Consider the following 57,671-nt stretch of genomic DNA (forward strand, 5'->3'; position numbering starts at 1 on the left):
GTGACCGTACCGCAAACCGACACAGGTGGGCAGGTAGAAGATACTAAGGCGCTTGAGAGAACTCAGGAGAAGGAACTCGGCAAATTGATACCGTAACTTCGGGAGAAGGTATGCCTCGGTAGCTTGTAGGAGTACATCCGAAGGGCGAAGAGGCCGCAGAGAATCGGTGGCTGCGACTGTTTATTAAAAACACAGCACTCTGCAAACACGAAAGTGGACGTATAGGGTGTGACGCCTGCCCGGTGCCGGAAGGTTAAGTGATGGGGTGCAAGCTCTTGATCGAAGCCCCGGTAAACGGCGGCCGTAACTATAACGGTCCTAAGGTAGCGAAATTCCTTGTCGGGTAAGTTCCGACCTGCACGAATGGCGTAACGATGGCCACACTGTCTCCTCCTGAGACTCAGCGAAGTTGAAGTGTTTGTGAAGATGCAATCTCCCCGCGGCTAGACGGAAAGACCCCATGAACCTTTACTGTAGCTTTGCATTGGACTTTGACGGGACTTGTGTAGGATAGGTGGGAGGCGATGAGACTGGGACGCTAGTTCCAGAGGAGCCGTCCTTGAAATACCACCCTGGTGTCGTTGAGGTTCTAACCTAGGTCTGTGAATCCAGATCGGGGACCGTGCATGGTAGGCAGTTTGACTGGGGCGGTCTCCTCCCAAAAGGTAACGGAGGAGTACGAAGGTCACCTAGGTACGGTCGGACATCGTACTGATAGTGCAATGGCAAAAGGTGGCTTGACTGCGAGACCGACAAGTCGAGCAGGTGCGAAAGCAGGTCATAGTGATCCGGTGGTTCTGTATGGAAGGGCCATCGCTCAACGGATAAAAGGTACTCTGGGGATAACAGGCTGATTCCGCCCAAGAGTTCACATCGACGGCGGAGTTTGGCACCTCGATGTCGGCTCATCACATCCTGGGGCTGTAGCCGGTCCCAAGGGTATGGCTGTTCGCCATTTAAAGTGGTACGTGAGCTGGGTTTAAAACGTCGTGAGACAGTTTGGTCCCTATCTGCCGTGGGCGCTGGATATTTGAGGGGGCCTGCTCCTAGTACGAGAGGACCGGAGTGGACGGATCTCTGGTGTACCGGTTGTGACGCCAGTCGCATCGCCGGGTAGCTAAATCCGGAAGAGATAACCGCTGAAAGCATCTAAGCGGGAAACTCGCCTCAAGATGAGATATCCCTGGGAACTCGATTCCCCTGAAGGGTCGTTGAAGACCACGACGTTGATAGGCTGGGTGTGGAAGCGCAGTAATGCGTTAAGCTAACCAGTACTAATTGCCCGTGAGGCTTGATCCTATAACCTTGCAAAATGCAAGGCGAACACCGCGCAAAGCGCAGTCACATACCCCAAAGAACACTTCTTCCCTTTGACGCTTCGACCGCGAAAACGCGGCAAGCGGTACAAGTTATAGTCTGACGACCATAGCGTCTTGGAACCACCCCTTCCCATCCCGAACAGGACCGTGAAACAAGACCGCGCCGATGATAGTGCACAACCGTGCGTGAAAGTAGGTCATCGTCAGACTTACCCATCAAAGCCCCCGCGCACTACTGCGCGGGGGCTTTATGTTTTTAAAGCTCCGAAACAAAGCACCCTCAAAGAAAAAACATCTCCTCCGTAAGCGTAAGCCCCCGGCCATCCCATCTTCCGCCAGACCCGTAGCTCGCTAAATATGGTGCCCACTACGCTTGGAAGACGCGACTCAACGGCGTTTCAGACCGTCGTGGTGGTGACTTTAGCCCCAAGCACATGAGTGGCCACCACGCAGTGTTCATCGCCGAGGATCATCAGCGCAAACAGGCGTTCGGCCAGCGTGCGGGTGTTGTCCATGCGCCAGGCGAGTTCCGGCGTGGCGGCCCAGTCGAGGACCACGAAATCCGCCTCGTGGCCGGGCTGGAAGCTGCCGATGTGCTCGTCCAGGTAGAGGGCGCGGGCGCCGCCGAGGGTGGCGAGATACCAGCCGCGCATGCCGGACAGCGGCGCGGCGTGGATCTGGCTGGCCTCGTAGGCCTGGCCGAGGGTGCGGATCAGGCTGAAGCTGGTGCCGCCGCCCACATCACTGGCGAGGCCGACGCGCATCCCCGCTGCGGTGCTGGCGGCGTAGTCGAAGGCGCCGCTGCCGAGGAAGAAGTTAGAGGTCGGGCAGAAGGCTGCGGCGGCGCCGGTGGTGGCCATCTCCCGACGCTCGGCCGGCGACAGGTGGATGCAGTGGCCGTAGATGCTGCGCGGGCCGAGCAGGCCATAGTGGGCGTAGACGTCCAGGTAACTGCTGCGCTCGGGAAAGAGTTCGCGCACCCAGGCGATCTCGGCCGGGTTCTCGGCCAGGTGGGTCTGCAGGTGCAGGTCGGGGCGGGATGCGAACAGCTCGCCGACGGCCTGCAGCTGTTCCGGCGTAGAGGTCGGCGCGAAGCGCGGCGTGAGGGTGTAGCGCAGACGCCCCCGGCCATGCCAGCGTTCGATCAGGGCCTGGCTGTCGGCGCGGCCGGAGACCGCGTCGTCGCGTAGATCGTCCGGGCAGTTGCGGTCCATCAGCACCTTGCCGCACAGCATGCGGAGCTTGCGCGCTGCTGAGGCCTCGAAGAAGGCATCCACCGAATGGGCATGCACGGTGGCGAACACCGATGCGGTAGTGGTGCCGTGGGCGAGCAGGCGCTGCACGACGAATTCCGCCGTGCGCTCGGCTACGCCGTAGTCGGCGAAGCGCGCCTCGGCAGGGAAGGTGTAGTCATTGAGCCAGTCCAGCAGCTGGCGGCCGAAGGAGCCGATCACCCCGGCCTGCGGGTAGTGGATGTGGGTGTCCACCAGGCCCGGCAGTACCAGGCGGTCGCGGTGGTCGTGGAAGACCGCTGATCGCCGAACTTCGGGCGGCATGTTGGCATTGATCGCCGACCATGGCCCGGCGGCATGGATGCGACCGTCCACGATCCACAGGGCGCCGTCGTCGAAGAACTCCCAGGCGCTCGGGTCGTCGCCGGGGCCGGGGTCGCTCAGGTAGTGCAGGATCTGGCCGCGCACGAGGATGTGCGCCTGGGCGGGGGTGGGCTGGTGCTGGGTCACAGGGCCTCCGCGAGTTGTCGGGCTAGGCGATTATGGTGGGCGAGTACGCCGGGCAGGTCTACCGTCTTCAGCGCGCCGTCCTCGACGACCCATTCGCCGTTGATGAGGCTCAGGTCCACTGCGTCCGGTGCGCAGAACACCAGCGCCGCCACCGGGTCGTGCACTGCGCCGCCGGCCAGTCGCAGGGTGTCGCTGCGGAAGGCTATCAGGTCCGCGCTCATGCCTGGCGCCAGCGCGCCGATGTCGTCGCGGCCGAGCACCTTGGCGCCGCCGAGGGTGGCCAGTTCGAGCGCCTGGCGGGCGTTCATCGCCGCCGGGCCGTGGCCGACCCGCGCCAGCAGCATGGCCTGGCGGGCCTCGCCGAGCATATCGGCGCCGTCGTTGGAGGCCGAGCCGTCCACCCCCAGCCCCACCGCCACGCCGGCCTCCCGCATCGCCGGAATCGGCGCGATGCCCGAGGCCAGGCGCATGTTGGAGCACGGGCAGTGGGCCACGCCGGTGCCGGTGCGGGCGAACAGCGCGATGCCGGCTTCGTCGAGTTTCACGCAGTGGGCGTGCCAAACGTCGTGGCCGACCCAGCCGAGGTTCTCGGCGTATTCGGCCGGCGTCATGCCGAAGCGCTCGCGGCTGTAGGCCACGTCGTTGTCGTTCTCGGCCAGGTGGGTGTGCATCGACACCCCGTAGCTGCGCGCCAGCAGCGCGGATTCGCGCATCAGGTCGGTGCTGACCGAGAACGGCGAGCACGGCGCCACGGCGATCCGCAACATCGCGTGGCGGGCCGGGTCGTGCCAGGTCTCGATCAGGCGGCGGCTGTCGGCGAGGATCGCCGCCTCGTCCTCCACCAGCGTGTCTGGCGGCAGCCCGCCCTTCGAGCGGCCGACGCTCATGCTGCCGCGGCAGGCGTGGAAGCGCATGCCGATCAGCGTCGCCGCCTCGATGCTGTCGTCCAGCCGGCTGCCGTTGGGGTAGAGGTAGAGGTGGTCCGACGAGGTGGTACAGCCGGACAGGATCAGCTCGGACATCGCGGTGAGGGTGGACACCCGGATCATCTCCGGCGTCAGCCCCGCCCACATGGGATAGAGCGTCTGCAGCCAGCCGAACAACTCCGCGTCCTGCGCACCGGGTACCGCGCGGGTGAGGCTCTGGTACATGTGGTGGTGAGTGTTCACCAGGCCGGGCAGCACGATGCGGCCGGACAGGTCGCGCACTTCGTCGGCGTGGGCAGGCAGTTCCGCGCTCGGGCCAACGGCTTCGATGACGCCGTCGCGGATGAACACCGCGCCGTCGGGGATCTCGCGGCGGGTGGCGTCCATGGTGACGAGGATGTCGGCGTGGTGGAGGAGGAGGGTTTTGCTCATCGTTTTTTGTTGCCCCGTCGGGGTTTCTTGATCAACAGCTTTCCATTTTTTTGCTTTACGTTGGCCGGGACTCGCCCCGGCGGGCGACCTTCTTTCTTGTCGCACGACAAGAAAGAAGGCAAAGAAACGTGCCCCGCTGCCGCGCCCCCTGCGGGGGTCCCCGAGCTCCGGGCGTGCCGGGCGGGGTCTGCGCAAACTCGCCCTGCGGGCTCAAACATGCGCAGCCCTTTTCCGCCCGCCCCACCCTCCGCTCGGCGCGTCAGAGGGGGAAAGGAAAGGCGGCCGCTCGGCGGCCGGTGCTACTGAAAGCGGGGCTATCGCAGGCTGGCCCTGAGTTTCTGGAACGGTGCGGTGAACTGTCCTCGGGCCGGACGCCTTCTGTCCAGCTACCGAAGGAGTGAGTTCAGGCGAGCTTTGAAGAGGTCCAGGTCTCACTTGAACTTTCCCGGCGTAGGGCTCAGCGATTTCACCGCTAGGGTGAAGCAGTTCATCTCCACGCTGAACTGCTTAATCTCGGACGGCAACCCGTTCAGTGCAAAGGTGAGCGAGTTCTCTTTGGATGTGAACCGGTTCTGCTCCCACCTGAACTTTTTCAGCGCCCAGCTCAGTGATTTCACTGCCAGGGTGAACCTGTTCAGCTCGAACCCGAACAAGTTGTCTTTCGGGGGGTAACTGGTTTCCCTCAAAGCCAACAGAGTTCTCCAACACGCTCCACTACCCACCCCAAGCCCCAGCAAACGCTCGGTGCCCACCAAAGCCCCACCCAACGACTACGGCATCCACGGCTTCCCCAACGAAGCCGGCAAATTCAACTGCAGCAGTCGCTTGTCCCGCGAGATCAGCACCAGCACCACCACTGTCGCCAGGTAGGGCAGCGCGGCGAGGAGCTGGACCGGCAGCGCGATGCCGAGGCCCTGGGCGTGGAACTGGAGAATCGTCACGCCGCCGAACAGCCAGGCACCGAGGAGCAGGCGGGTCGGGTTCCAGGTCGCGAAGACCACCAGCGCGATGGCGATCCAGCCCCGGCCGGCGACCATGTTCTGCACCCACAGCGGGGTGTAGACCGTGGACAGGTAGGCGCCTGCGACGCCGGCCATCGCGCCGCCGAACAGCGTGGCACCGTATCGGATGGCAATGACCGGGTAGCCGATCGCGTGGGCGGCGTCGGGGGCCTCGCCGACGGCCTTCAGCACGAGGCCGAGGCGGGTCTTCCGGAGCACCCACCAGACGATCGCGAAGGTGATCAGGCCCAGGTAGGTGACCGGGTCCTGGTGGAACAGGATGCGGCCGATCACCGGGATGTCCACCAGGCCGGGGATGTCCAGGGGCTGCAGGCCGGGCAGGCTGAAGCTCACGTAGTGCTGGCCGATGAAGGCCGACAGGCCCACCCCGAAGATGGTCAGCGCGAGGCCGCAGGCGGCCTGGTTGGCGGCCATCGACAGGGACAGCACGGCGAACACCAGCGCTGCCAGCATGCCGGCGACGGCACCGGCGGGCAGCCCGGCCAGCGCGCCGCCGCCGGAATCCGCCGCAGCGGCGAAGCCGGCGATGGCACCGATCAGCATCATGCCTTCGACGCCCAGGTTGATGACGCCGGTGCGCTCCGCTACCAGTTCGCCGAGGCCGGCGAAGATCAGCGGCGTGGCGGCGCCGAGGGTGCCGGCGAGGACGGGGATCAGGTGTTCGAGCATCGCGGGGTCCTTACGCGTAGGCGGGCTTGGGGCGGGGCTTGAGGCGGTAATCGACGAACACGTCGGCGCCGAGCAGGAAGAACAGCAACATGCCCTGGAACAGGCCGGTGATCGCCGCCGGCAGTTGCAGCGCCACCTGGGCCGCCTCGCCGCCCAGGTAGAGCAGGGCCATCAGCAGGCCGGCCAGCACGATGCCCACCGCGTTGAGGCGCCCCAGGTAGGCCACGATAATGGCGGCGAAGCCGTAGCCCGGCGAGATGTTGAGGTTGAGCTGGCCGACCGGCCCGGCCACTTCGCCAACCCCGGCGATGCCGGCGGTGAGGCCGGACAGCACCAGGCTGACCCACACCGTGCGCTGGGCCGAGAAGCCGGCGTAGCGGGCCGCCGCCGGGGCGAGGCCGCCGACGGTGAGCTGGTAGGCCAGGAAGCTGCGCGACGTGAAGATCCAGAAGGCCACCGAGGCGACGGCAGCGATGAGGATCGACGCATTGACGCGCATGCCCTCGAACCACGGGCTGAACAGGGCCGGGTCGCCGAACATGATGGACTGCGGGAAGTTCATCCCCTCCGGGTCGCGCCAGGGGCCGTTCACCATGTACGACAGCGTGAAGCTGGCGATGTAGGTGAGCATCAGCGTGGTGAGGGTCTCCTCCGCATTGAAGCGGGTCTTCAACAATGCAGGGACGGCGCCCCACAGCGCGCCGCCGATGGCACCGGCGACCACCATCAGTGGCAGCACCCACCAGGCATCCACGCCGTCGAGGGCGATTGCCACGCCGCCACCGGCCAGTGCGCCGACGATCAACTGGCCTTCTGCGCCGATGTTGTAGATGCGTGCCCGGAAGCCGATCGCCAGGCCTTGGGCGATGAGGATCAGCGGGCCGGCCTTGACCATCAGCTCGCTCCAGCCGTTGCCCGACGACAGGGGCTGGACGAAGAACACCGTGAAGGCTTCGACGGGATTCTTGCCGAGGGCCAGGAACAGCAGGGAGCCGACCGCCAGGGTCAGGCCGATGGCGATCAGCGGCGACAGCAGGCGCATCCGCGCCGATGGCGTGGGGCGGGGTTCAAGCAGTGGCATGGGCGGGTTCCTTGTCGGCGGGGGCGAACAGGCCGGACATCTGCATGCCGATCTTCTCGGCGTTGGTTTCGGCCTTCGGCACGGCGGGGCCGAGGCGGCCTTCGGCCAGCACGGCGATGCGGTCGCAGATCTCGAACAGCTCTTCCAGCTCCTCCGATATCACCAGGATCGCCACACCCTGGCGGGACAGGTCGATCAGGGTCTGGCGCAGGAAGGCGGCGGCGCCGACGTCCACGCCCCAGGTGGGCTGGGCGACGACCATCGCGATGGGCTGCTGCATGATCTCGCGGCCGACGATGAACTTCTGCAGGTTGCCGCCGGACAGGCTGCGCGCCGCCGCGCCGGGGCCGCCGCAGCGCACGTCGAAGCGTTCGATGCAGCGCTTGGCGAAGTCCCAGGCGGCCTGCGGGCGCAGGAAGCCTTTCTTGACCAGGCCCTGGCGCTGGGCGGTGAGGGTCGCGTTGTCGGCCAGTGACATGGACGGTACTGCGCCGCGGCCGAGGCGTTCTTCCGGCACGAAGGCCAGCCCGTGCTTGCGGCGGCGGCCGGCGTCCAGGTGGCCGACTGGCAGGCCGACCAGCTTGACGGCTTCCGGCGTGCTGGTGGTCTCGCCGGACAGGGCGGCCAGCAGCTCGGCCTGGCCGTTGCCGGAAATGCCGGCGATGCCGAGGATCTCGCCGCGGTGCACTTCCAGCTCGATGTCCTGCAGGCGGGTGCCGAAGGGATCGTCGGGCACCAAGGACAGCTTGTGCACCGTCAGCGCCGGGGTGGCGATGCCGGTATAGGCGGGCACTTCGCAGACCGGCAGCTCGCGGCCGATCATCATGCGCGCCAGGCTGGCCGGGGTTTCCCGCGACGGGGTGGCGGTGCCGGTGACCTTGCCGCCACGCATGACCGTGGCGCTGAGGCACAGGCTCTGGATCTCGTGCAGCTTGTGGCTGATGTAGAGGATGCTGACGCCCTCGGCGGCCAGCCGGCGCAGGGTCTCGAAGAGCTTCTGCACGGCCTGCGGGGTGAGCACCGAGGTCGGTTCGTCGAGGATCAGCAGCTGGGGTTGCTGCAGCAGGCAGCGCACGATCTCGACGCGCTGGCGTTCGCCGACCGACAGGCTATGCACCAGCCGGTCCGGGTCCAGCGGCAGGCCGTAGCGGGTGGACACTTCCTTCACGCGGACCGCCAGGGCCTTGAGGTCGAAGGGCTCGTCGAGGGCCAGCGCGATGTTCTCGACGACGCTCAGCGTCTCGAACAGGGAGAAGTGCTGGAACACCATGCCGATGCCTAGCCGGCGCGCCTCGGCGGGATTGGTGACGACCACCTCGCGGCCGTTCCACTGGATCTGGCCGGCGTCGGCCTGCACCGCGCCGTAGATGATCTTCATCAGGGTGCTCTTGCCGGCGCCGTTCTCGCCGAGCACCGCATGGATCTCGCCGGGGCCGACCTTGAGGTTGATGCCGTCGTTGGCGACCACACTCGGGTAGCGCTTGGTGATGCCTGAGAGTTCCAGGCGTGGGGTGCCGGCCGGCGGGCCGCTGAAGGGGGGAGGGGGTGTGCTCACAGGCGGGCTCCTGACAGCAGGAAGGGCGTGATGCGTAGCGGACGGGATGCTTCGGCGACGGCCTGGCGTGCCTCGCGGACCTGCAGCAGCTGGGCTGCCACCGAGGCGGCGATGACTGCCGGCTCCTTGCCGCGGATGCCTGGCACGCCGATCGGGCAGCTCATGTCGAGCAGCCGGGCCGGGTCGATGCCGCGGGCGATCAGGCGGTGCTCGAAGCGGGCGCGCTTGGAGGCCGAGCCGATCAGGCCGAAAAAGGCGAAGTCGTGGCGGGCCAGGATCGCTTCGCACAGCTCGAAGTCGAGGCCGTGGTCGTGGGTCAGCACCAGGAAGTAGGCGCCCGGTGGCGCGGCACGGACCTCGGCGGTGGGCGTGTCGGTGCCGATGGCTTCGGTGCCGGCCGGCAGCTCGGCGGGGAAGATGGAGTCCCGGTTGTCCACCCAGTTGATCTGGGCGCCCAGTGGTGCCAGCGCGCGGGCGATGGCCTCGCCGACGTGACCGGCGCCGAACAGTACGACCGGGAAGTGGATCGCACGGATCTGTTGTTCGAACTGCCAGTGGCCGCCGTCGGACCAGAAGTGGGCCGGGTCGCGCTTGCCATGTTCGTCGGTGCTCAGGGACCACAGGGAGCCTTCGTCGCCGGACAGCAGGCGGCGCTGCAGGCTCTGGCCGGCCACAACCGCTTTGGCGCGGGCCTGCCAGCTGGCGGCCTCGCGGGCTTCTATGCGTTCCAGCGCCAGCCACACCACGCCGCCGCAGCACTGGCCGAGGGAGGCGCCGAGGGCGCAGCGCATCACGTGTGGGTGGCCGCCCTTGCTCAACAGATCGCGGGCGGCGGCGGTGGCCAGCCATTCCAGGTGGCCGCCGCCGATGGTGTCGGCGGTGGCATTGCGCCCGACCAGCATGGTGGCGCCGGCTTCCCGCGGCGTCGAGCCGTCGGCCCGCACCACGGTGACGAGGACTGCCGGCTGGCCTGCCGCCAGCCAGTCGGCAAGGGTGGGGAGCCAGTCGTTCATGGGGACACCTCCGGAAGCGTAGCGGGGAAGGAGTGCATCACAGGCGACCTCCGTGCAGCGCGCGCAGGATTGCCTCCGGCGTGGCCGGCGCGTCCAGTTGCGGGCGGGCGCCGGGGCCAAGGGCCGCTGCCACCGCGTCGCGCAGCGCGAAGAACACCGAGAAAGCCAGCATCAGCGGTGGCTCGCCGACCGCCTTGGAGCGGTGGATGCTGTCCTCCACGTTGGCGTTGTCGAACAGGCGCACGTTGAAGACCGGCGGCAGGTCGGATACCGCCGGAATCTTGTAGGTGGATGGGGCGTGGGTGGCGAGGCGGCCAGCCTGGGGGCCGTCGGGCTGATAGACGAGCTCCTCGGTGGTCAGCCAGCCCATGCCCTGAATGAAGCCGCCCTCGATCTGGCCGATGTCGATGGCCGGGTTGATCGAGCGGCCGACGTCGTGAAGGATGTCCACGCGCAGCACACGGTTCTCGCCGGTGAGGGTGTCGATGGCCACCTCGGCCAGCGCGGCGCCGTAGGAGAAGTAGTAGAACGGCCGGCCCTGCATGGTGACCGGGTCGTAATGGATCTTGGGGGTCTTGTAGAAGCCGGCGTCCCACAGCTGCACGCGGGCCCGGTAGGCGTCGGCGACGACCTTGGCGAAGGGCGCGTCGAAGCCCGGCGCGCTGACCAGGCCGGCGGCGAAGACCACTGCGTCGTCGCTGACCCCCAGCCGCTCGGCGACGAAGCCGGCGATGCGCCGGCGGATCGCCTGGCAGGCGGCCTGGGCGGCCTTGCCGTTGAGGTCGGTGCCGGAGGACGCGGCGGTGGCCGAGGTGTTGGGCACCCTGCTGGTGTCGGTGGAGGACAGGCGCACGTCGTCGATCGGCAGGCCGAATTCCTGGGCGACGATCTGGCGGACCTTGGTGTACAAGCCCTGGCCCATCTCGGTGCCGCCGTGGCTGACCAGCACGGTGCCGTCGTTATACACATGCACTAGCGCGCCGGCCTGGTTGTAGAAGGTGGCGGTGAAGGAGATGCCGAACTTCACCGGCGTCAGCGCCAGGCCTTTCTTGAGCAGCGGGCTGGCGGCGTTGAAGGCGTCGATGGCGGCGCGGCGCTCGGCGTAGCGGGCGTCGGCGGCCAGCTGGGCGACCAGCGGGTGGAGGATGTTGTCTTCCACCTTCATGCCGTAGTGGGTGACGTTGCGCTCGCTGCCGGCGCTGTCGCCGTAGAAGTTGGCCTGGCGTACCGTCAGTGGGTCGCGGCCGAGGTGGCGGGCGATGTCGTCGATCACCGATTCGATGGCAAACATGCCCTGCGGCCCGCCGAAGCCGCGGAAGGCGGTGTTGGAGACGGTGTGGGTGCGCCCGCGCAGGCTCAGGATGGACACCGCGTCCAGGTAGTAGGCGTTGTCGGCGTGGAAGATCGCGCGGTCGTTCACCGGGCCCGACAGGTCCGCCGAGAAGCCGCAGCGGGAGGCCAGCAGCAGCTTGAGCCCGGCGATGCGGCCGGCGGCGTCGAAGCCCACGTCGTACTCGATGTGGAAGTCGTGGCGCTTGCCGGTGATGCGCATATCGTCGTCCCGGTCGAGGCGCAGCTTGACGGCACGCCCGCTGAGGCGGGACAGCACAGCGGCGATGCAGGCGATCTGGGCCGACTGGCTTTCCTTACCGCCGAAGCCGCCGCCCATGCGCCGGCATTCGGCGGTGACCTGGTGCACCCGCCAGCCGAGCGCGTGGGCGACCATGTGCTGCATCTCGGTGGGGTGCTGGGTGGAGGTGAGGACGCGCATCGTGTCGTCCTCCAGCGGGATCGCGCAGGCGATCTGGCCTTCCAGGTAGAAGTGTTCCTGTCCGCCGAGCTGGACTTCGCCACGCAGGCGGTGGGGCGCGGTTTCAAGGGCGGCGACCGCGTCGCCACGGCTCACCTCGACTGGCGGTAGTACCCAGGATTCGGCCTCGGCGGCGGCTTCGGCGCTCAGCAGGGCTGGCAGAGGCGTCACCTCGACGCGCGCCAGGCGGGCCGCCTTGCGGGCCAGTTCGTGGCTGTCGGCGGCGACGGCGAACAGCGGCTGGCCGTGGAAGAGGATCTCGCCGTCGCACAGAATCGGATCGTCGTGCTTGACCGGGCCGCAGTCGTTGATGCCGGGAATGTCGTCGGCGGTGATGACCGCCCGTACGCCGGGGGCGGCGCGCACGGCGGACAGGTCGAGGGTCTTGATGCGGCCGTGGGCGATGTCCGACAGACCCAGTGCGGCATGCAGCGTGCCGGCTGGCACCGGGATGTCGTCCACATAGGTGGCGCGGCCGCTGACGTGCAGATGGGCGCTCTCGTGGGGCAGGCCAGCACCGACGGCGGGGGGCGGGTTGTGGTTGGGGGCGTTCATGGCAGCACCTCAAGTTCGGCCAGGCATGTCGGTGCCGTGCCCGCGGTGCCTTCCAGCCAAAAGCGGTGCAGCAGGCCGCCGGCCACCTGGCGGCGGTAGGTGGCCGAGGCGCGCATGTCGTCGAGGGGGGTGTATTCGTTGGCGAGCACGTCGGCGGCGGTGTCCACGGTGGTCTGGCCCCACAGCTTGCCGGTCAGGAACTTCTCGGTGGTGCGGGCCCGCTGTGGGGTGGCGGCCACGCCACCGAAGGCGATGCGGGCTTCGGTGACGACGCCATCTACGACGCTCAGCGCAAAGGCGCCGCACACCGCAGAGATGTCCTGGTCGACGCGCTTGGAGATCTTCCAGGTGCGGAAGCGGCGCTCCGCCGGCTGGGGCGGAACGTGCAGCGCCAGCACGAATTCGCCGGCTTCCAGGGCGGTCTTCTGGTAGGCCAGGTAGAAGTCCTCGAGGGGCAGTTGGCGCACCCGTTCGCCCTTGCGCAGCAGGATCTGAGCGTTCATTGCAATGAGGCCGGGCATCGAGTCGCCGATCGGCGATCCGTTGGCCACGTTGCCGCCCAGGGTGCCGGCGTTGCGTACCGGAGTGGAGGCAAAGCGGCGGGCCAGCTCGGTCCACGCCGGTTCGAAGGCGCTGAGGGCGTCGAAGGCGTCGGTGAGGCTGGCACCGGCGCCAATAAAGAGGCCGTCAGCGTCGGTGCGGATCGCCTTCAGCTCGGGCACAGCACCCGCGTAGATGAGGTCGCCGAGCTCGCGCAGCTGCTTGGTGACCCACAGGCCGACGTCGGTACCGCCGGCCAGCAGGCGTGCGTCGGGTGCGGCGAGACGGGCTTCGGCCAGCTCGGGCAAGCTGCGCGGGGCGAGGAAACGCTGGCCGGCGGCGCGGTAATCGAGGGGCGGCAACGCGGCCAAGGGCGCCAGTGCGGCGAGAATCGCCGGCCGGTCGAGGCCGACGCGGGGCTGCTCGTAGGCGGCCGGTACGGCGTCAACGATGGGCCGGTAGCCAGTACAGCGACACAGGTTGCCGGACAGTGCGTCGCAGACGGCGGCCCTGTCCGGGCATTCCGGGTTGTTCTCGTAAAGGGCGAACAAGGACATGGCGAAGCCCGGCGTGCAGAAGCCGCACTGGGACGCGTGGGTATCCACCAGTGCCTGTTGGACCGGATGCAGCAGGCCGGTAATGCCGAGGCCGTTGATGCCGGCCAGGTCCTCGATGGTGAACAAGGCTTTGCCGTCGAGGGTTGGCAGGAACTGGATACAGGCATTCACCGCGCGCAGCTGCAGCTCGCCGCCGATGTTCTCGCCGAGCACCACCGTGCACGCTCCGCAGTCCCCTTCCGCGCAGCCTTCCTTGGTGCCGGTGGCGTGTGCGTCCTCGCGCAGGAACTGCAGTACCGTGCGCGTCGGTGGAGCATCGGCGATCTGCCGGATCTCGCCGCGGAAGTAGAACTGGATGGGACGTTCGCTCATGGTGCTGACTCATGCATGCCGGCGTGCCGGGATGATTTCAAGTTAACACATGGCGCGCTGCCCTGCTGCCGGTGCCGGCGTATAAGGAATATGGGCAAAGCTGAATGAGCGCGCAGGTGCTCCGAACCCCTGGGGGCCCCGGCCAGTCAAAAGCTGTTGTTTGGCTGGAGAGTGGATCATGCTCAATCCAGCGTTGGACAAGCAGTTTGCCGGTTCGATTCCGCACCTGTACCAGACCTACATGGTGCCGACCATCTTTGCCCCTTACGTGGAGGACCTGGCCGGCCGTCTGCGCGGGCGCGGCCTGGGCCGGGTGCTGGAAGTGGCGGCGGGAACAGGGGTGTGGTGACCCGGGCGCTGGCCTTCTGCCAGGGCACGCCGCTACGCAACGAGATTGACGCGCGCGATCCCGCCAAACTGGAGGTCGCCATACGGGTCAGCGCCGAGGCCTTGCAGTCCCGTTTTGGAGCAGGGCCGCTGGAAGGCAAGATCCAGGCGCACGTGGTGACCGTCGAGCACTGATCGGCGGGGTTCAGCCGCGCCCGCGTAGGATGCGCTCCATGCCGGCCATCACGGTCAGGTTGGCTTCTTCCATGCGGCCGAGGGCGTCGAGGGCGCCGCTGAAGTCACCGCTGCGATAGCGTTCCACCGCACGACGGGCGTAGTCGTGCACGGCCTTGTGTGGCGCTTCCATGTCCCGGTAACCGGGCAGGCGCGAGAACTCGGTGCGGCCTTCGCCTTCGTAGTACCAGCGGCCGAGGCGGCACTGGGTCTCGTCGGGCAGGTCGCGCGGCTGCAGGTCGGAGAGGCCCAGCAGCACCTTGTACACCTCCAGCTTGAGGGTCAGCTCCTCGATGTTGGCCAGCTCGGCGTTGGCCAGCTGCGACGAGGTGGCGATGCTGTCCTGCATGTGGCGGGACAGGCCGAACAGGCGTTGCATGCTGTGCATCGCCGCCTCGCTGTCTGCGCCGTGGCTGGCCGCGTCGCCGGCGCCGATCTCCATGATCTTGCGGGCTTCACCGGTTTCGGCTTGGATGCCGGTGACCAGGCCGCCGATCTCGGTGGTGGCCTTGGCGGTTCGTTCGGCGAGTTTGCGCACTTCGTCGGCGACTACCGCGAAGCCGCGCCCGGCTTCACCGGCCCGCGCCGCCTCGATGGCCGCGTTGAGGGCCAGCAGATTGGTTTGCTCGGCGATCTCGCGGATCAACCGGACGATGCCGCCGATTTCCGTGGCCCGCTGGGATAAGCCCTCGACGCTGTGGCCGGCGGCCTGGATGCGTTCGAACATCGTGCGCAGGTTGCCGGTGATCTTCTCGAAGGCAGTCCGGTTGGCGTCGGACTCGCGGGCGGCGGTCTGTGCCGAAGCCCGGTCTTCGCCGAGCTGCTCCGACAGGCCGGCGAAGGACTGGCGGATGCCAGCCAGGGACTCGCCGAAACGCGGGATGTTCCCGACCACGCCGTCGAGCAGGGTCTGGCGTGCGGCGAGGTGCTGTCCGTCTGCTTCGGCACGGGCCAGGTGTCGTTGCAGGTCGGCCAGTTCGTCGCGCAAGGCTTGGTTCTGGGCCTTGAGGGCGGCGTTATCGGCGAGGGCGATGGCCAGTTCGCGCCGGGTTTTCGAACCGAGCATGGGGTGTGCTTCCTGAGGGGTAATGTTGAGTAATTTGATCGGGTATTGCGTCGCAGGCCTTGATCCGCATCAAGGTAGTGCGGAGATTGCGGATGCTGCGCTTGGCCTCAGGCGTCGCCGGTGGCGGGGGTTGCGGGCGGAAACAGGCGGATCGTCTGCCATTCGCCGCGCGGCCCGCGTTTGATGAGGTCGGCCAGCGTGTAGCCATCCATCACCTTGAGTAGCGCTGTGAGGGCTTCCTGCAGAATGCCCTGCAGTTCGCAGTCCCCGCCGAGGCGGCAGGAAGACGCGTCGCCCATGCACTCGACCAGCGCGAAGTCAGTCTCGGTCTGGCGGATCACGTCGCCGAGGACGATCTTGCCCGGATCGCGGGCCAGCCGCATGCCGCCGCCCTTGCCGCGCTGGGTGTCGATGAAGCCGCCGCGCGACAGATGGTGGGCCACCTTCATCAGGTGGTTCTCGGAGATGCCATGGGCCTGCGCGATCTCCCCGATGGTCACCAGGCGCTCGCGTTCCGCGCCCACGTACATCAGCGTGCGCAGGCAGTAGTCGGTAAAGGTGCTCAGTCGCATCGGCGCTTCCGTTGGGTAGTTCAAAAGATGTACGCAGAATGTTGATTATCACCCAGCCGATTGTTAGCATAAAGCTGTACAAAACATACATCTTTATAAGGCGCCGGTTATATTCATGTCCGATCAGCCCCAACCCCAACGCGTCATCCCGATCCAGCCGCTGTTCAAGGCGGAACCGAAGGTCTATCCCCGTTCCATCCAGGGTTTCTTCCAGCGCTGGCGCTGGGGCTTCGTGGCCCTGACCCAGTTGATCTTCTACGGCTTGTGCTGGCTGCCGTGGCATGGCCGGCAGGCGGTACTGTTCGACCTGGAGGCGCGCCGTTTCTATTTGTTCGACCTGGTCCTGTGGCCGCAGGACACCATCTATCTGGCGCTGCTGCTGGTGCTGTCGGCGCTGGCCCTGTTCCTGTTCACCGCGGTGGCGGGGCGATTGTGGTGCGGCTATACCTGCCCGCAGACGGTCTATACGGAGATCTTCCTGTGGATCGAGAAGCAGATCGAGGGTGACCGCCAGCAGCGCATGAAGCTCGACGCGGCGCCGATGAGCGCCGTCAAGTTCGGCCGCAAGACGGCCAAGCACGCGATCTGGCTGGCGCTGTCCCTTTGGACCGGCTTCACCTTCGTCGGCTACTTCACGCCCATCCAGGACCTCGGCCACGAGGCGCTCACTGCGTCGATGACCGTCGCGGAGATCTTCTGGGTGCTGTTCTACGGCGCTGCCACCTACGGCAACGCGGGCTTCCTGCGCGAGCAGATGTGCAAGTACATCTGCCCCTACGCCCGCTTCCAGTTCGTGATGTTCGACTCCGACACGCTGATCATCACCTACGACGAGCAGCGCGGCGACCCGCGCGGCAGCCGCTCGAAGAAGGCCGATCCGCGCAAGCAGGGCCTCGGCGACTGCGTCGATTGCGGCATCTGCGTCCAGGTCTGTCCGACCGGCATCGACATCCGCAACGGCCTGCAGGTGGAATGCATCGGCTGCGCGGCGTGCATCGACGCCTGCGACCAGGTGATGGACAAGATGAACTATCCGCGCGGCCTGATCCGTTACTCGACGGAGAACGCACTGAAGGAAGGTCTGGTGCGCAAGGACATCGTGAAGCGCGCCTTCCGGCCGCGCACGCTGATCTACTCGGCGGTGTTCCTGACCCTGACGGTGGCCACCGGCTGGTCGCTGCTGACCCGTCCGCCGCTGAAGGTGGACGTGGTGCGCGACCGCGGCGTGATGGCCCGGGAGGCCGACGACGGCAGCATCGAGAACGTCTTCCAGTTGCAGCTGATCAGCACCAGCGAGACCGCGCGCAGCTACACCGTCGGCGTGGCCGGTATCGACGGCATCCGCCTGGCGGCGCCGGTGCAGGTGACTGTGCCCGGCGCTGCCAGCACGGCGGTGACGGTCACGGTGCGGGTCGCGCCAGAAGCGGTGGAGAACCAGCACGGCTCGAAGCCCATGCACTTCGTTCTCACCGACAACGCGGCGCCTGACGTGCGCATCGACGAGCCGGCCAAGTTCTGGCTGCCCTGAGCGCTTCCTGGGTCAGGGCTGTGCCCAGTCTGTCCCCGCAGGGGAACGGAACCCGGGGTGGCCCGATGTTTCCTTGAAATTCCCCGCGGCCGGCTTCAGCGTTTCCAGAAGCCGGCGTGGGGGGCGGCTGCCTCGGCTTCCAGCCACGGCCCGTGCACCTCGATGCGGCGCTGGCCGCGGGCGAACACCTCGCGGCACGGCAGCGAGAAGGTCGGGTTCTCCGGGTGGTCGCCGGTGAGACCGAGCAGCGCGTGCTCCGACAGCGCATACACCACGCGGCCGATACCGCACCAGTAGATCGCGCCGGCGCACATCGCGCAGGGTTCGGCGCTGGAATACAGCGTGGCCCTGGCCAGCTCTTCCGGCGGCAGGCGGCGTGCCGCCTGCGCCGCGGCGACCAGCTCGGCGTGGCGGGTCGGATCGCCGTCGGGGGGCAGGGAATCGTTGCCGGCCTCGGCGACGATATTTCCGGCGGCATCGACGACCAATGCGGCGAAGGGGTGCTTGCCGCTGTCGCGCACCCGGCGGGACAGCTCGATGGCGTAACGCAGGAAATGTTCGTCCTGGGACGTGGGAAAGGACATGCTCGTGCTCCGCTTGAAGGTGGCCGGATTATGGCCGCCGCAGCGGTCCGCTTTCTGCGCCGAACCATATACCGGTCATAACGGAACCGGGATGGGTTCGCGGTGGTCCGGTTGTTACAGTGGCTCCCACGACGCACAACCCTGCTCACGGAGATTGCCCCCATGTCCCTGTCCCGCTTCAAGACCGCCGCCACCTGTGTCTTCGTGACACTGGGGCTGGCCAGCCAGGCCTTCGCCGCCGACCCCGCCAAAATCGGTTTCGTGTACATCGGCCCGACCGGTGACCACGGCTGGACCTTTTCCCACGACCAGGGCCGCAAGGCCGTGGACGCCAAGTTCGGCGACAAGGTGAAGACCACCTTTGTCGAGAACGTACCGGAGACCGCCGACGCCGAGCGGGTCTTCCGCGACCTGGCCCAGCAGGGCTACAAGATCATCTTCGGTACCTCCTTCGGCTACATGAACCAGGAGGTCAAGGTCGCCAAGGCCTTCCCGAACACCAAATTCATGCACGCCACCGGCTACAAGACGGCCCCCAACCTGGGCGTCTACGACGTGCGCACCTACGAAGGTGCCTACATGCTCGGCGTGGTCGCCGGCAAGATGAGCAAGACCGGCAAGCTCGGCGTGGTGGCGTCGATCCCCATCCCCGAGGTGATCCGCAACATCAACGCCTTCACCCTCGGCGCCCGCAGCGTCAATCCGAAGGCCACCACCCGCGCGATCTGGGTGAACAGCTGGTTCGACCCGGGCAAGGAACGCGAGGCCGCGCTGACCCTGATCGCCCAGGGCTCCGATGTGCTGATGCAGAACACCGACTCGCCGGCCGTCGTGCAGGCGGCCCAGGAGAAGGGCGTGCTGGCCTTCGGCTGGGATTCCGACATGACCAAGTTCGGCGGCAAAGCCCACCTGGCCGCCTCGGTGCTGCACTGGGACGTGATCTACACCAAGGCCGTCGGTGACGTGCTCGACGGCACCTGGAAGTCCGGCGATATCTGGTGGGGCGTGAAGGAGGGGGCGGTGAACATCGAGTCCTTCGGCCCGGCCGTGCCGGCCGACGTGAAGAAGCTCGCCGAGGAGCGCCGCGACGCGATCAAGGCCGGCAAGCTGCATCCCTTCACCGGCCCGTTGAAGGGGCAGGATGGCAAGGAAATCCTGGCTGCCGCCAAGACCATGGGCGACCCGGACCTGCGCAAGATGAATTTCTACGTGGAAGGCGTGGAAGGCTCGATACCGAAGTAAGGCCTTCGCGTCGGCGTGCGGCAAGAGGCCGGCGGAGCCCCTTGCCGCACGCCGTATCGTTCAGTTCCGCCGCCGCCGGGCCAGCAGGCCGGCGCCGCCCAATGCGACCAGGGCCAGGCTGCCGGGCTCCGGCACGTTCAGCGACGACAGGGTCATCGGCGCGAAGGCCATGTCCAGATTGCCGTTGCTATCGGAGGCGGTGCCGAAGATGTCCACCGCAGCGATGCCGAACATGCCCGGTGTCGCTGGAGCGGACAAGCCGTTCGAGATGGGCACCGCCGAGATCGAATCCAGCGGATTGCCGAAGCTGTCGAAGTTGAACACCAGCAGCATGCCGTCGGCGAAGCCATTCAGCTCGGTGCCGATCGTCGTCGAGCCGAGCCGGTAGACCAGCCCCCAGCCGATGGCCAGGGTCTGCAGGAAATCGTTGTAATCGATGTTGAAGGCACTGACCGCGGCATTGCCGGAGAAGGACAGCTGAAAGTCGTCGATTTCCCCGTTGGCGCCATTGATATAGCCGTCGCCGTTCAAATCCGTTCCGTTGAAGTAGCCACTCACTTCGCCCCCGCTGGAGTAACCTGCCTGATGGAAGTTGTAGGTGGCGGCATGGCTGAACGTGGCGAGAACCAGCAGACCGAGGCCTGCGATGGCACGGCGAAGCGTGAATCTATGCATGGTGATTCCCCGAATGGTTAGGTAATTGCAGTCCCGCGTGCACGATTTGTCTATGCAATTGGGGTTGTGCAGTGTATGCCTTATGAATTGACCGGGGCGTTTCCGATTACCCGTCCCGGTCACTCGGCCGCCGCATCTCGATTGAACCGTTCCTGTTGTGGAGAAATGATCATGACTGCCAGCGACGCCCTCTCCCTGGCCCTTGGCATGCCCAAGGCCGAGCTGCACGTCCACATCGAGGGCACCCTCGAACCCGAACTGGCCTTCGCGCTGGCCCGCCGCAATAGTGTCGCGCTGCCCTACGCCGATGAGGCGGCACTAAAGGCGGCCTACGCCTTCGACAGCCTGCAGAGCTTTCTCGACCTGTACTACGCCTGCGCCGACGTGCTGCGCACCCGCGAGGACTTCCGCGACCTGATGCTGGCCTACTTGGAGCGGGCGGCGGCGGATGGCGTAATCCACGCCGAGATCTTCTTCGACCCGCAGACCCACACCGCCCGCGGCATCCCCTTCGCCACCGTGCTCGATGGCCTCGACGACGGGCTGGCAGAAGGGGCACGGCGCTGGAGGATCTCCGGCCGCCTGATCCTGTGCTTCCTGCGCCACCTCAGCGAGGACGAATGCCTGGCCACGTTGGCCGAGGCTGAGCCTTACCTGGCGCGCATCCACGGCTTCGGGCTGGATTCGTCCGAGCGCGGCCATCCGCCGTCCAAGTTCGTGCGCCTGTTCGCCCGTTGCCGCGAACTCGGCAAGCCGGTGGTCGCCCACGCCGGTGAGGAAGGCCCGCCGGAATACATCACCGAAGCCCTCGACCTGCTCGGCGCCCGGCGCATCGACCACGGCGTGCGGGCGGTGGACGACCCCGCCGTACTGGACCGCCTGGTCAGGGATGGCATTCCGCTGACCGTCTGCCCGCTGTCCAACACGCGCCTGTGCGTCTTCCAGGACATGCGTGAGCACAGCCTGCCGCGCCTGCTTGCCGCCGGCGCCAAGGTGATGCTCAACAGTGACGACCCGGCCTATTTCGGCGGCTATCTCAACGCCAACATCCGTGCGGTGCATGAAGCCTTCCACTTCGACGCCGACACCTGGTACCGGCTGGCGCGCAACAGCTTCGAGGCGAGTTTCGCCAGCGACGCCGAAAAAGCCGGCTGGATCGCGCGGCTGGACGCCTTCTTCGCCGACGCCGGCCATCCGGTCGGATAGGCGTTCCTGGTGAGGCCTCCATTTCCATTGGCGGGGGCCGCGAACTCGACGGCGACGGCGTGATCGAAAGCAGGCACCCGTACCCACGGGTTCGTCGGCGGCGCTGACACGCGCAGGGGACGCGTGTCGCAGCCGCTCTCCTGCCCCAGCGGCGGTCTTCTGGAGGAGCGAGCGATGGCAAGCGAGATCGACAAGGGGGCCGCGCGGCGCGGCCCTGGCACCGTTTTGCTGCTGGTGGCCACGCGCAAGGGCGCCTGGCTGTACCACGGCGACGCGACCCGCCAGCACTGGCGGGTGGATGGCCCCCACTTCCTGGGCCACATCATCAACCACCTGGTGCTCGACCCGCGCGATGGGCGCACCCTGCTGGCGGCCGCCAAGACCGGCCACCTCGGCCCGACGGTATTCCGCTCCACCGACCTGGGGCGCAGCTGGCAGGAAGCCGCCCGGCCGCCGGCCTTTGCACCGGCTCTCGATGGCCAGGCCGGGCGTTCGGTGGACCACACTTTCTGGCTGACCCCCGGCCATGCCGAGCAGCCCGGCGTGTGGTACGCCGGCACCTCGCCGCAGGGCCTGTTCCGCTCGGAGGACGGCGGCGTCAGCTGGGCGCCGTTCTCGCCGATCAACGACGACCCGCAGTACCGCAAGTGGATGGGCACCGTGCAGGACGGCACGCCGGACGGCCCCAAGCTGCACTCCATCATCGTCGACCCGCGCGACGCCGAGCATCTGTACTTCGCCATGTCCGGCGGCGGCGTGCATGAATCGGGGGACGGCGGCCGCAGCTTCGCCCCCTTGCTCAGCGGCATCGAGGTCGTCGAAGGCTTCGACGGCAGCGACCCGACCTTCCACGATCCCCACTGCGTGCGCCTGTGCCCGACCAATCCGGACCGGCTGTACCAGCAGAACCACTGCGGCATCTATCGCCTCGACCGCCCGTCCGACACCTGGCAGCGCATCGGCCGCGCGATGCCGGCGGAGGTCGGCGACATCGGCTTCCCGATGGTCGTCCATCCCCGCGACGCGGACGCGGTGTGGGTCTTTCCGATGGACGGCACCAGCGTGTGGCCGCGCACCAGCCCCGGCGGCAAGCCGGCGGTGTATGGCACCCGCGACGGCGGCGACAGCTGGCAGCGCCTCGACGCCGGCCTGCCGACCGAGCAGGCGTGGTGGACCGTCAAGCGCCAGGCCATGACCGCCGACAGCGCCGACCCGGTCGGGCTGTATTTCGGCACCACCAGCGGCGAGCTGTGGATGAGCGGCGACGAGGGCCGCCAATGGACGCGCATCGCTGCGCACCTGCCGGAGATCTACGCAGTTGAGGTGGCCATGGGGGTGGAGGGCGCGCCGTGAAGGTGCTGATCCCCAGCGCGCTGCGCTCCTACACCGAGCAGGCTTACGCCGAGGCGGGTGGGGACACGCTGGCGGCGGTGCTGGCCGAACTGGACCGCAGCTATCCGGGCATCCGCTTCCGCATGATCGACGAGCAGAGCCGCATCCGCCCGCACATCCGCTTCTTCGTCGATGGGGAGCAGGTCTTCGATCTGGCCCGGCGGCTGGACGGTGTACAGGAGCTGGTCATCGTGCAGGCCCTCAGCGGCGGCTGAGGCCGGGCAACTCAGGCAGGGCGACTGAGGCGGCGCAAAAAAGGAGGGACGACGGGCGAGAGGGAGGATTCGCCCGCCGTCCCGGCGGCACGGCCGGGGGTCGGCGGCCGCCGTAACAACAACGCGGAGAACAACGAGGAAAAAACGGAGGGATCAGTTCTGCATGTACACCACGTGGGTCTCGGTGTACTCGTAGAGGCCGTGCTTGCCGTCGGCACCGCCGATGCCGGACTTGCGGCGGCCGGCGTGGAAGCCCTGCATGGCTTCAAAGTGCTCCCGGTTCACATAGGTCTCGCCGAAGCGCAGCTCGCGGCAGGCGTGCATCGCCGCGTTGAGATCCTTGGTGAAGATCGACGAGGTCAGGCCGTACTCGGAATCGTTGGCCAGTGCGATGGCCTCGTCGAGGCCGTCCACCGCCTGGATCGGCAGCACCGGCCCGAAGATCTCCTTGCGCATGATCTCCATGTCGGCGCTGCAGCCGGCGATCACCGTCGGCTCGTAGTGGAAGCCCGTCGGGCGGTCCGCCACACGGCCGCCGAGGATCACCTCGGCGCCCTCTTCGCGGGCGCGGTTCACCATCGCCGCCACCTTGTCGAGGCCGACCCGGTTCACCAGCGGGCCCATGTGCACATCCGGCTCGGCCAGCGGGTCGCCGTAGCGGGTGGCGGCCATCAGCGTGCGCACCTTGGCGGTGAATTCATCGGCCACCGACTTTTCCACATAGACCCGCTCGGCGCAGTTGCACACCTGCCCGGTGTTGATCACGCGGGAATCCACCACGGCCTTGGCAGCCAGGTCCAGGTCGGCGCTGGCCAGCACGATGGCCGGCGCCTTACCGCCCAGCTCCAGGTTTACGCGGGTCAGGTTGCGGCCGGCGGCCTGCATGATCGTCGAGCCGGTGGCCACGCTGCCGGTGAAGCTGATCAGGCCCACGTCCGGATGGGCGCACAGGCTGGCGCCCACGTCGCCGCCACGCCCGCCGACCAGGTTGAAGACCCCCGCCGGCAGGCCGGCCTCGGCCACCAGGCGGGCGAACTCGAAGGCGTTGATCGGCGTCTCCTCGCTCGGCTTGACGACGATGGTGTTGCCGGTGACGAGGGCCGGCGCCATCTTGCGGGCGATCAGGAAGAACGGGAAGTTCCACGGCAGGATGCCGACGGTCACGCCGATCGGCTTGCGATGCACGAAGATCGTCTCGCCCGGCCGGTCGCTCTGCAGGATCTCGCCTTCGATGCGGCGCGCCCACTCGGCCATGTAGTCCATGTAGTCGGCGGTGAAATCCACCTCGACGCGGGCCAGGCCGAGGACCTTGCCCTGCTCGCGGGTGATGATCTCGGCGAGGCGCTCCTTGTTCTGCCGCACCTTGGCGGCGATGGCCTTCAGGTGGGCGGCGCGCTGGATCGCCGGCAGGCGCTCCCAGCCCGGCTGGGCGCGGCGGGCGGCGTCCACCGCGGCATTCACCTCGTCGCTGCTGGCGGTGGGGATGCGCGCCAGCAGGGTGTGGGTGGCGGGGTTATGCACGTCGATGGCGGTGGCGGCGTCGGCGGGCACGAAGCGGCCGTCGATGTAGTTCTCGTAGAGGGTCGTCACGGTAGGTCTCCTTGAGGTGTGTCGGTTGGGGTTGGGGTGTGTGTGGAGGGCGGAGGTCTCAGGCGGCGGGGCGGGCGATCTTCTTGCCGACGCTCTCCGACACGTAGCCGAAGGCGAGGCCGGCCACCCAGGTCAGGGCGACGAGGGCGATGCTGAGGTCGATCTTTCCGCCGGAGCCGAAGAAGGACGCCGCGCCGAGGAAGGCCGCCGGCGTGTAGGACAGGGCGCCGATGTCGGCCATCGCCACCAGCACGAAGGCCAATACGGCGATCAGCCCGATCAGGGGGCCGAGGCCGCCGCCCATCGCCTGCACCCCGGCGAGGGTCACGGCGGTGAGCAGGATGCCGGCCAGGCCGGCGCCGAGGGCTTTGGTCAGCCCGCTACCGCCGCCGCCGGCGGCGAAGAAGGCGGCCCAGGCGACGAAGCCGATCCACGGGTTGAAGCCGAGGTTCGGGTTGCCGACGCTGAGATAGACCCAGGCGGCGACGAGCACGGCGATGCTGATGGCGAGGGCATGCAGGATCTTCATAGGAACACTCCTTGGCGCGAGTTCGGGGAAATCACCACACGTAGGCGTACTTGATGTTCACGCTGTTGTTGGCGGCGTGGTTCTTGCCGTCGATGCTGGACGAGTAGCGCAGGCTGATGGACTGGTTGTCGAAGGTGTGGAACATCACGCCGAGGCCGCCGTCCAGCACGCGGGCGCTGGGCTGGTTGTTGCGGCTGCTGGTGCTCTCGTAGTCGAGGGCGATGAAGGGTTCGAGCAGGCCGGTGACGCGGTAGCCGAGGCGGTGGTTGGTGTGGAAGGTGTTGCCGGGGCGGCTGCCGTCCTTCTTCTCGCTCTGGAAGACCATGCCGGCGTCGGCGGTCCACCCCAGCTTGTCGGTGAGGCGCACGTCCCACAGGAAGCTCGACAGGTTCTTCCAGTTGGTGTCGCTGACCCGGTCGTCGCCGACCGGAACTTGCAGGAAGGACTGGAAGCCGAAGGTGGAGTCGGGGCTCGGCTTCATCCACACCGCGAAGCCGGTCAGCGGATCGCCGATGCCGCTGATGTGGCGGTCGGCGGCATTGGCGGCGTGCTGGTTGCGTACACCGATCTCCGGCACGATGACCTCGTAGGCGAGGCCGATCTTCGGGTTGCCTTCCGGCGTCCAGAAGCGCACGTACTTGGACATTCCGACGATGGTCTGGCTGCCGTCGCCCTTCACCTTGTCGCCGTTGGCGTTGAAGGTGTCCTTGTTGTTCTGCACGTAGCCGTACTGCACGAAGACGTTGAAGGGCTTGAAGTCCACCGGCAGCTCGTATTCGTGGGGGCCGATGACGTCGAAGGTGGTCTGGGCGAAAGCGGCGGGGGCGCAGGCGGCGCCGAGTCCGGCCAGCGCGCTGGCGGCCAGCAGCTGACGGGTGTGGCCTTGCGGGTGGCGGAAGCGGGTGCGAAGGGTCTGCATGAATGTCTCCTTTGTCGTTTTTTGGGCGTGAGTCCTCCCGCCGCGCAGCCGGAGGGCGGCGCGGGGCGGATTACGCGGGTGGGCTGAACCGGGGTGGAGTGGGGTGGATTGGGGGGGCGGCCTTACTTCTGCAGCTTGTAGACCAGGATCGTGCCGCCCTGGGGCACGACGGTCTTGTGATCGAGCACCGCGTCGAAGGCGCCCTGCATGCGCTGGGCATCGACGCCCCAGCCCGACTGCACGGCCACGTACTGCTCGCCATCCACCTCGAAGGACGAGGGCACGCCGGTGACGCCGGACGGGGTCGGGGTCTCCCACAGCACCTTGCCGCTCTTGGCGTCGAGGGCGCGGAACATGCGGTCGTTGGTGCCGCCGCCGAACACCAGGTTGCCGGCGGTGGTCATCAGCGGGCCCCAGTTCATCTCGGGGTAGGTGTGGGTCCACACCTTCTTGCCGGTCTTCAGGTCCCAGGCCTGCACTTCACCGATGTGCTGGCGGGATTTCTCGGTCATCCGCACGTTGGTCAGGATGTTGTCGAGGGACACGCCGATGTACAGGCTGCCGGCCTTGTATTTGACCGGCTCACCGGTCAGCTCGGAGCACAGGTTGTTGTTGGCCGGGATATAGAGCAGGCCGGTCTGCGGGTTGTAGGCTTCCGGCGGCCAGTCCTTGCCGCCCCACAGGGACGGACAGAAGTCGGTCTTCTTGCCGGTGCCGGGAATGCGCTTCGGGTCGTAGGTCGGCCGGCCGTTCTTGGGGTCGAGGCTGGTGAACACGTTCTGCGTCACGTAGGGCCAGGCATCCACGTAATTGACCTTGTCCTGGGTGCGCTCCAGCAGCCACAGGTAGCCGTTGCGGCCGGCGTGCACCAGGGACTTGAACTTCTTGCCCTTGTGCTCCAGGTCGATCAGCAGCGGCGCGGAGACTTCGTCCCAGTCCCAGGCATCGTTCCAGTGATACTGGTGGTGGCCCTTGATCTTGCCGGTGTCCACGTCGAGGGCGATGGTGGAGTTGGCGTAGAGGTTGTCGCCGGGGCGGGTGTCGGGCATCCACGGGCCGGCGTTGCCGACGCCCCAGTAGGCGATGTTGGTCTGGGAATCGTAGGTACCGGTGATCCACACCGAGCCGCCGCCGGTCTTGTAGGTCTCGCCGGGCCAGGTCTCGCTGCCCGCCTCGCCAGGGCCGGCGATGGTGTAGGTGCGCCAGGCTTCCTTGCCGCTGTCCGCATCGAAGGCGGCGATGAAACCGCGGATGCCCAGCTCGCCGCCGGACGAGCCGACCATGATCTTGCCCTTGGCGGCCAGCGGGGCGAGGGTCATGTAATAGCCCTTCTTCCAGTCGGCCACGGGCACCTTCCACAGCTCCTTGCCGGTGGCCGCGTCGAGGGCCACCAGGAAGGCGTCGGTAGTGGCCAGGTAGAGCTTGTCGCCGTACAGCGCCACGCCGCGGTTGGTGGGGTGGAGCTGCATCAGCTCGTCGGGGATGGTCTTCTTGTAGCGCCACAGCTCCTTGCCGGTGGCGGCTTCCAGCGCGATCACCTGGTTGTTGGGGGTGGACACGTACATGTAGCCGTTATTGACGATCGGCGGGGCCTGGTGGCCCTCCGTCATGCCGGTGGTGTAGGACCAGGCCGGCACCAGCTTGCCGACGTTCTGGTTGGTGATCTGCTTGAGGGGGCTGTAGCCCCAGCCTTCGTAGTTGCCGCGGTACATCAGCCAGTTGCCGGCCTCGGGCTTGGTCAGGCGGGCGTCGGTGACGGGGCTGTAGGGAGCCAGGCTGGCGCCGGCCAGCATGGGGACGAGGGCCAGGCTGGCACACAGGGCCTTGAGTCGGGTTTTCATTTGCAGATGTCTCCTTTTTTGCTTTGGTGTGGGCGAGCGGGTGAGGCGGGGAAAAAAATCAGGCGGACTTGGCGACGCCGGGGTGGGAGGTGAAGGGGCCGGCCACTACCAGCACGCCGTTCTCCTCCTTCAGCGGCAGCAGCGGCAGGGTGCGCGGGGCCGGGCCGGCGACCACCTGGCCGCCCTGGCTGGGGGAGAACTTGGAGAAGTGGCAGTAGCACATCAGGGTCTTGTCCTTGGGGACCCATTCGGAGATCTCGCAGCCCTGGTGGGTACACACCGCCGAATAGGCCAGCACGCCGCCAGCGGCATAGGCGCGGGTCTCGTCGGTGAGCTCCTGCGGATCGACGCGGACCAGGATCACCTTGTTGAGGCGGGAGCCGTCGCGCACTTCGCCGCTGGCCGGCTCGAAGGGGAAGGCCGGCACCGGCTTTGCGCCGGGCTGGATCTCGCTGCAGCGCAGGGGTTGGGCCTTGCCTTCGCTGTCGCTGCGGGCCAATTGGTCGCCGACTTTCGGTTTCGAATTGGCGTCGTCGTCGGCCAGCGCATTGCGGCCAATTCCCAGCCCGGCGCAAAGGAGCAGTGCGGAAGTGGCTTTCAGCGTTTCCCGTCTATTGGGATTGGCCACGATCTCCGGCGTGGTCTCGACAAACGGTGGGGAGGGCATCCTGTTCATATTCCTGTCCTGCGTTCTGGTTTGTGGCCGGATCTATTAGGCAAAGCCTGTGCCACGGAATTGAAATGAACCGCAGGGAGGATGGTATTTATTTATTTTGTTGTTTTTAATCAAGTGTTTGTTGTTTGTATTAATGGGTTTGGATTTGTTTGAAATTCAGATGGAATTGAATTGGCGGCTGTCTTTCGCCTGTCTGTGCACTACAGGTGTAGCGGGGGCTGAATCAGGTGTCGTGTCGCAAAACCGTAATTCGCTACAGCGCATTTTCCTGCTGCGCTGCGGTATTTGTCCGGGTATTTCCCTATTCGCTGCTTTTTATTCGCGGCGGCAATTTCCATGCGCTATCATCCAGCCACAAATAGCAGCCGCAGCGGTGGATCTCGCCAGCGCGGCGCACGCCTTATAAGCGGGTGGAGACGAGGAGATGGATATGCAGGGCAGGCACACCGATGCCTTGGCCGGGGGGCTTTTGCCCGGCGGAATGCTGAGCCTGGCGGCCACCGAGGTGCGCCTGCGCGAGTCGTGGCGGCGCTCGGAGGAAACCTACCGCATCGATCCCTCGATGCGCTCCAGTCCGCGGGTGTTGTCGGCCGCCGAGTTCCGCGACCTGCGCGACCGTACCGCCACCTTCCTGCGCATTGCCCAATTGGGCGTGGCGCGCCTGCACGAACAGGTGCGCGATTCCGGCTATTGCGTGCTGCTCACCACCGGCGACGGCACCAGCGTGGACTTCCGCGGCACGCCGAGCCTGGACGCGGAGTTCCGGCGCCGCGGCTTCATTGCCGGGGCCTGCTGGTCGGAATCCGACGAGGGCACCTGCGGCGTCGGCACCGCCATCGTGGACCGGGCGCCGATCCTGGTGCACCGGGAGGAGCATTTCCGCAACCACAACCACGGCATCACCTGCAGCGCGGCGCCGGTGTTCGGCCCCCGCGACGAGCTGGTCGGCGTGCTGAACGCGTCGGCCTTTGCGGCGCCGGAGAACCGCAGCAGCCAGTCGGTGGTGTTCCGGCTGGTCCAGCAGAACGCGCTGGCCATCGAGAACGCACTATTTGTAGAGAGCTACAAGACGGCGTGGATCCTGTCGATCAGCGGGCCGGGGGATTGCTGGAGCCTCGGCGAGGCCCACTGCCTGGCCTTCGACGACGGCGGGCGCATCCTGGCCGCCAGCCGGCGCCTGCGGGCCGGGCTGTTCCCGGGGGCCGAGCTGCCGTCGCGGCGTGTCGAGGACGTCTTCGACCTGTCCGCCGACGAGCTGGTGAAGCGCGCCCACGAACGCCCCGGCGCGCCGATCCCGCTGCGCTGCCTGGCCAACGGGGTGCGCTTCGAGGCCCAATTGCGGGCGCCGGTGCGCGAAGCCGCGGCGCCGGCCACGCTGTCGGTGAAGCGCGGCTTCGATGCGCTGGCCGCCGAGGACCCGCGGGTGCTGGAAAGCATCGAGCGGGTCAAGCGGGTGGTGGACCGCAAGCTGACCATCCTGCTGCTCGGCGAGACCGGCTCCGGCAAGGAAGCCTTCGCCCGCGCCATCCACGGCCACAGCCTGCGTCGCGACAAGCCCTTCGTGGCCCTCAACTGCGCGGCGATCCCGGAGAGCCTGATCGAGAGCGAGCTGTTCGGCTACAAGGAGGGGGCTTTCACCGGCGCCAAGGCGAAGGGCTCGAAGGGCAAGGTCCAGCAGTCCAGCGGCGGCACCCTGTTCCTCGACGAGATCGGCGACATGCCGCTGGCCCTGCAGACGCGCCTGCTGCGCGTGCTGGCCGAGGGCGAGGTGGTGGCGCTGGGCGCGTCGGAGCCGGAGGCGGTGGATCTCAACGTGGTCTGCGCGACCCACCGGGATCTGGCGGCGATGGTGCGTGCCGGCCAGTTCCGCGAAGACCTGTACTACCGCCTCAACGCCGCGGTGTTCCGCCTGCCGGCGCTGCGCGAGCGCTCCGACCGGCGGGTGGTGATCCGCCAGGTGCTGGCTCAGGAACTGGCCACTGCCAGCCGGCAACTGAGCCTGCCCGACGACGTGCTCGAACAGCTGGCCGCCTACTCGTGGCCGGGCAACATCCGCGAACTGCGCAACGCGCTGCGCTTTGCGGTGGCGGTGTGCGACGACGGCGTGCTGTCGGCAGCGCATTTCCCCGACGGGCTGCAGGCGCCGGTGCTGCTTGCCGCCGTGCCGCCGGCTGCCGTATTTGCAGCTCCGGAAGCGGGGCGCCCGGCCGGCAGCGAGCGGGAAGTCCTGCTCGACGAACTGCGCCGCTGCCACTGGAACATCTCGGCCGCCGCCGCTGCCATCGGCGTGTCCCGCTCGACGCTGTACCGGCGCATGCAGCGCCAGGGCATCGTCGCCCCCAATGCCGCCGACGCGTTGGAGGCCCACGGCCGGCTGACGCACTGAGGTTGCCCGCGCCATTGCGGGGGCCGGCGTGCAGGCGCGGAACGCCGCGCGCCCGTCACGGAATCAGCCGTCGCTGTGCGCCACTCTTGGCATGTCGTGGATGAAGGCTTCGGTCGGGCCGCCGGAAGATTTTTTCTGCCGAAAAAACCGATTTTTCGGCAGAAAAAATCGCTGCGTCACGCCGCCCGGGCGTTTTGTCATGTGGCGCAATGATTCCGCCACGTGTCGCGATCATCCAGCGGCGTCTCGGAACGAATCTGTCACGGGAAAAAATTGTTCCGCCACGCATCTTGAGGAATTTTTCATATGATCGGATTTTTATGTCATATGAAAAAACGGAAATTTCCCGCCAAAAAATAATTTTTCGGCGGGAAAAAATCATTCTTCCGCATGAAAATTTCGCCCGCCAGCCTGCCCCCGGCATCGGCTGGGGCGGGCTGGCGGTTCCGCATCAAACCGTGGCGTAGGCGCCGCTGTCGGCCGCGCGGCCCTTTGGTGCGGCGGCGACCGGCTTCTGCAGGGCCGGCGAGTTGCGCACCACCGAGATGATCTGCTCGCGGAACCAGCGGCATTCCTCCTCGTAGTGGCTGCGGTCGTGCCACAGCAGGTAGAAGCTCATCTTCGGAAACTCGATCGGCGGCTCGGCAACCGCCAGCGGCATCATCTTGGCGCAGTGCTCGGCGAAGATCCGCGGGCTGGAGAACAGCATGTCGGTCTCCAGCAGCAGGTAGGGCACCAGGCCGAAGTAGGGCACGTAGGCCACCACGTTGCGCTTCATGCGCTCGCGGGCCAGGTGCAGGTCGATGACGCCGCGCTGGCCCACTGCGTAGGGCGTCGGCACCAGGTGCTCGGCGGCCAGGTATTCGGCAGTGCCCAGCGGCTTGCCGGCCAGCGGATGGCCCTTGCGCATCAGGCACACCACCTCGTCCTCGAACAGCGGCGCGATGCGCAGGTTTTCCGGCGGCTGCGGCCAGTTGCCGATCACCACGTCGAGCTCGCCGTTCTCCATCGCGCGGGCGTAGTCGTAATCCGGCCCGAGGGAATGGAAGGCCACCTGGCTGTGCGGCGCCAGCTTGCGCAGGCGGGCGACGATCTCGCCGAGCAGCACCGCGTTGAGGTAGTCCGGCGTGGCGATGTTGAAGATGCGCCGCGAGCTGGCCGCGTCGAACTTGACCTGGCGCACCGCGATGGCCTCGATCTGCTGCAGCGCGATCTTGACCGGCTCGAGCAGCCCGGCGCCGCGTTCGGTGGGCGTCATGCCGTTGCGACAGCGCACCAGCAACTGGTCGCCGGTGATGTCGCGCAGGCGGCGCAGCGCGGTGCTGACCGCGGGCTGGGACTGGTTGAGGCGGCGTGCCGCCTTGCTCACGCTGCACTCGGTCAGCAGGGCGTGTAGTACGCGCAGCAGATGGACATCCATGGAATCCCAGGTGCAGTTCGCGGCCATGTTGGCTCTCCGTTGACGATTGTCTGTTGCAGTGCAAAAAACGTTCCATGGGGAAAAGCGCCATTTCGGGGCTGGGAAGCGTGATTCGTCCTGAAATGGGGAGCCGATGTGGTGCAACGGAAAAACGCTGGCACTGCACTGGTGCGCTGGAGAAAGGTGTGGAGACGGCAGGGGGCGAGTTCCGGGTTGCCGCTCGTGTTGTCGTTCTTCAAAGCGGATCCCGGCGGTGCGCCGGTTGAGATGGCGTCGTAGCGGAAGTGAATGTGCGGACTACCGATCTTGCGTCACGGAGCCCCGCGGCGCATCATGCGGGGGCCGCTGCAAACAACAGCGGCCGGGCTTGGCGGCCCGGATCAATCTAGTCGGACGACCGCCCCGAGCGGTTTTTTTTTGCGTCCGGAGCATGGTGTCGTCCCCAGTGGGCGGGCCGTGTGGGAGGGGAAACCCTGCCGGTTCCTAGATTCCGGTCCGCCAACCTGCACGGTTCTGCCCCCCAGCTTGGCGGCGGGGGGCAGAGAAACAGACCGATATCTAGGAGATCCACCATGTCTCATCTCGTCCGTACATTCAAACCTGGCCACGAGGCCCGGCAATGAGCCCGGACCCTGACCTTCACCGCAAGCGATCGGCTTTACCGCCTCCATTCCAATGTCAATGCGCTGACCGTCACCGATCAGCTCAGTGCCCGGCTCGCCCAACTGACGGCCATGCTGGCCATGACGCGCGGTGAGCAAGGCAAGGCGTTCCGGCTGATGAACGATCAATGGCAGGACAGTTTCATGTGGGCCTGCGGCACGATGGCCATGGAAGCGCAGGAGCTGTTTGGCATTCTGAGTTGCCTTGAAGCCAGGAGCCGCCCGGAAGCTGACGACAAAGGTCATCTGGGGCTTTCAACGTAAGCGCAGGTAAGCCATATCGTTCTGGGGTGGGCCTTCGTCCTGAACGATATGGCGCGCCTTGCGGGGCTTGTACTTGTTCTCGGGGCGTCCCCCCCTCGCCAGGGGCGGCCGAAGCGTTTCTGTCGCGTTGTCTGCAGGCTTGGCCGGTTGCCTTGACGATCAGCAGATGGTCGGCTTTCGCATCGAGGATCTTCGTGGTGTGATCCCGCTCTGGCTGTCGATGGCCGTGTCGGTACTTAGTCGGCCCTGCAATATTCAATTTTCCGCACCGAGCTGCCCACCAAACGGCCAGGCCACGTTGCCACTGAGCACCCGCCCAAGCACCCCGACCAGCACGCAGAGTGCAAAAAGGGCTTTCAGCCCCAGACGGAGCACCGCCCGCATCAGCCAGCGCAGGTTGTACCCCGCGGCGCACAGCACCGGGTGCAGCACATCGCCTTCCGATCCTTTGAGCCAATTGCGCCGTAATCCGCAGTCGTCCTTCAGATGTCCGATCACCGGTTCCACCGCCTGACGGCGTTTGAGTAGCCGGCGCGCCTTGGCGCTCAGGCTTTTGATCCGGCCGCGGTGGATGATCTCAACCCCGGGCACCTCCACACCCCGATAGCCCAGATCAACAATGGCGATGTGGGGCTTCGGGGCACCTTTGACGTCCTGCATCAGGATCGTGGCTTGCTCAATCTGCTCGGCCAGGGCGTGGCCGTCGTAGGGATTGCCAGGAAAGGCCCGGGCGCCAACAATCAGGTTGACTTTCTCGGTGGTGGCAATGCCCACCTTTACCCCAAATTCGTAGGGCTGGTGCGCTTTGCCCTTGCCGATGCACTGCACTTGCGGTGCGTGCAGGGCATACAGCTTGTTCTTGTCCTGGGGCCGCTGGGTGTGGATGCGCCGGGTCCGCTCGAGCCACAGGGTAGCGATCTCCTTCATGCCGTCCGCCATCTGCGGCAAGCGGCGCTCCAGGTCACGCATGACCCGGCCCAGGATTGTCCGCTGGCGCTTGAGTACGCGGCGCAAGCGCCGGTACTGTTTGGCGTGAGCGTAGCCACCGGCCCGCCGCTTGAGGCTGCGCCCTTCCTTCTCGAAGGTCTGGCGCAGCACCACGCCAGGGCGTTTGGCAATGAGCACCCGTTTGCGCCGGGCCACGTCGAGCAGCCGACTGTCGGCGGGAAAGGCGATGGCCTTCATCGACACGGCGGCCTCGATGGTCTTGGCCAGGAGTTCTTCCACACCCGCATCTCCCAGCCCCTGCCGGAAGCGGGTGAGATTGCTCGGGTCACAGGGCAATCGGGTCTCGAAATACTCACCGCCGCAAAAGAACTGCCAATACGGGTTCTCCGCCCATCGTTGAACGACGCTCTCGTCGCTCTCGCCGAACGCGTGCTTCAGATACAGCAACCCGACCATCAAGCGGATCGGCAGGCGCGGGCGACCTGCAGGGCTCGTACCCGTGCCCGCCACCTGCAAGGTCGGGCCAAACAGATCCAGCCCTTCGAGCACACGCCCTTTGCGATCCTGGCGAATAAAGCACGGCGCCAGGGCTGATTCGATCTCGACCCACGGCATACGGCGCGCCAGCACGGCCAGCGGGTGGCGCAGATCGATCATCGCGTCCAGCCGGGCGCGGAAAAAATCCGGGGTGGTCATCGGAAATCGGCGCTCCCAAATCTTCCAGAAAGTGAATGCCATTGCACTGGAAACTGAGAGATTCGGCAAGGCCTCAGGGGCGCTCAGCCCGCGCGGGCGAAGGGACGGGCTAGTTGTTCAGGGGCGACGAAGTAGTTCCGACGTGGCTCCACACGCACGCGCCACAGTCACCAACTCAGCAAGCAGTACCAATTTGGGGTGGCTTGGCGGAGTTGTGCACTTTGTCATAATGACAAAGTGCTAGTTTTTTAGTATAAATCCCAGTTGTATAAATTAGACCATGCAAAAATCGACATGTGCCAGATCCTCATCGCATTGTGCGTTTATTGTGATCTTTCCCTTTGCCACGTGGTTGACTTCGTGCAGGGGGTTTAATCAAAGAGATTGGCGTGCATAAGTATGCCAAGCATGGATTTAATTGAAATTAAATATTGCAGGGTAATAAATGAAATCAGAAAAAGATGGTTTTGTCTCTCTGGAGCTTGTCATTTTTGGATGGTTTGGAATTGGATGGGTGTTAACGTACCTTATAACCAATAACAAAATTGACGTGCCAACAAGTTACGCCAGTGCATTCTCATCCTTTATGGGGTATGACTACAGCAAATACAGATTCGGTCGTGAAACTGCGGACAGGATTGCTTTCTCCATTGCTTTGTTACTTCCTTTTTTCCTTTTGTCCATGTTTGCGCTCCCTGCACCTTCTTTAATAAATAAAGATGCTCTTAAGTCAATTAAAGCCCGGGTGCGAACATTAACAATAATACCTCTTTTGTGTCTTCCCATCTCCTTTTTGCTTCCAAAAATCTCAGGGCCGCTCGGATTGTTCTCGAGAAATCCATATGCATTCTCCTCGTGTATTGTTTTATCACTCCTTGTTTTAGTTATATGCATCTGCATGGTTTTTACGGTTTTGCCGGGAATTACTCATTCAAAAAAAAGAAATGAGTAATCCATAGGTCTCAACTGAAAGGCGATGTGCTTTTTGATCTAACAAGAAGGAATTTTTACATGTCAACAGCGTCAACGTTCGTTCATGTCGTCAAGGAATTACTAGAGCATCCTGATAAGTTACAAGATATTTACGACACGACTGATGCCGCAACCAAGGCTTCAGAAATCGTCCGCGATTATTTGACGAGCAATCCTGAGGCCATGCGAAACATGGCTGGTTTGTTTGGTGATGTTACTGTTGGAGCACTTGCAAGCGCTGTGGCTGCTGGCCTTGCAGTGGCCGCCGGAGCGCCTGCTGGGGCTGCTGTCGCCATAGGCTTTGGTGCCGGTTTGGTTGCAGGAGAATATATTGGGGATCCTGCAGGTAAATATTTATATGATATTGCCAAAATTAGCGGCGCACTCGATGTAGATTACAATAAGATTAAACGACAAGCTCCTCGTAGGCTCGGCAACGTCAAAACCGCCCGTCGCTACACCGACCCCCTAGTGCTCGATCTCGACGGTGACGGTATTGAACTGACACGCCTCTCGGGTGCCACCTCCGTCAAGTTCGATAGCGACGGCGATAGTGTGCGTACCGCCACTGCTTGGGTCGCGGCGGATGATGCGATGCTCGTACTTGACCGCAACGGCAATGGCTGTATTGACGACGGTCGTGAACTCTTTGGCGATCAGACCCGGCTCGCCAATGGCCAACTTGCCGCAGACGGTATCGTCGCCCTAGCCGAGCTGGACTCCAACGGCGATGGCATTTTCAGTGCCTTGGATGCGCGCTATGGCGACGTACGCCTGTGGCAGGATCGCAACCAGGACGGTATTAGCCAAGCGGACGAACTGATTCGCCTTGTCGATGCGGGCGTTGCGTCCATCTCTCTTAACGCCACGAGTCCCAACACAGCTCTGATTGACGCGGTGCTCAAGCGGGAAGGCATTTGGACGGCGACCGATGGCTCCATCCATAAGACCGGAAGTTTCGACTTTTCTCAGGATACCTATTGGACCGCGTTCGACGCGATCACCATTTCGGATGCAGCCAAGGCACTGCCCAACATTGGTGGGAATGGTTATGTCCGTGACCTGCGGGAGGCTGCTACCCTAAACCCCAGACTGATCGATCTGTATGCCGCTGTGGAGAGCGCCACCACACGAGCCGAATACCAGAATGCGGTTGGAAAGCTCTACAGGGAGTGGGCCGGCAGTTCGGCCTACCAGAATGCCAGTGACCGGGCCAAGGCTCATGGCAGCGGCTATGGCCTGATCGCCAGTGCCCCTCAGGACGCTCAGGAGGCGGGATGGCTCAACATGGCGATCATGGCCGGCGAAGCAGACCGGAATGCTTTCCGGACGTCCCTGTCGGCTGCGGAGCGGACCAAGTTCGATGCCATGCGCGAACGCATGACCGCCCCTCTTGAGGCCATATTTGTCTACGAGGCCTTTACAGGCACCACTTTGCTGCAGTACGGCAAGCTCTGGAATGACGCGTTTTCATTGAATCAGACTGCAGCAGGGGGCGGTGGTGGCAGGGTTGTCTACGTGGACGTTTCCTTCGAAACCTGGCTCATGGAAAACCGCATTGGCTCCCAGTACGGCAATACCAATTTCATTGTAGTTAACCTGGAGGCGGCTTCGGGGGCCTTCGGTAACATCGTGCAGATGACCCAGGATCAGGTCATGGAGATCGCCAGTGATGCGTTTATGGACAAGCGGCTCAGCCCCTACCTTGCACAAATCGGCCTGAAGTTGGACGACAAGGGCATCTCCCTTGATTTCCAGGCCCTCGACACTGCGCTGGATACCGCATTGGCCAAAAATACATACGAGGGCAGTGCGCTGCTATTTGACCTGGTGGACTATATCGGCGAAGACCTGATGGACGCGGGCTGGAATGGTGGCGATCGACTGAGCGCACTGGTTGCCGCCTCCGCCACCAATGCCGACATCGCCCGAGCCATGGCCGATTGCGGTGTGATCAAGGCTGAAGGCACCACCTATGCGACCGGCAACAACATATTGGTGGCTGGCGGTGCGGGCAACGACACGATCAATTTGTCCTTGGGTTATGGCCCCATCTTTGCGGGCCGGGGCAACGACACCGTAAACCTGGGGGATGGCGACGACCGGGCCTACGGCGGCATGGGGCAGGACACGCTCAATGGTGGGGAGGGTGACGACCAGTTGTGGGGTGGTACGGGCAACGATGCGCTGCGGGGCGGGAACGGCAACGACCGACTCGACGGCGGTGGGGGCAACGACAGCCTTTCCGGGGGAAAAGGCAACAACACCTACGTCTTTGGGGTTGGCGATGGTCAAGACATCATTAACTCTGAATACGATGCGACGGTGGGCAAGCAGAACGTGCTGGAGTTCAAGGGGGGCGTGACGCCCGGCGGAGTCACCGCAACGCGTTCGGGCAGCGATCTGATCCTGTCGATCAACGGAACCTCCGACCGGATCAGGATCGGCTGGTTTTTCCATAGTGACGATCCGACCAATCCCTATAATCCGGTACAGCAAGTTCGGTTCGCCGATGGTACCGTCTGGGATATCAATGCCCTCCAGTCCAAGGCAACTGCGGGTACTGGTGCGGCACAATCCATCACCGGGCTCGCCAAGGCTGACGTCATCGACGGTGGTCTTGGAGCAGACATCATCAATGGCCAGGGCGGCGATGACACGTTGGATGGCGGCGTGGGGGCCGACACACTCAACGGGGGCGACGGCAACGATACTCTCAGGGGAGGTGCCGGCTATGACTCTCTGTCGGGAGGGGCAGGCAACGACACGCTGGACGGGGGAAGCGGTAACGATTCCATCTCAGGGGGATACGGCAACGACACTTACCTGTTCGGCAAGGGCGAGGGGGAAGACACGATCTCCTCCGATTACGATACCACGGTGGGGCGCTTTGACGTTCTGCGTTTCAAGAGTGGCGTGCTGCCCAGCGAGATTGTGGCTACCCGTTTGGGTAATGACCTCGTCCTGACCATTGCGGGTTCCGCGGACAAGGTGACGATTGGCTGGTTCTTCTACAGCGATACCCCCTCCAATCCCTACAACCCGGTGCAGCAGGTCAAATTCGACGATGGCACAACGTGGGACATGGCAACCCTGGTCTCCAAGGTCATGGCCGGTTCTTCTGCTGCGGATTCCATTGACGGCACTTCGGGCGACGACATCATCACCGGTCTGGGGAGTTCGGATACGCTGCGGGGCCAAGGCGGTAACGATACCCTGGACGGCGGTACGGGCAATGACAACCTATACGGTGGTGCGGGTAATGACATTTACCTTTTCGGCAAGGGCGACGGGCAGGACATCATCGATTCGGATTACGACTCTTCGGCCAGTAAGCTCAATGTCCTGACCTTCAAGAATTCGATCACTCCGAACCAGATCGTGCTCAGTCGCAATAGCAGCGACCTGATTTTGTCGGTGGCGGGTACCGCAGATAGGGTCACGGTCAAGGATTTCTTTTATACCGACGATCCGGCCAATCTCTACAATCCGATTCAGCAGGTCAAGTTCCTCAGTGACAACTCGACCTGGGATATTCCTGCTCTACTCTCCAAGCTTTATGCTGGCACTACAGAACGCGACACGATCAGCGGTACCAAGGGCAACGATGTAATCGACGGCCAGGCGGGCAACGATACCCTGAGCGGCCTGGATGGCGATGATGTTGTCAACGGTGGGCTCGACGACGACTCCCTGTATGGCAATGCCGGTAATGACACGCTGGACGGTGGTCTCGGCAATGACAACCTATACGGTGGCGCGGGCAATGACATCTACCTTTTCGGCAAGGGCGACGGGCAGGACACCATCAATTCGGATTACGACTCTTCGGCCAGTAAGCTCAATGTCCTGACCTTCAAGAATTCGATCACTCCGAACCAGATCGTGCTCAGTCGCAATAGCAGCGACCTGATTTTGTCGGTGGCGGGTACCGCAGATAGGGTCACGGTCAAGGATTTCTTTTATACCGACGATCCGGCCAATCTCTACAATCCGATTCAGCAGGTCAAGTTCCTCAGTGACAACTCGACCTGGGATATTCCTGCTCTACTCTCCAAGCTTTATGCTGGCACTACAGAACGCGACACGATCAGCGGTACCAAGGGCAACGATGTAATCGACGGCCAGGCGGGCAACGATACCCTGAGCGGCCTGGATGGCGATGATGTTGTCAACGGTGGGCTCGACGACGACTCCCTGTATGGCAATGCCGGTAATGACACGCTGGACGGTGGTCTCGGCAATGACAACCTATACGGTGGCGCGGGCAATGACATCTACCTTTTCGGCAAGGGCGACGGGCAGGACACCATCAATTCGGATTACGACTCTTCGGCCAGTAAGCTCAATGTCCTGACCTTCAAGAATTCGATCACTCCGAACCAGATCGTGCTCAGTCGCAATAGCAGCGACCTGATTTTGTCGGTGGCGGGTACCGCAGATAGGGTCACGGTCAAGGATTTCTTTTATACCGACGATCCGGCCAATCTCTACAATCCGATTCAGCAGGTCAAGTTCCTCAGTGACAACTCGACCTGGGATATTCCTGCTCTACTCTCCAAGCTTTATGCTGGCACTACAGAACGCGACACGATCAGCGGTACCAAGGGCAACGATGTAATCGACGGCCAGGCGGGCAACGATACCCTGAGCGGCCTGGATGGCGATGATGTTGTCAACGGTGGGCTCGACGACGACTCCCTGTATGGCAATGCCGGTAATGACACGCTGGACGGTGGTCTCGGCAATGACAACCTATACGGTGGCGCGGGCAATGACATCTACCTTTTCGGCAAGGGCGACGGGCAGGACACCATCAATTCGGATTACGACTCTTCGGCCAGTAAGCTCAATGTCCTGACCTTCAAGAATTCGATCACTCCGAACCAGATCGTGCTCAGTCGCAATAGCAGCGACCTGATTTTGTCGGTGGCGGGTACCGCAGATAGGGTCACGGTCAAGGATTTCTTTTATACCGACGATCCGGCCAATCTCTACAATCCGATTCAGCAGGTCAAGTTCCTCAGTGACAACTCGACCTGGGATATTCCTGCTCTACTCTCCAAGCTTTATGCTGGCACTACAGAACGCGACACGATCAGCGGTACCAAGGGCAACGATGTAATCGACGGCCAGGCGGGCAACGATACCCTGAGCGGCCTGGATGGCGATGATGTTGTCAACGGTGGGCTCGACGACGACTCCCTGTATGGCAATGCCGGTAATGACATGCTGGACGGTGGTCTCGGCAACGATCGCCTCAGTGGTGGGGCGGGTAACGATACCTACCTTTTCGGCAAGGGCGATGGGCAGGATATCATCGATTCCGATTACGACGCCGCGGTCGGGAAGCTCAATGTGCTCAGTTTCAAAAGCAGCATTACATCTAGCATGGTCGTGGTTACCCGTAATAATAGCGATCTGATTTTGTCGGTGGCCGGTACTGCCGATCGAGTTACGGTCAGGGACTTTTTCTACACGAACGATCCGGCTAACCCGTATAACCCGATCCAGAGAGTCCAGTTCAGTGATGGAAGCAGTTGGGATACGGCTGCGATCAAGAGCAGGCTGACAAGCGCTGTAACGGAACTTGCACTGAGTGGCACTGCAGGTGATGACACCATCACCGGTGCAGGTGGCAATGACTCACTTGTCGGCAACGCGGGCAACGACATTCTGGATGGTGGCCTCGGCAACGACCGCCTCAGTGGTGGCGTCGGCAACGATACCTACCTTTTCGGCAAGGGCGATGGGCAGGACGTCATTGACTCCGATTACGACACCGCGGTCGGGAAGCTCAATGTGCTCAGCTTCAAGAGCAGCATCACGCCCGGCATGGTTGCGGTCAGCCGCTCGGGTAATGATCTTGTGTTGTCCGTCATCGGCACTTCGGACAAGGTCACCGTCAGCTATTTCTTCAATGCCGATGATCCGGCCAATCCTTCTAATCCAATCCAGCAGGTCAAGTTCGCTGATGGCACCACCTGGGACAGCGTCATGCTGCTCTCCAAGCTCTTTGCCGGCACCGCCGGGGCGGAGACGATCAGCGGCACCAAGGCCAATGATGTGATCAACGGCCAGGCCGGCAACGATACCTTGAATGGCTTCGATGGCGATGACATCCTCAATGGTGGGCTCGACGACGACTATCTGTATGGCAACGCCGGCAACGACATTCTGGATGGTGGCCTCGGTAACGACCGCCTCAGTGGTGGCGTCGGCAACGATACCTACCTTTTCGGCAAGGGCGATGGGCAGGACGTCATTGACTCCGATTACGACACCGCGGTCGGGAAGCTCAATGTGCTCAGCTTCAAGAGCAGCATCACGCCCGGCATGGTTGCGGTCAGCCGCTCGGGCAATGATCTTGTGTTGTCCGTCATCGGCACTTCGGACAAGGTCACCGTCAGCTATTTCTTCAATGCCGATGATCCGGCCAATCCTTCTAACCCAATCCAGCAGGTCAAGTTCGCTGATGGCACCACCTGGGACAGCGTCATGCTGCTCTCCAAGCTCTTTGCCGGCACCGCCGGGGCGGAGACGATCAGCGGCACCAAGGCCAATGATGTGATCAACGGGCAGGCCGGCAACGATACCTTGAATGGTTTCGATGGCGATGACATCCTCAACGGTGGGCTCGACGACGACTATCTGTATGGTAATGCCGGCAACGACATCCTGGATGGTGGCCTCGGCAACGACCGCCTCAGCGGTGGAGCCGGCAACGATACCTACCTTTTCGGCAAGGGCGATGGGCAGGACATCATCGACTTCGATTACGACACCGCGGTGGGGAAGCTCAATGTGCTCAGCTTCAAGAGCAGCATCACGCCCGGCATGGTCGTGGTCAGCCGCTCGGGTAATGATCTCGTGCTGTCCGTCATCGGCACCTCGGACAAGGTCACCGTCAGCTATTTCTTCTATACGGACGATCCGGCCAACGCTCATAACCCGGTTCAGCAGGTCAAGTTCGCTGATGGCACCACCTGGGACAGCGTCATGCTGCTCTCCAAGCTCTTTGCCGGCACCGCCGGGGCGGAGACGATCAGCGGCACCAAGGCCAATGATGTGATCAACGGGCAGGCCGGCAACGATACCTTGAATGGTTTCGATGGCGATGACATCCTCAACGGTGGGCTCGACGACGACTATCTGTATGGTAATGCCGGCAACGACATCCTGGATGGTGGCCTCGGCAACGACCGCCTCAGCGGTGGAGCCGGCAACGATACCTACCTTTTCGGCAAGGGCGATGGGCAGGACATCATCGACTTCGATTACGACACCGCGGTGGGGAAGCTCAATGTGCTCAGCTTCAAGAGCAGCATCACGCCCGGCATGGTCGTGGTCAGCCGCTCGGGTAATGATCTCGTGCTGTCCGTCATCGGCACCTCGGACAAGGTCACCGTCAGCTATTTCTTCTATACGGACGATCCGGCCAACGCTCATAATCCGGTTCAGCAGGTCAAGTTCGCTGATGGCACCACCTGGGACAGCGCCATGCTGCTCTCCAAGCTCTTTGCCGGCACAACTGGCGGTGACACGATCAGCGGCACCAAGGCCAATGATGTGATCAACGGGCAGGCCGGCAACGATACCTTGAATGGTTTCGATGGCGATGACATCCTCAACGGTGGGCTCGACGACGACTATCTGTATGGCAACGCCGGCAACGACATTCTGGATGGTGGCCTCGGCAACGACCGCCTCAGCGGTGGAGTTGGAAACAATACCTATCTTTTCGGCAAGGGCGATGGGCAGGACACAATTGACTCCAATTACGACACCACGGTTGGGAAGCTCAATGTGCTCAGCTTCAAGAGCAGCATCACGCCCGGTATGGTCGCGCTCAGCCGCTCGGGTAATGATCTCGTGCTGTCCGTCATCGGCACTTCGGACAAGGTCACCGTCAGTCTCTTCTTCTACACGGACGACCCGGCCAACCCTCATAACCCGATTCAGCAGGTCAAGTTCGCCGATGGCACCATCTGGGATTCGGCCACTATCAAGGCCAAAATCATTCAAGGTGACGACACCGCCCAGCAACTGACGGGCTTCTCAACAGCCGATGTCATCAGTGGTGGAGCCGGCAGCGATACGCTCAACGGCCAAGGCGGAAACGATTCGTTGGATGGCGGAGCCGGTGCAGACTCGTTGAACGGTGGTGAGGGGGACGATACGCTCAAGGGAGGGGAAGGCAATGACACGCTGAGTGGAGATGCCGGAGCCGACGTCCTAGAAGGGGGGGCTGACAATGATCGATTGTATGGCGGTGGCGGAAATGACATTTATCTTTTTGGAAAGGGCGATGGAGAGGACGTCATCAGCTTCGACTATGACTCCAGCGCTACCAAAATGAATGTGTTGCAGTTCAAAGCCGGCATTACCTCTGGTGACGTAACTGTCGGTCGATCAGGCTCTGACCTCGTGCTGTGGATTGCGGAAACGGCCGACAAGATTACTGTCGAGTCTTTTTTCCAGAGCGATGATCCCAACAACATCTACAACCCGATCCAGCAAGTGAAGTTCAGTGACGGCAAAACGTGGAATAGCGCGGAACTGACTAAGATGGCCATGATTGGCGATATGTCAGATCAAACTATAAAAGGCTCTTCTGGTGCCGACGTGATTATGGGCTTGGGAGGTAATGACAGCCTGTATGGTAATGCCGGGGACGATATGCTGGATGGTGGCTCCGGTGACGATGAAATCACGGGAGGCCTGGGGAGCGATACCTACTTGATCGGCAGGAACGAAGGCCAGGACTACATCCGATCCACCAACGATGGTGCTGCGGGCAAGATCGACACACTTCAATTCAAGGAGGGGGTCACCGCGAATGATATCTCCATGGACACATTGGGTACGGCCCTGCTGATAAAAATCAATGGAGGAGACGAGGGGCTCATCACAATTGAGGACTTCCTTTATCAGGACAACCCGGCGAATAGCTGGAATCCTCTTCAACAGATCAAGTTTGCCGATAGCACCACCTGGAATACGTCGCAGGTCCTGGAGCGGCTCTATTCAGGGACGGCCGGCGCAGACATTCTCAAAGGGACGCTCAACTCAGACGTGATCAGCGGCCAGGCCGGCAACGATTCGTTGTACGGCAATGCGGGCAATGACACCCTCAATGGGGGGGCTGGCAACGACACGCTGGAGGGAGGTGCCGGAAACGACACCTATATCTTCGGCAGCGGCTCAGAGAGTGACACCATTGTCGAGTACGACACGACTGCCGGCAATGTCGATGTCCTGTCTATTGGCGCCGGTGTGACCGCTGACCAATTGTGGTTCCGCCGCGTCGGTTCGAACCTGGAGGTAAGTGTCATCGGGAGTGCCGATAAAGCCACCATCGGCAACTGGTACACCGGTAACGCCTACCACGTGGAGCAGATCAAGACTGCCGACGGCAAAACCCTGCTGGACAGCCAGGTGGATGCTTTGGTGTCCGCCATGGCGGGCTTCTCTCCGCCTGCCGCCGGGCAGTCGACCTTGCCGGCTAATTACCAGACCACACTCAATCCGGTAATCGCGGCCAACTGGCGCTGACCTTCCAGGCATGAGAGTACCGGCTCCCGCAATCGTGGGAGTCGGCTCTGCTCAATTCACATGATCAAGCCTGGAGGTGCCAATAGGGGCCTCTGGGTAAAAATATGCCCTTTTATAATGACAAACGACTTCTCGCCAGGCGTCGACAGCGGCCTCGTCTGCCTCGTGATGCTGGCCCGACTGCATGGTATCGCAGCCGATCCAAGCCAACTTGCCCATCAGCACGCCCCGGAAGGTCGCCATCTGGGGACATCGGAAGTCTTGCTGGCTGCCCGACAGCTTGGCCTGCAAGCCAAGCTGGTCAAGGCGCGCCTTGATCGACTCGGCCGGACACCGCTACCTGCTATCGCGCTGTTTACGTCCACCCCGACCTCCCCGGCGCGCTTCGTTATCCTCGCCCGGGTCGAGGGTGGGCAGGCATTGATCCAATGCCCCCAGGCCGGAAAGCCCGAAACCCTGTCATTGGCCGAATTTGAAGCACTCTGGTCTGGTGAGCTGATCCTGTTTACGTCCCGCGCCTCACTGGCGGGGGAAATGAGCAAGTTCGATTTCACGTGGTTCATTCCCGCCATCATCAAGTACCGCGTCCTGCTTGGCGAGGTGCTTTTCGTGAGCCTGGCCCTGCAGTGCTTCGCCCTGGTCACTCCTTTGTTCTTCCAGGTCGTGATGGACAAGGTGCTGGTGCATCGGGGCTTTACGACCCTGGATGTCATAGCTGTCGGGCTCACGGTTATCGTGGTCTTCGAGATTGGACTTGGAGCGCTGCGCAGCTACGTGTTCTCCCATACCACCAGCCGAATTGACGTGGAGTTGGGGGCGCGTCTGTTTCGCCATTTGCTCGGATTGCCTCTGGCTTATTTCCAGGCCCGGCGCGTCGGTGATTCAGTTGCCCGGGTGCGGGAGCTCGAGAACATCCGGAGCTTTCTGACGGGCAATGCCATCACCCTGGTACTGGATCTGCTCTTCTCGGTGGTCTTCATTGCCGTCATGGCCTACTACAGTGGCTGGCTCACGTTGATCGTGGTGGTGTCACTGCCCTGCTACATGATCGTGTCCCTGGCCTTCACACCACTCCTGCGCGCCCGTCTGCATGAGAAATTCAATAGGGGGGCGGAGAACCAGGCTTTTCTGGTGGAGACGATCAGTGGTATCGACACCGTCAAGGCAATGGCCGTCGAGCCCCACTGGACCCGCAAGTGGGATGCCCAACTCGCCGCTTACGTTGCGTCCAGCTTCCGTACCACCCAGGTGGGCACCCTGGCCAGCAGCGGTGTGTCGCTGATCGGCAAGTTGGTCACTGTAGCCACGCTCTACGTGGGGGCGCGCCTGGTCATTGATAACCAGCTTACGGTAGGCCAATTGATCGCCTTTAACATGCTGGCGGGACAGGTGGCGCAGCCCGTGATGCGCTTGGCCCAGTTGTGGACCGACTTCCAGCAAACGGGGATTTCGGTCCAGCGCCTTGGAGACATCCTGAACACCCGCACGGAGATCGCCTCGGCCAAGAGTGCCTTGCCCCCCTTGGCGGGCCGGGTCACTCTCGATGAGCTGACGTTTCGCTATCGGCCGGATGGTCCCGAGGTGCTCAAGGGCATTTCGCTGGACATCGCGCAGGGCGAGGTCATCGGGATCGTCGGTCGCTCCGGCTCCGGCAAAAGCACACTGACCAAGCTGGTCCAGCGCCTCTACGTGCCGGAGAGAGGCCGCGTGCTGGTGGACGGCATCGACCTAGCGCTGGCCGATGCAAGCTCCCTGCGTCGGCAGATCGGTGTCGTGCTGCAGGAGAACGTCCTCTTCAACCGCAGCATCCGCGACAACATCGCCCTCGCTGACCCGGGTGCTCCCCTGGAGGCCGTCATCCAGGCCGCCAAGCTGGCCGGCGCCCACGATTTCATCCTGGAACTCCCCGAGGCCTACGACACCATGGTCGGTGAGCACGGGTCCACCCTCTCGGGTGGTCAGCGACAACGCATTGCGATTGCCCGCGCCCTGATGACCCAGCCCCGCATCCTGATCTTCGACGAGGCGACCAGCGCCCTCGACTATGAAAGCGAACGCATCATCCAGAACAACATGAAAGCCATCTGCCAGGGACGTACTGTCCTCATCATCGCCCACCGCCTGTCTGCCGTGCGGGACGCAAGCCGCATCATCGTGATGGACCGGGGGCAAATTGTGGAAGCCGGCTCTCACGCAGAGTTGCTGCGCCGGGAGGCAGGCCACTATTCCCGGCTCCATCGGCTTCAGGCGGGCTAAGCGATGAGCGCTCTTATCCTTCGCCTTCAGGCGGCTGCCGATCTCTTCGGACGCTACGGACGGGTGCTTCGCCATGCCTGGACGTGCCGCCGGGAACTGGACAGCCCACCGCGCCTCGCTCACGAAGCCCAGTTCCTGCCGGCTGCACTGGCCTTGCAGGAAACGCCTCCATCTCCGGCCCCCCGGGTCGCGATGTGGTCCTTGATCGCTTTCGCCTTGCTGGCGCTCGCGTGGTCAATCCTCGGCCAGATCGATGTCGTCGCCAGCGCTCAGGGCAAGATTATTCCGAGCGAGAAGACCAAGACCATCCAGCCCTTCGAAACCGCAACGATTCACGCAATACATGTCAAGGACGGGCAGGCTGTCAAAGCGGGCGACGTCCTGGTCGAACTTGACGCGACAGCGACTGAGGCCGATCAGGCGCGCTTGCGCAACGATCTGACGGTCGCCCGCCTCCAGGTGGCCCGGGCGAGCGCCCTGTTGGCTGCGCTTGCCAGTGGTCAGTCCCCACACCTAAAGCCCATTTCGGGGATTGATGCGGTCCGGATTCAAGAAGCCGAGCGGCAATTGGCGGGGCAGTATGGTGAATACAGCGCGAAGCTGAGCCGGGTAGAGGCCGACATTGCCCGCCGGGATGCGGAGATCCGTTCGACACGGGTGCAGGTCGGAAAACTGGCACAGACTGCTCCTATCGCCAAACAGCGAGCGAACGACCTCAAAGATCTGGCGGACGAGAACTATGTGCCACGGCATTCTTACCTGGAACGGGAGCAGGCCCGGATCGAACAGGAAGGCGACCTCGCCACACAACGCAGTCGCCTTAACGAACTGGAGGCTGCGCTCCGGGAGGCGCGGGGCGAAAGAGCCGAGATCATTGCCGAAATTCGACGCGTGAATCTCGACAGCCTAAACGACGGCCAGCAGAAGGTGGCCACCTACGAACAGGAGTTGCTCAAGGCCGATACCCGCAACCGCTTGATGCGCCTGACTGCGCCGGTGGATGGCACGGTACAGCAACTGGCAATTCACACCCGTGGCGGCGTCGTCACGCCGGCCCAGGCGCTGATGATGATCGTGCCCAAGGACGATCCGGTGGAAATCGAAGCCTTCATCGAGAACAAGGACATCGGGTTCGTGAAGGCTCAACAGGAGGCCGAGATCAAGATCGAAACCTTCCAATACACCCGCTACGGCACGATCCATGGCCAGGTCAGCTCCGTATCCCACGACGCCATCGATGATGAAAAGCGCGGGCTGATTTACTCCACGCGGGTCAGGATGGAACGCTCGGCGATGAACGTGGATGGCACGGAGGTGCGTCTGTCGCCCGGCATGGCGGTGACCGTCGAGATCAAGACCGGCAAGCGCCGGGTCATCGAGTACTTCTTGAGCCCATTGATCCAGGCCACAACAGAGAGCATGCGGGAGCGCTGAATGATCGCGGGCTATTGGCTGCCCGCTACCGATCCCCGATGAAACGTCATCCGCTTACCGGAAAGCACCAGACTTCGATGCGTATCCTGCTGATTCACCAGAACTTCCCGGGCCAGTTCCGGCATCTTGCCCAGGCCTGGGCCTACCGTCCCGATCTGCAGGTCGTCGGCATCGGACGCGACCGTGCACCCGGGATTCCCGGTTTCAATATCCTGCGCTACTCGCCTCACCGCGCGCCACATTCCCATCAGCACCCCTACCTCCGCCAGATGGAGAACGCGGTTCTCCATGGTCAGGGCATGCTGCACGTGCTGCTCGCACTCAAGAACAAGGGGTTCGTGCCCGATGCCATCATCGCCCACCCAGGCTGGGGTGAGACGCTCTACGCACGCGACATCTTTCCCGACGCCAGGCTCATCCATTTCTGCGAGTGGTACTACGGCACACCCGGTGCCGACCTGGGCTTCGATCCGGAGTTTCCAAGCACCCTCGACGATGCCGCCCGGGTCCGTACCTGGAAGGCGCTGCACGTCCTCAATCTCGAGCAGTGCGACCTCGGCGTCAGCCCGACCCATTGGCAGTGGAGCCGCCATCCGGAGTCACACCGCCCACGTATCCACGTCATCCACGAAGGCATCGACACCCGCCGCGTCAGTCCCGACCCCAAGGCCTGGATCCGCCTCCGCTCCGGGCTCGTCCTGCGCAACGGCGACCCGGTGATCACCTACGTGGCTCGCAACCTGGAACCCTATCGCGGCTTCCACATTTTCATGCGCGCCCTCGAACGCATCCAGCGCCTGCACCCCACTTGCCACGCCCTGATCGTTGGCGGAGACGGAGTCAGCTACGGGAGGCGCCCCAAGGATGCCCGCAACTGGCGCCAGAAAATGCTGGCCGAGGTCACGCTCGATCCGACCCGCACCCACTTTCTCGGCAAGGTCCCCTACGACACCTACCGCCGCATCCTGCAGGTCTCGACGGTACACCTCTACCTCACCTACCCCTTCGTGCTGTCCTGGTCCGCGCTCGAAGCCATGGCGAGCGGCTGCCTTGTCATCGGATCGCGTACCGCCCCGGTCGAGGAAGTCATCCAGCATGGCCATAACGGGCTGCTGGCAGACTTCTTCGATATCCGTGATCTCGCCGCACAGACCGTCGAAGCCCTGGCCGACCCCCAACGCTTTACCGTACTCAGGCACAAGGCCCAGCAGACCGTCCGCCAGTCCTACACCCTGGAGAAGGGCATCGAGGGCTATGCGCGGCTGCTTGGAATCCCCCCTCATCCACCGGCAAACGCCACGCAATCCGCAGCGGCAGACGAGGTTTCACCATGTTAGAACTCGGCCCCGGCGCAGATATCCTGCGCGGCATCGGCATCCTGATGTGGATGTTGATCATCGGAACCCTGGTTGGCGCCTGGGCCCTGCCCAACACCAGGCCCGGCAAATACCTGGCCGTCGCCACCGTGCTCGGCCTGCTCATTGCATTTCCGGGGCGCTGGGCCTGGGAGCGGCAGAAGAGCATCGACCACTACCGCGCCCGGCTCCAGCAGGCCCGCGCCATCTTCCAGGAACGCTGCAAGAACGCCGGCGAGAAGATCTACCGGACGGTGGAGGACGTCGAGGCCATCGCCATCCTGCGCAAGCGCCGCTACATCGACACCTTGCCCCAGATCGCCGAAGACCCCTTCGGGGTCGTCGGCAATCCCTGGGAAAGCGACTATCCGCTCTCCTTCCTTCTCCCTCGCGGCAAGGATGGTCAATTGCTTGGGGGGGTGGATGGGGGGCTATTTCGAAGAGCTCTTTGTCTGGGACCAACCTGGCTATGCCTACGTCGATCTGCGCGACCAGGACGACGACAGCGTCTCCCGTTACACCCTCGCCATCCACATCTCCCCGGGAGACGCCACCGACTCAGCGGGGGGGGGGGCAGCCCCAGCAAAGTCCCGTACGCACGCCTCCTTACCGCTTCGTCGTCAACAAATTCCCCTCCCCCGGCCCGCTGCCTCGCTACGCCGTCATCTTCGAGGATCTCACCACTCCGGAAGAGCGGGCCCAATGGATAGCCGGCAGCGCATTCCGCGTCTTGGATCTGCAAACCAACGAGATCCTCGCCGAACGAATCGGCTATTTCATGGACGAGGGAATGGGCGCGACGGGAGGCTCGCGAACGCCGTGGCAAGAGGCAAAACAATGGTCCTGTCCCTCATATTCCATAGATGGCTGGTATCGCAGAAATTGGGACCGCAACTTTACTGAACAGGTTCTAAAGATCCGAAACCCGTAAAAGGAGACCATGATTATGGCAGACAACAACATCAGCGTTTACCTCAAATACGCCAACCTTCAAATGGCTGCCGAGGCGCTTTATGGAAAGAACAACAATGAGAGCTCTTCTATCACCACCTCAGGAGGAAGGCTGATTGCTTCTGAAGACCTCACCAAAGGCAACAACCACGCCAGCAAATTTCCCTCCCCCCTCGCCGCCAGCTTCCTCGCCGAAGACTGGAAAATCCTCGCTCACCAGCCCGACACTCGCACCGGCTTCAGCGCCACCCTGTTCGAAAACGGCAAGACGGGAGAGCTCGTCATCTCCTTCCGCAGCACCGAGTTCGTCGACGACGCCGTGCGCGACAGCCAGGCCACCAACAAGATGGAGATCCAGGAGCATGGCTGGGCGCTCGGGCAGATCGCCGATATGGAAGCTTGGTGGGAAAAGCTCCAGGCCAACAAGGACGGTCAAACCTCCTCCAAAAAGAAGGATAGCGCGCCGATCTTCTGCGCGGAAATTCCGCACGCTCCAGACGCAGAAGAAAAGAGCTTTATGCTCCACCAAGCAGCCAACTTTGCTTTGCTCAGGGAGGCTGTATGCTCGAATTAACCGGATGGGGCGACATTATCCGAGGAGTCGGCATCCTCTATTGGGTGATAGGGGCCTACCTCCTTTATCTCTCCATCAAAAAGTCATCGACACGTTTTGGAAAGATAGGCAGCGGATTGTTCGTGGCTTTCCTTTTTGGCTTTTTCCCGCTCAAGTCCTGCGTCGATCAAATCGTGTACGTGCGTGATTATAAGGCACGCCTTGCAAAAGCCGAGGCTATCTTCAATGAAAGATGCAAGACAAGCGGCGAAAAAATATATAGAACAGTCGAAAATGTGGAGGGAATTTACTTATTGAAATTGCGTCCCAGCTACGATTTCTCGTACCAAGGAGCTGAAGACCCCTACGGAAACGTAGGCGAATACGGCCATGGCGATGCATACATTCTCTCTTTTCTCAAGGGAAAGTCGGGGGAGCACGATTTGCTGGATAGTCGCTCTAGAGAAAAAATGGGCTATCGCTATGTGGATGCAGAGGATACGTTCAGCGGGCAGCGCTACCGCTATTCCGGAGTGTGGTGGAAAGACCCGAAACGGAGCGAGAAATGGTCGCCCGAATTACGACTGGACCGCACGCCGACCAGCCAGCCTGCTCCGCGTTATGGCGTGACGTATGAGGATTTGACTACGCCGGAAGAACGCGCACTCTGGATCGCCGGAAGTGTGCTGCGAATCGTCAACTTGCAAACCAACGAGATTCTTGCCGAGCGCATCGGCTACATGATGGACCGCGGACAGGGCGCCGGCACACCACCCACCAGGCTTGCGTGGGAATTTGCGAGGGCGTTCTCCTGCCCGCCCCCGGCTCCGTCAAGATATTTTGTCGAAAAAGTCCTAAAAATAAAGGAGCAGTGAAATGGCTTCAAACAATCTATCTGAATACTCAAAGTATGCAAACTTACAAATGGCTGCCGAAGCCCTGTATGGGATACGCCCAGACACCAGCGTAGGCATCGGAGCCGGACAGACTCCACTGTCTGATCCTGACTCAATGATTGCCGCATTGTCAAAAGGCAATGACCACGCCAGCAAATTCCCTCCCTCCCTCGCCGCCAGCTTCCTCGCCGAAGGCTGGGAAATCGTCGCTCATCAACCCAACACCAGTACCGGCTTCAGCGGCACACTGTTCCGAAACAAGGACACAGAAGAACTCGTCCTCTCCTTCCGCAGCACCGAATTCATCGACGATGCCGTACGCGACACCCAGGTTACCAACAAGGGCATCAAGGAAACAGGCTGGGCTTTCGGACAGCTTGCCGACATGCAGGCTTGGTACACGGCGCTGAGCAAGCCGGGCGGACCGCTTGAAAACAAGTCTTTTGTGGTGACCGGCTACAGTCTGGGCGGGCATCTGGCCACTGCCTTCCCGATGCTATGCCCTGGTGCTAGCGCCGTTTACGCATTCAACGGCGCTGGTGTAGGCGGATTGAAAGGGGAAACGCTTGGCAGTGCCGTCAGAACTTTTGAAACGATCTGGAAAAACGCCGGCAAGAATAGCGGCCTTTTCAAGGACCCACAGATAGCGGCAATCTATAGGGAGTTCATCAAAAACAATACTCTGAGCCCTGCAAGCGCAGCCTTGCTCCTTATACGCAAGGAATGGTCGGCCGAGGCCCGCCTTCTACAAAACGCCCTTGAGTACGTTGTGGGCGTGTACAACGAGATCGTACGGCTCAAAAGCATCGATAAAGTGGCCCAAGTATCCGGCGACAACATTGCCGGCACGAGCCTGGACTACTGGTTGGGCGTGTTCAAGGCGGCCGAAAGTACCTTTAGTGAGAACACGGTTCAGTTGACCATTGATCGAACACCACCGCGAGGGAACCTCTCGGTGCCCGTCCATAACCTGTACGGCGAGGAAACCGCCAATCCGACAGGGAATCTTTCGGGTGTGGCTAATTCGCAGAACCACTACGGTGATGATGTGCCCATCTTCATCGAAAGCCAGCCACTTTTCCGGGGCTTGGTCGGTTTATCCGGACTCTGGCAGAGCGCTCTTTATACAGAGATCAAGCTACTTGTTCCCAACTACCCTGAGAACGACTTCGGAGACAGCCACAGCCTCGTACTGCTCGTCGACTCGCTGGCTGTGCAGGATATATTCTCTAAGCTCGATCCGGCTGTCACCTTAAAGCAATTAGAGAGCATCTTCGACGCTACGACCTCAAGCCAAGCGGAAACCAGTTTGACTGGGGGGCAAGGCCGCGCCGAAGGCTATACCCTGGAAACCGTACTGGACGGTCTGTTCCAGACGCTGACCGGAATAGACCGGCGTCTGCGCCTTCTCAATACAGGTAGCGGTGTTTCGTTGGATACCGGCAACACTTGGTACGACCTTACAGCTCGCGAAGCCGTATACAAGGCAATTGCTGATCTGAAGAACACAGATGTCTTCCAGGCCCTCGTTGGCAAGGTCACCCTTGTCACCCCCACAACCGACCCCGACGCCGTGCGCTCTGACTTCGGCCAATTCCTCGCCCTCGTCAACCTCACCCCTTTTGCGCTCAAGATCACTGACGCTAATGCTCTGGCTGCCCTCAAGAGTGCCAACGAGGCGCTCGCCCAGGCTTGGGCCGCGGATGCGCAACTGAGCGCCGCTCAGCACGCCGCGGGCCAGGGGAATTACTCCGATTTCTGGCTCGCCGATCGTGCGGCCATGCTCTCCTGGATGCTCCAGGCCAACAAGGACGATCAAACCTTCATCAAGAGCCTCAAGGTCGGTGATGAGGCTTGGTCCTTCCGCGACGTGGCTGCCAACAGCAGCGTCCTTGTCCTCCCCGACAAGCCGCTTTCCAGTACCGCGCCCCGCCATTACGTCACCTTCGGCGACAGCGGTGACGACGCGCTCTCGGGGGCGGAGCTCACCGACCACCTCTATGGTGGGGATGGCAACGACACGCTGGCGGGCTACGGCGGCGCAGACATCCTGCAGGGGGGGCAGGGCACCGATACCTATGTGGTCAATTCCAGCGGCGGCGGCGACGTCATCGTCGACAGCGATGGAAAGGGGGCTGTTCAGTGGTCCATCTCCGGAACGCAATACACCCTGGCGGGCGGGAAGAGGCTCTCCAATGGAACGTGGTTGTCCGAGGATAGGCGCTTTGTCTTTTCCCTGACCAAGAACGCAGCGGGACGTGACGACCTGAGTGTAGCTGCGGACGGTGGTGTGTTGCGTGTTCGGAATTTCTCGAGTGGTCAATTGGGAATCGTTCTGGACAATGAGGACGGTCCCAAGCCCGCTGGTTCGGGCACGGCGGGCAACGACGACCTGGGCTCACTGCGCGTCACCCAAGCCTCCGGCCTGGCGGGCAACGATCTCTTCTATGGTGCTGACGGAAACGTGGCCGAGTGGGTGGACGGCGGAGCAGATCGCGACATCCTTCTCGGTCTTGGTGGAGACGATGAGCTGTTTGGGGGGGCGGGGGACGATTTCATCATTGGTGGCAACGGTGCGGACCTAATCGATTGCGGCGAGGGCGCAGACGTCGTGCTTGCCGGCACGATATATCGAGACGGCAGCGGAAACACGGTGATGCATCCCGCTTATCTATGGTCTGGTTCGTGGTCGGCTGCCTCCACTTATTGGCAGGTGAAGATTCTGAGCGGAAGTCAGCTTGCATATTATGACGACCCCGTTTCACAGCAATACATGCCGATCGACTCCAGCGACCCCATCCGCCATGGCTGGCTCGGCATCTTGTGGGAATACTCTTATCGATCCGATGCCCCTTCTGGAATCACGAGTGGCATCGAAACGGATACGGTGACAACGCCGGCCAGCTCGCGGATGGCGCTTGGCGCGGATACGATATTCGGTGGCCTTGGCAACGATGTGCTTGTCGGATCGGGCGCAGACGATCTGATCGATGGAGGTGAAGGGGATGACATTGTTTCCGGCCTGGAAGGCGATGAGCAGTTGTTTGGAGGGGCTGGCAACGATCAGATAGCTGGGAATGTCGGCACAGACCTCATCGATGGCGGCAGCGGCAATGACACGCTGTGGGGCGGTATTGGCGCCGACAGCATCCTGGGCTCGGGAGGGGCCGATGATATCCATGGCGATTTTGGGGCTCCAGGCTTCGCCATCCCGGTGGAGACCTATGCGTTGTCCGGCAACGACCTGCTGCTCGGTGGCGATGGGGATGACGCTCTGCGCGGTGATGGTGGAGACGACAGCCTGTTCGGTGAAGCCGACAATGATTTGCTCGTGGGTGATGACGCGCTTTTGAGCATCACGTATCACGGCAACGACTTGTTGGACGGTGGAATCGGGAGTGACACCCTGTTGGGCTTGGGGGGCAACGATGCGCTATTCGGTGGAGATGGGGCCGATTTTCTGGTGGGGGATAACGACGGCGCGGACCCCTTGCCCGATGCAGCCCAAGGTGCCGACTGGCTGGATGGCGGCATCGGGGATGACCAATTGGAGGGTAATGGCGGCAACGACACGCTGATCGGCGGTATCGGGCGGGATATTCTCTCGGGCGGGGATGGCGACGATGTCTATATCTTTGAGAAAGGCGATTTTCTTGTCGATTCGGAGGGTACGAGCGATGCGATCATCGACAGCGGCGGCAATGACATCCTGCTCATCAAGGGATATCGGCGCGACGAGGCCTACCTCACGCAGGCCAACGGAGACCAAGATTTTGTCGTGTTCAGCACCCTGGGCGGCGAGTCCATCCAGGTTGCTGAGTCGTGGGGTAATACCATAGAGAAGGTACTGTTCCAGGATTATGCAAACATTACCGCTAAGCAGTCGCAGCCGTCTCAGATGCGTGCCGCCCTTGTCGCGGAAACCGCCTCCGAGCAAGCCTCGGCAACGGCATTTTGGAACGAAGGCTACTCGGAGGTTTCGTTCCAGGAACTCTTCTCCAGAAGCCCATACACGCTCAACTGGACAGGCAAAGGGAATACCGCCGATACCTTCTATGGCGGAACCCAGGGTGACGTAATCTTCGGCGGCGACGGTAATGACCAGCTTTATGGTCACGCAGGAAATGACTGGCTGAATGGGGGAAATGACGATGACACTCTGAGTGGGGGGCAAGGCGATGATCGGCAGGTTGGCGGCGAAGGCCAGGATGTGTTCTTGCTCGAGGACGACTTCGGGCATGATGTGATCACCGACAGTACGGGGATCACGCGCCAATTCCAGGACACTATTCGGTTTACCGGCTCAGTTACCCAGTCGTCTCTGTCTTTTTACCGAAACGGCAATCAACTCATCCTGTTCAAGGATCCCGACAATTGGGCCGCGGTATCCGAGTATTTCAGCCCTGAGGGATCGTCCTCCAGTGCTCGAATCGAGTTCGTTGACGGTAGCAGCATGGACTACGCAGCGGTGCTGGCTTTGTGCGGCACGGATGCCAACGTCAGAGTTGGCTTCGGGACGCAAGGCGATGACGCAATCGATGCGCGCGGATCTGCCACCATAAGCTCCATGGTTCTGCTGTTCGACGGAAACGACTACTTCCTGAACACTGAGGCTGCCCGTGACAAGGTTTTTGGGGGCAGTGGCAATGACACGATTTTCGGTGACGACCCCGCGGAATTCAATGCGATATACGCGCCCTTATCCCCGGAGGCTGCAGATGCCGAATATAAGGCCGATTTCCTCGATGGGGGGGACGGCAATGACGGGTTGTACGGTGGAAGCGGCAAGGACACGCTTGTTGGCGGCAGGGGCGATGACCTGCTGTGGGGCGGCAAGGGCGACGACGTCTACTTGATCAACGTTGGAGACGGTTCCGACAGGATCGTCAACTACGAGAAGACTCCGACCGACATGGCAACCGACGAGGTGCGTTTTGGGGAGGGTATCGTCCCGGATGACCTGACCTTGCTTCGTTCAGGCAACGACCTTCTGGTGATTGATCAGGAATATCGTTTTCAACTCAACATTCAGAACGCTTTTGCCAATGGGCAGGATCTTTCGTCATTTTTCTGCGTTGACCTGTTTCGCTTTTCCAATGGGCAGATTTTGACCCGTAGCCAACTGAATGAGCGG

Annotated in this window: 40 protein-coding genes and 2 rRNA genes (2 of these 42 only partly in view); 20 read left to right on the forward strand and 22 right to left on the reverse strand. The window is 63.1% G+C overall.

Annotation, left to right across the window (positions count from 1 at the left end; translation table 11 throughout):
• Together AC1PPK_RS05345 and rrf are read left to right on the forward strand one after the other, a co-directional pair.
• Positions 1-1,299 (forward strand): 23S ribosomal RNA (locus AC1PPK_RS05345) (it extends 1,584 nt beyond the left edge of the window).
• Between the two features lie 116 nt (positions 1,300-1,415).
• Positions 1,416-1,528, forward strand: a 5S ribosomal RNA gene (rrf, locus tag AC1PPK_RS05350).
• A gap of 189 nt (positions 1,529-1,717) precedes the next feature.
• Here the strand turns inward: rrf and guaD are convergent.
• The 9 genes from guaD to xdhA all read right to left on the reverse strand — a co-directional run bounded on the left by guaD (position 1,718) and on the right by xdhA (position 13,593).
• Positions 1,718-3,061: a guanine deaminase gene (guaD, locus tag AC1PPK_RS05355; RefSeq protein ID WP_481116801.1), complete on the reverse strand. Its 1,344-nt coding sequence runs from the start codon at positions 3,059-3,061 to the stop codon at positions 1,718-1,720.
• Complete coding sequence (locus AC1PPK_RS05360) at positions 3,058-4,419, reverse strand: 8-oxoguanine deaminase (protein ID WP_481116802.1); 1,362 nt, start codon at positions 4,417-4,419, stop codon at positions 3,058-3,060. Before AC1PPK_RS05360 ends, guaD begins: the two co-directional genes overlap by 4 nt.
• 431 nt (positions 4,420-4,850) lie before the next feature.
• Complete coding sequence (locus AC1PPK_RS05365; RefSeq protein WP_481116803.1) at positions 4,851-5,111, reverse strand: hypothetical protein; 261 nt, start codon at positions 5,109-5,111, stop codon at positions 4,851-4,853.
• A 78-nt stretch (positions 5,112-5,189) separates the two neighbouring features.
• Complete coding sequence (locus AC1PPK_RS05370; RefSeq protein WP_481116804.1) at positions 5,190-6,110, reverse strand: ABC transporter permease; 921 nt, start codon at positions 6,108-6,110, stop codon at positions 5,190-5,192.
• 10 nt (positions 6,111-6,120) lie between these two features.
• A complete protein-coding gene (locus AC1PPK_RS05375) occupies positions 6,121-7,191 on the reverse strand; it encodes an ABC transporter permease (protein WP_481116805.1) in 1,071 nt (356 codons plus the stop codon).
• Positions 7,178-8,746 carry an ABC transporter ATP-binding protein gene (locus tag AC1PPK_RS05380; protein ID WP_481116806.1) on the reverse strand — a complete coding sequence of 523 codons (1,569 nt, stop codon included), beginning with the start codon at positions 8,744-8,746 and terminating at the stop codon, positions 7,178-7,180. The genes AC1PPK_RS05375 and AC1PPK_RS05380 overlap by 14 nt, the downstream gene beginning before the upstream one ends.
• Complete coding sequence (gene xdhC / locus AC1PPK_RS05385; protein WP_481116807.1) at positions 8,743-9,759, reverse strand: xanthine dehydrogenase accessory protein XdhC; 1,017 nt, start codon at positions 9,757-9,759, stop codon at positions 8,743-8,745. Before xdhC ends, AC1PPK_RS05380 begins: the two co-directional genes overlap by 4 nt.
• Positions 9,760-9,796: 37 nt before the next feature.
• Complete coding sequence (xdhB, locus tag AC1PPK_RS05390; protein ID WP_481116808.1) at positions 9,797-12,124, reverse strand: xanthine dehydrogenase molybdopterin binding subunit; 2,328 nt, start codon at positions 12,122-12,124, stop codon at positions 9,797-9,799.
• Positions 12,121-13,593, reverse strand: a complete 1,473-nt coding sequence (gene xdhA / locus AC1PPK_RS05395; protein WP_481116809.1) for a xanthine dehydrogenase small subunit — start codon at positions 13,591-13,593, stop codon at positions 12,121-12,123. The genes xdhB and xdhA overlap by 4 nt, the downstream gene beginning before the upstream one ends.
• Before the next feature lie 178 nt (positions 13,594-13,771).
• Between xdhA and AC1PPK_RS05400 the strand changes: the two genes are divergently transcribed.
• Positions 13,772-13,942, forward strand: a complete 171-nt coding sequence (locus AC1PPK_RS05400) for a hypothetical protein (RefSeq protein ID WP_481116810.1) — start codon at positions 13,772-13,774, stop codon at positions 13,940-13,942.
• Positions 13,939-14,115, forward strand: coding sequence for a hypothetical protein (locus tag AC1PPK_RS05405; protein ID WP_481116811.1), 177 nt, complete (start codon positions 13,939-13,941; stop codon positions 14,113-14,115). The genes AC1PPK_RS05400 and AC1PPK_RS05405 overlap by 4 nt, the downstream gene beginning before the upstream one ends.
• A 10-nt stretch (positions 14,116-14,125) precedes the next feature.
• On the opposite strand, the gene AC1PPK_RS05410 is transcribed toward AC1PPK_RS05405, so the two are convergent.
• Complete coding sequence (locus tag AC1PPK_RS05410) at positions 14,126-15,220, reverse strand: methyl-accepting chemotaxis protein (RefSeq protein ID WP_481116812.1); 1,095 nt, start codon at positions 15,218-15,220, stop codon at positions 14,126-14,128.
• Between the two features lie 107 nt (positions 15,221-15,327).
• Positions 15,328-15,792: an RrF2 family transcriptional regulator gene (locus tag AC1PPK_RS05415; protein WP_481116813.1), complete on the reverse strand. Its 465-nt coding sequence runs from the start codon at positions 15,790-15,792 to the stop codon at positions 15,328-15,330.
• 115 nt (positions 15,793-15,907) lie between these two features.
• On the opposite strand from AC1PPK_RS05415, the gene ccoG reads away from it, so the two are divergent.
• Entirely contained in the window at positions 15,908-17,320 is a 1,413-nt protein-coding gene (gene ccoG, locus AC1PPK_RS05420; protein ID WP_481116814.1) for a cytochrome c oxidase accessory protein CcoG, read from the forward strand.
• Between the two features lie 95 nt (positions 17,321-17,415).
• Here the strand turns inward: ccoG and AC1PPK_RS05425 are convergent, their stop codons facing one another.
• Entirely contained in the window at positions 17,416-17,904 is a 489-nt protein-coding gene (locus tag AC1PPK_RS05425; RefSeq protein ID WP_481116815.1) for a nucleoside deaminase, read from the reverse strand.
• Between the two features lie 162 nt (positions 17,905-18,066).
• On the opposite strand from AC1PPK_RS05425, the gene AC1PPK_RS05430 reads away from it, so the two are divergent.
• Positions 18,067-19,146, forward strand: coding sequence for a BMP family ABC transporter substrate-binding protein (locus AC1PPK_RS05430; protein WP_481116816.1), 1,080 nt, complete (start codon positions 18,067-18,069; stop codon positions 19,144-19,146).
• Positions 19,147-19,206: 60 nt separating this feature from the next.
• Here AC1PPK_RS05430 and AC1PPK_RS05435 read toward each other — a convergent pair whose 3' ends face one another.
• The gene (locus AC1PPK_RS05435; RefSeq protein ID WP_481116817.1) at positions 19,207-19,821 is read right to left on the reverse strand and encodes a PEP-CTERM sorting domain-containing protein; all 615 of its coding nucleotides are present in this window, start codon (positions 19,819-19,821) and stop codon (positions 19,207-19,209) included.
• 171 nt (positions 19,822-19,992) lie between these two features.
• Here AC1PPK_RS05435 and AC1PPK_RS05440 point away from each other — a divergent pair, with 171 nt between their 5' ends.
• The 3 genes from AC1PPK_RS05440 to AC1PPK_RS05450 all read left to right on the forward strand — a co-directional run bounded on the left by AC1PPK_RS05440 (position 19,993) and on the right by AC1PPK_RS05450 (position 22,634).
• On the forward strand, positions 19,993-21,027 hold the full coding sequence (locus AC1PPK_RS05440) for an adenosine deaminase (RefSeq protein ID WP_481116818.1): 1,035 nt from the start codon (positions 19,993-19,995) through the stop codon (positions 21,025-21,027).
• A gap of 174 nt (positions 21,028-21,201) precedes the next feature.
• Positions 21,202-22,380, forward strand: coding sequence for a glycosyl hydrolase (locus AC1PPK_RS05445; RefSeq protein ID WP_481116819.1), 1,179 nt, complete (start codon positions 21,202-21,204; stop codon positions 22,378-22,380).
• Positions 22,377-22,634 (forward strand): MoaD/ThiS family protein, encoded by a 258-nt coding sequence (locus AC1PPK_RS05450; RefSeq protein ID WP_481116820.1) that lies wholly within the window; start codon positions 22,377-22,379, stop codon positions 22,632-22,634. The genes AC1PPK_RS05445 and AC1PPK_RS05450 overlap by 4 nt, the downstream gene beginning before the upstream one ends.
• Before the next feature lie 153 nt (positions 22,635-22,787).
• Here AC1PPK_RS05450 and aldA read toward each other — a convergent pair whose 3' ends face one another.
• The 5 genes from aldA to AC1PPK_RS05475 all read right to left on the reverse strand — a co-directional run bounded on the left by aldA (position 22,788) and on the right by AC1PPK_RS05475 (position 28,189).
• Positions 22,788-24,224: an aldehyde dehydrogenase gene (gene aldA, locus AC1PPK_RS05455; protein ID WP_481116821.1), complete on the reverse strand. Its 1,437-nt coding sequence runs from the start codon at positions 24,222-24,224 to the stop codon at positions 22,788-22,790.
• Between the two features lie 58 nt (positions 24,225-24,282).
• Positions 24,283-24,753, reverse strand: a complete 471-nt coding sequence (locus AC1PPK_RS05460; RefSeq protein WP_481116822.1) for a DUF1097 domain-containing protein — start codon at positions 24,751-24,753, stop codon at positions 24,283-24,285.
• A gap of 31 nt (positions 24,754-24,784) precedes the next feature.
• On the reverse strand, positions 24,785-25,672 hold the full coding sequence (locus AC1PPK_RS05465; protein ID WP_481116823.1) for a transporter: 888 nt from the start codon (positions 25,670-25,672) through the stop codon (positions 24,785-24,787).
• 122 nt (positions 25,673-25,794) lie between these two features.
• Complete coding sequence (locus AC1PPK_RS05470) at positions 25,795-27,513, reverse strand: methanol/ethanol family PQQ-dependent dehydrogenase (RefSeq protein WP_481116824.1); 1,719 nt, start codon at positions 27,511-27,513, stop codon at positions 25,795-25,797.
• A gap of 58 nt (positions 27,514-27,571) precedes the next feature.
• Entirely contained in the window at positions 27,572-28,189 is a 618-nt protein-coding gene (locus AC1PPK_RS05475; RefSeq protein WP_481116825.1) for a QcrA and Rieske domain-containing protein, read from the reverse strand.
• A gap of 430 nt (positions 28,190-28,619) precedes the next feature.
• On the opposite strand from AC1PPK_RS05475, the gene AC1PPK_RS05480 reads away from it, so the two are divergent.
• Positions 28,620-30,575, forward strand: coding sequence for a sigma-54-dependent Fis family transcriptional regulator (locus AC1PPK_RS05480; protein ID WP_481116826.1), 1,956 nt, complete (start codon positions 28,620-28,622; stop codon positions 30,573-30,575).
• A 63-nt stretch (positions 30,576-30,638) separates the two neighbouring features.
• On the opposite strand, the gene AC1PPK_RS05485 is transcribed toward AC1PPK_RS05480, so the two are convergent.
• Entirely contained in the window at positions 30,639-30,776 is a 138-nt protein-coding gene (locus tag AC1PPK_RS05485; protein ID WP_481116827.1) for a hypothetical protein, read from the reverse strand.
• An 8-nt stretch (positions 30,777-30,784) separates the two neighbouring features.
• On the opposite strand from AC1PPK_RS05485, the gene AC1PPK_RS05490 reads away from it, so the two are divergent.
• Entirely contained in the window at positions 30,785-31,042 is a 258-nt protein-coding gene (locus tag AC1PPK_RS05490; RefSeq protein WP_481116828.1) for a hypothetical protein, read from the forward strand.
• On the opposite strand, the gene AC1PPK_RS05495 is transcribed toward AC1PPK_RS05490, so the two are convergent.
• Entirely contained in the window at positions 31,027-32,022 is a 996-nt protein-coding gene (locus AC1PPK_RS05495; protein WP_481116829.1) for a LysR substrate-binding domain-containing protein, read from the reverse strand. The genes AC1PPK_RS05490 and AC1PPK_RS05495 overlap by 16 nt on opposite strands.
• Before the next feature lie 707 nt (positions 32,023-32,729).
• Between AC1PPK_RS05495 and AC1PPK_RS05500 the strand changes: the two genes are divergently transcribed.
• On the forward strand, positions 32,730-32,921 hold the full coding sequence (locus AC1PPK_RS05500; RefSeq protein ID WP_481116830.1) for a hypothetical protein: 192 nt from the start codon (positions 32,730-32,732) through the stop codon (positions 32,919-32,921).
• Positions 32,922-33,176: 255 nt separating this feature from the next.
• Here the strand turns inward: AC1PPK_RS05500 and AC1PPK_RS05505 are convergent, their stop codons facing one another.
• Complete coding sequence (locus AC1PPK_RS05505) at positions 33,177-34,565, reverse strand: IS5 family transposase (RefSeq protein ID WP_481116831.1); 1,389 nt, start codon at positions 34,563-34,565, stop codon at positions 33,177-33,179.
• Positions 34,566-35,010: 445 nt separating this feature from the next.
• Here AC1PPK_RS05505 and AC1PPK_RS05510 point away from each other — a divergent pair, with 445 nt between their 5' ends.
• The 5 genes from AC1PPK_RS05510 to AC1PPK_RS05530 all read left to right on the forward strand — a co-directional run bounded on the left by AC1PPK_RS05510 (position 35,011) and on the right by AC1PPK_RS05530 (position 50,119).
• Positions 35,011-35,517, forward strand: a complete 507-nt coding sequence (locus tag AC1PPK_RS05510; RefSeq protein WP_481116832.1) for a hypothetical protein — start codon at positions 35,011-35,013, stop codon at positions 35,515-35,517.
• A gap of 59 nt (positions 35,518-35,576) precedes the next feature.
• The gene (locus AC1PPK_RS05515) at positions 35,577-45,092 is read left to right on the forward strand and encodes a calcium-binding protein (protein ID WP_481116833.1); all 9,516 of its coding nucleotides are present in this window, start codon (positions 35,577-35,579) and stop codon (positions 45,090-45,092) included.
• A 117-nt stretch (positions 45,093-45,209) separates the two neighbouring features.
• Positions 45,210-47,348 carry a type I secretion system permease/ATPase gene (locus AC1PPK_RS05520; protein WP_481116834.1) on the forward strand — a complete coding sequence of 713 codons (2,139 nt, stop codon included), beginning with the start codon at positions 45,210-45,212 and terminating at the stop codon, positions 47,346-47,348.
• A gap of 3 nt (positions 47,349-47,351) precedes the next feature.
• Complete coding sequence (locus tag AC1PPK_RS05525) at positions 47,352-48,782, forward strand: HlyD family type I secretion periplasmic adaptor subunit (RefSeq protein WP_481116835.1); 1,431 nt, start codon at positions 47,352-47,354, stop codon at positions 48,780-48,782.
• A 77-nt stretch (positions 48,783-48,859) separates the two neighbouring features.
• Positions 48,860-50,119: a glycosyltransferase family 4 protein gene (locus AC1PPK_RS05530; protein WP_481116836.1), complete on the forward strand. Its 1,260-nt coding sequence runs from the start codon at positions 48,860-48,862 to the stop codon at positions 50,117-50,119.
• Here the strand turns inward: AC1PPK_RS05530 and AC1PPK_RS05535 are convergent.
• Positions 50,116-50,544, reverse strand: a complete 429-nt coding sequence (locus tag AC1PPK_RS05535) for a hypothetical protein (protein WP_481116837.1) — start codon at positions 50,542-50,544, stop codon at positions 50,116-50,118. The two genes, AC1PPK_RS05530 and AC1PPK_RS05535, sit on opposite strands and share 4 nt — an antisense overlap.
• 539 nt (positions 50,545-51,083) lie before the next feature.
• Between AC1PPK_RS05535 and AC1PPK_RS05540 the strand changes: the two genes are divergently transcribed.
• The 3 genes in view from AC1PPK_RS05540 to AC1PPK_RS05550 are tightly spaced (at most 49 nt apart) and all read left to right on the forward strand, a layout consistent with a single transcriptional unit that may run on beyond the window.
• Positions 51,084-51,662, forward strand: coding sequence for a hypothetical protein (locus tag AC1PPK_RS05540; RefSeq protein ID WP_481116838.1), 579 nt, complete (start codon positions 51,084-51,086; stop codon positions 51,660-51,662).
• The gene (locus AC1PPK_RS05545; RefSeq protein WP_481116839.1) at positions 51,650-52,516 is read left to right on the forward strand and encodes a hypothetical protein; all 867 of its coding nucleotides are present in this window, start codon (positions 51,650-51,652) and stop codon (positions 52,514-52,516) included. Before AC1PPK_RS05540 ends, AC1PPK_RS05545 begins: the two co-directional genes overlap by 13 nt.
• A 49-nt stretch (positions 52,517-52,565) precedes the next feature.
• A protein-coding gene (locus AC1PPK_RS05550) for a calcium-binding protein (protein ID WP_481116840.1) crosses the window boundary here: on the forward strand, positions 52,566-57,671 show its 5' portion. The gene runs 3,963 nt beyond the window's last position; the window shows 5,106 of its 9,069 coding nt (coding positions 1-5,106); its start codon is at positions 52,566-52,568; its stop codon lies beyond the right edge, outside the window.

The sequence above is a fragment of the Zoogloea sp. JDB1 genome, from assembly GCF_056724025.1.

Excerpts from the sequence above, each read along its gene's own strand:
- AC1PPK_RS05360 (WP_481116802.1), bottom strand. The coding sequence starts at position 4,419 with ATGAGCAAAACCCTCCTCCTCCACCACGCCGACATCCTCGTCACCATG.
- AC1PPK_RS05370 (WP_481116804.1), bottom strand. The coding sequence starts at position 6,110 with ATGCTCGAACACCTGATCCCCGTCCTCGCCGGCACCCTCGGCGCCGCC.
- AC1PPK_RS05375 (WP_481116805.1), bottom strand. The coding sequence starts at position 7,191 with ATGCCACTGCTTGAACCCCGCCCCACGCCATCGGCGCGGATGCGCCTG.
- xdhC (WP_481116807.1), bottom strand. The coding sequence starts at position 9,759 with ATGAACGACTGGCTCCCCACCCTTGCCGACTGGCTGGCGGCAGGCCAG.
- xdhB (WP_481116808.1), bottom strand. The coding sequence starts at position 12,124 with ATGAACGCCCCCAACCACAACCCGCCCCCCGCCGTCGGTGCTGGCCTG.
- xdhA (WP_481116809.1), bottom strand. The coding sequence starts at position 13,593 with ATGAGCGAACGTCCCATCCAGTTCTACTTCCGCGGCGAGATCCGGCAG.
- AC1PPK_RS05400 (WP_481116810.1), top strand. The coding sequence starts at position 13,772 with ATGCTCAATCCAGCGTTGGACAAGCAGTTTGCCGGTTCGATTCCGCAC.
- AC1PPK_RS05410 (WP_481116812.1), bottom strand. The coding sequence starts at position 15,220 with ATGCTCGGTTCGAAAACCCGGCGCGAACTGGCCATCGCCCTCGCCGAT.
- AC1PPK_RS05415 (WP_481116813.1), bottom strand. The coding sequence starts at position 15,792 with ATGCGACTGAGCACCTTTACCGACTACTGCCTGCGCACGCTGATGTAC.
- ccoG (WP_481116814.1), top strand. The coding sequence starts at position 15,908 with ATGTCCGATCAGCCCCAACCCCAACGCGTCATCCCGATCCAGCCGCTG.
- AC1PPK_RS05425 (WP_481116815.1), bottom strand. The coding sequence starts at position 17,904 with ATGTCCTTTCCCACGTCCCAGGACGAACATTTCCTGCGTTACGCCATC.
- AC1PPK_RS05430 (WP_481116816.1), top strand. The coding sequence starts at position 18,067 with ATGTCCCTGTCCCGCTTCAAGACCGCCGCCACCTGTGTCTTCGTGACA.
- AC1PPK_RS05435 (WP_481116817.1), bottom strand. The coding sequence starts at position 19,821 with ATGCATAGATTCACGCTTCGCCGTGCCATCGCAGGCCTCGGTCTGCTG.
- AC1PPK_RS05440 (WP_481116818.1), top strand. The coding sequence starts at position 19,993 with ATGACTGCCAGCGACGCCCTCTCCCTGGCCCTTGGCATGCCCAAGGCC.
- AC1PPK_RS05445 (WP_481116819.1), top strand. The coding sequence starts at position 21,202 with ATGGCAAGCGAGATCGACAAGGGGGCCGCGCGGCGCGGCCCTGGCACC.
- AC1PPK_RS05460 (WP_481116822.1), bottom strand. The coding sequence starts at position 24,753 with ATGAAGATCCTGCATGCCCTCGCCATCAGCATCGCCGTGCTCGTCGCC.
- AC1PPK_RS05465 (WP_481116823.1), bottom strand. The coding sequence starts at position 25,672 with ATGCAGACCCTTCGCACCCGCTTCCGCCACCCGCAAGGCCACACCCGT.
- AC1PPK_RS05470 (WP_481116824.1), bottom strand. The coding sequence starts at position 27,513 with ATGAAAACCCGACTCAAGGCCCTGTGTGCCAGCCTGGCCCTCGTCCCC.
- AC1PPK_RS05475 (WP_481116825.1), bottom strand. The coding sequence starts at position 28,189 with ATGAACAGGATGCCCTCCCCACCGTTTGTCGAGACCACGCCGGAGATC.
- AC1PPK_RS05480 (WP_481116826.1), top strand. The coding sequence starts at position 28,620 with ATGCAGGGCAGGCACACCGATGCCTTGGCCGGGGGGCTTTTGCCCGGC.
- AC1PPK_RS05485 (WP_481116827.1), bottom strand. The coding sequence starts at position 30,776 with ATGACAAAACGCCCGGGCGGCGTGACGCAGCGATTTTTTCTGCCGAAA.
- AC1PPK_RS05490 (WP_481116828.1), top strand. The coding sequence starts at position 30,785 with ATGATTCCGCCACGTGTCGCGATCATCCAGCGGCGTCTCGGAACGAAT.
- AC1PPK_RS05495 (WP_481116829.1), bottom strand. The coding sequence starts at position 32,022 with ATGGCCGCGAACTGCACCTGGGATTCCATGGATGTCCATCTGCTGCGC.
- AC1PPK_RS05500 (WP_481116830.1), top strand. The coding sequence starts at position 32,730 with ATGCTGGCCATGACGCGCGGTGAGCAAGGCAAGGCGTTCCGGCTGATG.
- AC1PPK_RS05505 (WP_481116831.1), bottom strand. The coding sequence starts at position 34,565 with ATGACCACCCCGGATTTTTTCCGCGCCCGGCTGGACGCGATGATCGAT.
- AC1PPK_RS05510 (WP_481116832.1), top strand. The coding sequence starts at position 35,011 with ATGAAATCAGAAAAAGATGGTTTTGTCTCTCTGGAGCTTGTCATTTTT.
- AC1PPK_RS05515 (WP_481116833.1), top strand. The coding sequence starts at position 35,577 with ATGTCAACAGCGTCAACGTTCGTTCATGTCGTCAAGGAATTACTAGAG.
- AC1PPK_RS05520 (WP_481116834.1), top strand. The coding sequence starts at position 45,210 with ATGACAAACGACTTCTCGCCAGGCGTCGACAGCGGCCTCGTCTGCCTC.
- AC1PPK_RS05525 (WP_481116835.1), top strand. The coding sequence starts at position 47,352 with ATGAGCGCTCTTATCCTTCGCCTTCAGGCGGCTGCCGATCTCTTCGGA.
- AC1PPK_RS05530 (WP_481116836.1), top strand. The coding sequence starts at position 48,860 with ATGCGTATCCTGCTGATTCACCAGAACTTCCCGGGCCAGTTCCGGCAT.
- AC1PPK_RS05540 (WP_481116838.1), top strand. The coding sequence starts at position 51,084 with ATGGCAGACAACAACATCAGCGTTTACCTCAAATACGCCAACCTTCAA.
- AC1PPK_RS05545 (WP_481116839.1), top strand. The coding sequence starts at position 51,650 with ATGCTCGAATTAACCGGATGGGGCGACATTATCCGAGGAGTCGGCATC.